The organism is Tistrella mobilis KA081020-065 (genome assembly GCF_000264455.2).
Taxonomy (GTDB): domain Bacteria; phylum Pseudomonadota; class Alphaproteobacteria; order Tistrellales; family Tistrellaceae; genus Tistrella; species Tistrella mobilis.
The window spans coordinates 874,924-930,540 of sequence record NC_017956.1 but is presented as its reverse complement, the minus strand read 5'-3'; the positions used below and the strand labels follow the sequence as shown (position 1 = coordinate 930,540).

General features: G+C 68.3%; 55 protein-coding genes (2 of these 55 cut by a window edge). 22 read left to right on the top strand and 33 right to left on the bottom strand.

What is annotated here, in order from left to right; genetic code table 11:
* Together TMO_RS04245 and TMO_RS29040 are read right to left on the bottom strand one after the other, a co-directional pair.
* Positions 1–1,532, bottom strand: partial view of a sulfatase gene (locus tag TMO_RS04245; protein ID WP_014744357.1) — the 5' portion only. Its footprint begins 199 nt before the window's first position; only the first 1,532 of its 1,731 coding nucleotides appear in the window; its start codon is at positions 1,530–1,532; its stop codon lies beyond the left edge, outside the window.
* 102 nt (positions 1,533–1,634) lie between these two features.
* Positions 1,635–2,222 (bottom strand): TIGR02444 family protein, encoded by a 588-nt coding sequence (locus TMO_RS29040; RefSeq protein WP_014744356.1) that lies wholly within the window; start codon positions 2,220–2,222, stop codon positions 1,635–1,637.
* A gap of 183 nt (positions 2,223–2,405) precedes the next feature.
* Here TMO_RS29040 and purE point away from each other — a divergent pair, with 183 nt between their 5' ends.
* Together purE and TMO_RS04230 are read left to right on the top strand one after the other, a co-directional pair.
* Complete coding sequence (gene purE, locus TMO_RS04235) at positions 2,406–2,930, top strand: 5-(carboxyamino)imidazole ribonucleotide mutase (RefSeq protein WP_014744355.1); 525 nt, start codon at positions 2,406–2,408, stop codon at positions 2,928–2,930.
* A gap of 41 nt (positions 2,931–2,971) precedes the next feature.
* Positions 2,972–4,087 (top strand): 5-(carboxyamino)imidazole ribonucleotide synthase, encoded by a 1,116-nt coding sequence (locus TMO_RS04230; RefSeq protein WP_014744354.1) that lies wholly within the window; start codon positions 2,972–2,974, stop codon positions 4,085–4,087.
* Positions 4,088–4,103: 16 nt separating this feature from the next.
* Here the strand turns inward: TMO_RS04230 and TMO_RS04225 are convergent, their stop codons facing one another.
* Both TMO_RS04225 and TMO_RS04220 read right to left on the bottom strand, forming a co-directional pair.
* The gene (locus TMO_RS04225) at positions 4,104–4,877 is read right to left on the bottom strand and encodes a COQ9 family protein (protein WP_014744353.1); all 774 of its coding nucleotides are present in this window, start codon (positions 4,875–4,877) and stop codon (positions 4,104–4,106) included.
* Positions 4,878–4,959: 82 nt separating this feature from the next.
* The gene (locus TMO_RS04220; RefSeq protein WP_014744352.1) at positions 4,960–5,631 is read right to left on the bottom strand and encodes a TenA family protein; all 672 of its coding nucleotides are present in this window, start codon (positions 5,629–5,631) and stop codon (positions 4,960–4,962) included.
* Between the two features lie 312 nt (positions 5,632–5,943).
* Between TMO_RS04220 and rpsU the strand changes: the two genes are divergently transcribed.
* The gene (gene rpsU / locus TMO_RS04215; RefSeq protein ID WP_014744351.1) at positions 5,944–6,150 is read left to right on the top strand and encodes a 30S ribosomal protein S21; all 207 of its coding nucleotides are present in this window, start codon (positions 5,944–5,946) and stop codon (positions 6,148–6,150) included.
* Positions 6,151–6,352: 202 nt separating this feature from the next.
* Entirely contained in the window at positions 6,353–6,667 is a 315-nt protein-coding gene (locus TMO_RS04210) for a Dabb family protein (protein WP_014744350.1), read from the top strand.
* Here TMO_RS04210 and TMO_RS04205 read toward each other — a convergent pair.
* Positions 6,625–7,689, bottom strand: a complete 1,065-nt coding sequence (locus TMO_RS04205; protein WP_014744349.1) for an AraC family transcriptional regulator — start codon at positions 7,687–7,689, stop codon at positions 6,625–6,627. The two genes, TMO_RS04210 and TMO_RS04205, sit on opposite strands and share 43 nt — an antisense overlap.
* 149 nt (positions 7,690–7,838) lie before the next feature.
* Here TMO_RS04205 and TMO_RS04200 point away from each other — a divergent pair, with 149 nt between their 5' ends.
* Positions 7,839–8,762, top strand: a complete 924-nt coding sequence (locus TMO_RS04200) for a TauD/TfdA dioxygenase family protein (protein ID WP_014744348.1) — start codon at positions 7,839–7,841, stop codon at positions 8,760–8,762.
* A 31-nt stretch (positions 8,763–8,793) separates the two neighbouring features.
* On the opposite strand, the gene TMO_RS04195 is transcribed toward TMO_RS04200, so the two are convergent.
* The 7 genes from TMO_RS04195 to TMO_RS04165 form a co-directional block, all read right to left on the bottom strand.
* Entirely contained in the window at positions 8,794–9,057 is a 264-nt protein-coding gene (locus TMO_RS04195; RefSeq protein ID WP_041604823.1) for a type II toxin-antitoxin system Phd/YefM family antitoxin, read from the bottom strand.
* A 119-nt stretch (positions 9,058–9,176) separates the two neighbouring features.
* Positions 9,177–10,526 carry an NAD(P)(+) transhydrogenase (Re/Si-specific) subunit beta gene (locus tag TMO_RS04190; RefSeq protein WP_051045448.1) on the bottom strand — a complete coding sequence of 450 codons (1,350 nt, stop codon included), beginning with the start codon at positions 10,524–10,526 and terminating at the stop codon, positions 9,177–9,179.
* A 64-nt stretch (positions 10,527–10,590) separates the two neighbouring features.
* Positions 10,591–11,007: an NAD(P) transhydrogenase subunit alpha gene (locus TMO_RS04185; RefSeq protein WP_041604822.1), complete on the bottom strand. Its 417-nt coding sequence runs from the start codon at positions 11,005–11,007 to the stop codon at positions 10,591–10,593.
* The gene (locus TMO_RS04180) at positions 11,007–12,146 is read right to left on the bottom strand and encodes a Re/Si-specific NAD(P)(+) transhydrogenase subunit alpha (RefSeq protein ID WP_014744345.1); all 1,140 of its coding nucleotides are present in this window, start codon (positions 12,144–12,146) and stop codon (positions 11,007–11,009) included. The genes TMO_RS04185 and TMO_RS04180 overlap by 1 nt, the downstream gene beginning before the upstream one ends.
* 472 nt (positions 12,147–12,618) lie before the next feature.
* On the bottom strand, positions 12,619–16,128 hold the full coding sequence (metH, locus tag TMO_RS04175; RefSeq protein WP_014744344.1) for a methionine synthase: 3,510 nt from the start codon (positions 16,126–16,128) through the stop codon (positions 12,619–12,621).
* A 52-nt stretch (positions 16,129–16,180) separates the two neighbouring features.
* Complete coding sequence (metF, locus tag TMO_RS04170; RefSeq protein ID WP_041604821.1) at positions 16,181–17,122, bottom strand: methylenetetrahydrofolate reductase [NAD(P)H]; 942 nt, start codon at positions 17,120–17,122, stop codon at positions 16,181–16,183.
* Complete coding sequence (locus tag TMO_RS04165) at positions 17,122–18,189, bottom strand: ArsR/SmtB family transcription factor (protein WP_014744342.1); 1,068 nt, start codon at positions 18,187–18,189, stop codon at positions 17,122–17,124. The genes metF and TMO_RS04165 overlap by 1 nt, the downstream gene beginning before the upstream one ends.
* 270 nt (positions 18,190–18,459) lie before the next feature.
* Here TMO_RS04165 and TMO_RS04160 point away from each other — a divergent pair, with 270 nt between their 5' ends.
* Positions 18,460–19,275 carry a VacJ family lipoprotein gene (locus TMO_RS04160; protein WP_187297809.1) on the top strand — a complete coding sequence of 272 codons (816 nt, stop codon included), beginning with the start codon at positions 18,460–18,462 and terminating at the stop codon, positions 19,273–19,275.
* Between the two features lie 96 nt (positions 19,276–19,371).
* Entirely contained in the window at positions 19,372–20,064 is a 693-nt protein-coding gene (locus TMO_RS04155) for a phospholipid-binding protein MlaC (protein ID WP_014744340.1), read from the top strand.
* Positions 20,065–20,130: 66 nt separating this feature from the next.
* Here TMO_RS04155 and TMO_RS29035 read toward each other — a convergent pair whose 3' ends face one another.
* The 3 genes from TMO_RS29035 to TMO_RS04140 form a co-directional block, all read right to left on the bottom strand.
* On the bottom strand, positions 20,131–20,418 hold the full coding sequence (locus TMO_RS29035; RefSeq protein ID WP_051045301.1) for a hypothetical protein: 288 nt from the start codon (positions 20,416–20,418) through the stop codon (positions 20,131–20,133).
* A 132-nt stretch (positions 20,419–20,550) separates the two neighbouring features.
* On the bottom strand, positions 20,551–22,233 hold the full coding sequence (gene ettA, locus TMO_RS04145; protein ID WP_014744338.1) for an energy-dependent translational throttle protein EttA: 1,683 nt from the start codon (positions 22,231–22,233) through the stop codon (positions 20,551–20,553).
* 159 nt (positions 22,234–22,392) lie between these two features.
* Positions 22,393–22,998 carry a gamma carbonic anhydrase family protein gene (locus tag TMO_RS04140; protein WP_014744337.1) on the bottom strand — a complete coding sequence of 202 codons (606 nt, stop codon included), beginning with the start codon at positions 22,996–22,998 and terminating at the stop codon, positions 22,393–22,395.
* Positions 22,999–23,173: 175 nt separating this feature from the next.
* On the opposite strand from TMO_RS04140, the gene TMO_RS04135 reads away from it, so the two are divergent.
* Together TMO_RS04135 and TMO_RS04130 are read left to right on the top strand one after the other, a co-directional pair.
* Positions 23,174–24,037 carry an AraC family transcriptional regulator gene (locus TMO_RS04135; RefSeq protein ID WP_014744336.1) on the top strand — a complete coding sequence of 288 codons (864 nt, stop codon included), beginning with the start codon at positions 23,174–23,176 and terminating at the stop codon, positions 24,035–24,037.
* Positions 24,038–24,080: 43 nt separating this feature from the next.
* Positions 24,081–24,839, top strand: coding sequence for an SDR family NAD(P)-dependent oxidoreductase (locus tag TMO_RS04130; protein ID WP_145978059.1), 759 nt, complete (start codon positions 24,081–24,083; stop codon positions 24,837–24,839).
* Here the strand turns inward: TMO_RS04130 and TMO_RS04125 are convergent, their stop codons facing one another.
* From TMO_RS04125 to TMO_RS04110, 4 genes are all read right to left on the bottom strand, one after another.
* A complete protein-coding gene (locus TMO_RS04125) occupies positions 24,840–25,835 on the bottom strand; it encodes an alpha/beta fold hydrolase (RefSeq protein WP_014744334.1) in 996 nt (331 codons plus the stop codon).
* A gap of 8 nt (positions 25,836–25,843) precedes the next feature.
* On the bottom strand, positions 25,844–27,298 hold the full coding sequence (locus TMO_RS04120; protein WP_014744333.1) for a DUF294 nucleotidyltransferase-like domain-containing protein: 1,455 nt from the start codon (positions 27,296–27,298) through the stop codon (positions 25,844–25,846).
* Between the two features lie 93 nt (positions 27,299–27,391).
* Positions 27,392–28,801 (bottom strand): 3'-5' exonuclease, encoded by a 1,410-nt coding sequence (locus TMO_RS04115; protein ID WP_014744332.1) that lies wholly within the window; start codon positions 28,799–28,801, stop codon positions 27,392–27,394.
* On the bottom strand, positions 28,782–29,393 hold the full coding sequence (locus TMO_RS04110) for a hypothetical protein (protein WP_041604820.1): 612 nt from the start codon (positions 29,391–29,393) through the stop codon (positions 28,782–28,784). Before TMO_RS04110 ends, TMO_RS04115 begins: the two co-directional genes overlap by 20 nt.
* A gap of 234 nt (positions 29,394–29,627) precedes the next feature.
* Between TMO_RS04110 and TMO_RS04105 the strand changes: the two genes are divergently transcribed.
* The 7 genes from TMO_RS04105 (at position 29,628) to istB (ending at position 37,127) form a co-directional block, all read left to right on the top strand.
* The gene (locus TMO_RS04105; protein ID WP_041604819.1) at positions 29,628–29,900 is read left to right on the top strand and encodes a DUF4212 domain-containing protein; all 273 of its coding nucleotides are present in this window, start codon (positions 29,628–29,630) and stop codon (positions 29,898–29,900) included.
* Positions 29,901–29,913: 13 nt separating this feature from the next.
* Positions 29,914–31,680, top strand: a complete 1,767-nt coding sequence (locus TMO_RS04100; protein WP_014744329.1) for a sodium:solute symporter family protein — start codon at positions 29,914–29,916, stop codon at positions 31,678–31,680.
* Between the two features lie 79 nt (positions 31,681–31,759).
* A complete protein-coding gene (locus TMO_RS04095) occupies positions 31,760–32,077 on the top strand; it encodes a YggT family protein (protein WP_014744328.1) in 318 nt (105 codons plus the stop codon).
* Between the two features lie 358 nt (positions 32,078–32,435).
* Complete coding sequence (locus tag TMO_RS31535) at positions 32,436–32,576, top strand: hypothetical protein (protein ID WP_014744327.1); 141 nt, start codon at positions 32,436–32,438, stop codon at positions 32,574–32,576.
* A 219-nt stretch (positions 32,577–32,795) separates the two neighbouring features.
* Positions 32,796–34,730 (top strand): tyrosine-type recombinase/integrase, encoded by a 1,935-nt coding sequence (locus tag TMO_RS04090; RefSeq protein WP_003097548.1) that lies wholly within the window; start codon positions 32,796–32,798, stop codon positions 34,728–34,730.
* 119 nt (positions 34,731–34,849) lie between these two features.
* Complete coding sequence (istA, locus tag TMO_RS04085) at positions 34,850–36,349, top strand: IS21-like element ISPa36 family transposase (protein ID WP_003097546.1); 1,500 nt, start codon at positions 34,850–34,852, stop codon at positions 36,347–36,349.
* Positions 36,336–37,127 (top strand): IS21-like element ISPa36 family helper ATPase IstB, encoded by a 792-nt coding sequence (istB, locus tag TMO_RS04080; protein WP_003097544.1) that lies wholly within the window; start codon positions 36,336–36,338, stop codon positions 37,125–37,127. Before istA ends, istB begins: the two co-directional genes overlap by 14 nt.
* Positions 37,128–37,184: 57 nt before the next feature.
* Here istB and TMO_RS04075 read toward each other — a convergent pair whose 3' ends face one another.
* From TMO_RS04075 to TMO_RS04040, 8 genes are all read right to left on the bottom strand, one after another.
* The gene (locus TMO_RS04075) at positions 37,185–38,360 is read right to left on the bottom strand and encodes a class I adenylate-forming enzyme family protein (protein ID WP_014744324.1); all 1,176 of its coding nucleotides are present in this window, start codon (positions 38,358–38,360) and stop codon (positions 37,185–37,187) included.
* Positions 38,361–38,402: 42 nt separating this feature from the next.
* Entirely contained in the window at positions 38,403–39,062 is a 660-nt protein-coding gene (locus TMO_RS04070; protein WP_014744323.1) for an ABC transporter ATP-binding protein, read from the bottom strand.
* A 19-nt stretch (positions 39,063–39,081) separates the two neighbouring features.
* On the bottom strand, positions 39,082–39,831 hold the full coding sequence (locus TMO_RS04065; RefSeq protein WP_014744322.1) for an ABC transporter ATP-binding protein: 750 nt from the start codon (positions 39,829–39,831) through the stop codon (positions 39,082–39,084).
* The gene (locus tag TMO_RS04060) at positions 39,828–40,853 is read right to left on the bottom strand and encodes a branched-chain amino acid ABC transporter permease (protein ID WP_014744321.1); all 1,026 of its coding nucleotides are present in this window, start codon (positions 40,851–40,853) and stop codon (positions 39,828–39,830) included. The genes TMO_RS04065 and TMO_RS04060 overlap by 4 nt, the downstream gene beginning before the upstream one ends.
* A gap of 14 nt (positions 40,854–40,867) precedes the next feature.
* Positions 40,868–41,764 carry a branched-chain amino acid ABC transporter permease gene (locus tag TMO_RS04055; RefSeq protein ID WP_014744320.1) on the bottom strand — a complete coding sequence of 299 codons (897 nt, stop codon included), beginning with the start codon at positions 41,762–41,764 and terminating at the stop codon, positions 40,868–40,870.
* 114 nt (positions 41,765–41,878) lie between these two features.
* A complete protein-coding gene (locus TMO_RS04050) occupies positions 41,879–43,192 on the bottom strand; it encodes an ABC transporter substrate-binding protein (RefSeq protein WP_014744319.1) in 1,314 nt (437 codons plus the stop codon).
* Between the two features lie 439 nt (positions 43,193–43,631).
* Complete coding sequence (locus tag TMO_RS04045) at positions 43,632–44,105, bottom strand: GNAT family N-acetyltransferase (protein WP_014744318.1); 474 nt, start codon at positions 44,103–44,105, stop codon at positions 43,632–43,634.
* Positions 44,106–44,329: 224 nt separating this feature from the next.
* A complete protein-coding gene (locus TMO_RS04040; RefSeq protein WP_014744317.1) occupies positions 44,330–44,953 on the bottom strand; it encodes a DUF2239 family protein in 624 nt (207 codons plus the stop codon).
* Between the two features lie 121 nt (positions 44,954–45,074).
* Here TMO_RS04040 and TMO_RS04035 point away from each other — a divergent pair, with 121 nt between their 5' ends.
* Positions 45,075–45,419 (top strand): GIY-YIG nuclease family protein, encoded by a 345-nt coding sequence (locus TMO_RS04035; protein ID WP_014744316.1) that lies wholly within the window; start codon positions 45,075–45,077, stop codon positions 45,417–45,419.
* 17 nt (positions 45,420–45,436) lie between these two features.
* On the opposite strand, the gene TMO_RS04030 is transcribed toward TMO_RS04035, so the two are convergent.
* Together TMO_RS04030 and TMO_RS04025 are read right to left on the bottom strand one after the other, a co-directional pair.
* Positions 45,437–45,928, bottom strand: a complete 492-nt coding sequence (locus TMO_RS04030) for a rhomboid family intramembrane serine protease (RefSeq protein WP_014744315.1) — start codon at positions 45,926–45,928, stop codon at positions 45,437–45,439.
* A 297-nt stretch (positions 45,929–46,225) separates the two neighbouring features.
* Positions 46,226–46,984: an SDR family oxidoreductase gene (locus TMO_RS04025; RefSeq protein WP_014744314.1), complete on the bottom strand. Its 759-nt coding sequence runs from the start codon at positions 46,982–46,984 to the stop codon at positions 46,226–46,228.
* Between the two features lie 267 nt (positions 46,985–47,251).
* Here TMO_RS04025 and TMO_RS04020 point away from each other — a divergent pair, with 267 nt between their 5' ends.
* Entirely contained in the window at positions 47,252–48,058 is an 807-nt protein-coding gene (locus TMO_RS04020; protein ID WP_014744313.1) for an SDR family oxidoreductase, read from the top strand.
* Positions 48,059–48,271: 213 nt separating this feature from the next.
* On the top strand, positions 48,272–49,546 hold the full coding sequence (locus TMO_RS04015) for an ABC transporter substrate-binding protein (protein ID WP_014744312.1): 1,275 nt from the start codon (positions 48,272–48,274) through the stop codon (positions 49,544–49,546).
* Positions 49,547–49,559: 13 nt separating this feature from the next.
* On the opposite strand, the gene TMO_RS04010 is transcribed toward TMO_RS04015, so the two are convergent.
* On the bottom strand, positions 49,560–50,258 hold the full coding sequence (locus TMO_RS04010) for a DJ-1/PfpI family protein (protein WP_014744311.1): 699 nt from the start codon (positions 50,256–50,258) through the stop codon (positions 49,560–49,562).
* 89 nt (positions 50,259–50,347) lie between these two features.
* Between TMO_RS04010 and TMO_RS04005 the strand changes: the two genes are divergently transcribed.
* Positions 50,348–51,286 carry a GlxA family transcriptional regulator gene (locus tag TMO_RS04005; RefSeq protein ID WP_014744310.1) on the top strand — a complete coding sequence of 313 codons (939 nt, stop codon included), beginning with the start codon at positions 50,348–50,350 and terminating at the stop codon, positions 51,284–51,286.
* 30 nt (positions 51,287–51,316) lie between these two features.
* Here the strand turns inward: TMO_RS04005 and TMO_RS04000 are convergent, their stop codons facing one another.
* Together TMO_RS04000 and TMO_RS03995 are read right to left on the bottom strand one after the other, a co-directional pair.
* Positions 51,317–52,114: a phosphodiesterase gene (locus TMO_RS04000; RefSeq protein ID WP_014744309.1), complete on the bottom strand. Its 798-nt coding sequence runs from the start codon at positions 52,112–52,114 to the stop codon at positions 51,317–51,319.
* Between the two features lie 45 nt (positions 52,115–52,159).
* Entirely contained in the window at positions 52,160–53,641 is a 1,482-nt protein-coding gene (locus TMO_RS03995) for an FAD-binding domain-containing protein (RefSeq protein ID WP_014744308.1), read from the bottom strand.
* A 140-nt stretch (positions 53,642–53,781) separates the two neighbouring features.
* Between TMO_RS03995 and TMO_RS30240 the strand changes: the two genes are divergently transcribed.
* Together TMO_RS30240 and TMO_RS03990 are read left to right on the top strand one after the other, a co-directional pair.
* Positions 53,782–54,207 carry a type II toxin-antitoxin system HigB family toxin gene (locus tag TMO_RS30240; RefSeq protein WP_081598764.1) on the top strand — a complete coding sequence of 142 codons (426 nt, stop codon included), beginning with the start codon at positions 53,782–53,784 and terminating at the stop codon, positions 54,205–54,207.
* A complete protein-coding gene (locus TMO_RS03990; RefSeq protein WP_014744307.1) occupies positions 54,095–54,505 on the top strand; it encodes a helix-turn-helix domain-containing protein in 411 nt (136 codons plus the stop codon). The genes TMO_RS30240 and TMO_RS03990 overlap by 113 nt, the downstream gene beginning before the upstream one ends.
* A gap of 18 nt (positions 54,506–54,523) precedes the next feature.
* Here the strand turns inward: TMO_RS03990 and TMO_RS03985 are convergent, their stop codons facing one another.
* Positions 54,524–55,617, bottom strand: the 3' portion of a protein-coding gene (locus TMO_RS03985) for a protein adenylyltransferase SelO (protein ID WP_014744306.1). 373 nt of this gene lie beyond the right edge of the window; the window shows 1,094 of its 1,467 coding nt (coding positions 374–1,467); its start codon lies beyond the right edge, outside the window — the gene reads right to left on this strand; its stop codon occupies positions 54,524–54,526.

Below are 55,617 nucleotides of genomic sequence, written 5' to 3'. Positions count from 1 at the left end.
ACATGGATCGGCACGCTGTGCGGGGCATCCGCCGGGGTGACCAGCGGCGGCTGGTGATCGCCGACCACGATCAGCAGGGCGTTTTCCGGCATGCGCTCCACGGCCCAGCGGCCGACCAGGGCCAGGGTGTAGTCCAGCGCATTGGCATAGCGTTCCGCCCAGACGGCCGTGTCGCGGGCAAAGGGCTGGCCCTCGGGCGGGGCAGCTGTCTCGAAGATCTGCCCGCCGGCGGCGCCCGCCATCGACCAGTCGTCGAGCAGCGGCGGCAGCGGCCCCCAGGGGTGATGGCTGGTGATCATGGCGAATTCGAGGAAGAGCGGCGGCCGATCCACGGGTGCCTGCTCCTCGGCGGCATAGCGGTCCAGCGCATACTGATCCGGCACCGTCGGCCAGCCGAAAGCCGGGCCGCGATAGTCGAGTGCCACCGCATCCATCACCCGGTCATAGCCGAAGGCGGCCGCCTCGGGCCAGGTTTCGCGGATGGCCGGCATCAGCGCCACCGTCCGCCAGCCGGCACGGCCGAACAGGTCGACCAGCGTCGTGCGCCCGGCCGAGAGCGCATAGTCATAGGCCCGCTGCCGGTCGAGCGTCAGGCCCGAAAGCAGCGTGCCATGGGCCAGCCAGGACTGGCCGCCGACGACGGGGCTGTCCAGCCAGCCGCTCACCACCCGGAAGCCCGCGGCATCGAGCCTGTGCCCCAGATCCGCCAGCCGCCGGCCCACCGCATAGCGGATCCGCGGATCGTGATGGGCCGACCAGCCATAGCTTTCCATGAAGAACAGGTTCACGTCGCGGCCGCTCAGCCGCGGAAACAGGGCCGGCCCCGGCAGGTGAGCTGCGGGATCATCCGCCACCGCCGCGGCAAGCTCCGCCTCGATCCGGGCCCGTGCCTTCAACGCATCGGCCTGGAAGGCGGCGAGCCGCAGCGCCCCCGCCCCCACCGGCCCGCCGGTCTGGCTGGCGGCCCCGACCACCTGGCCCAGCGCCAGCATGCCGCCCAGCACCGCGACGGTCATCGCGGGGCGACGGCCGCCGGTCAGATGGCGCCGGGCCAGGATCTGGCCGCGCCGCGCCAGCAGATAGACCGCCACCGCCGGCAGGATCCAGAAGCCGAGCACGACGGCGAGCCGCGCCGGATCACCCGCCAGCACATCCCAGAGCGCCGGCATCAGATAGAGATCGCGACCGAGATCGAGCGGCCGGCCCGCGGCGGCATGGGCGACCAGATCGGCGCCCCTCAGCAGCACCAGCGCCGCCAGACCGGCCGCCGCCAGCCGGAGCAGGAAACCCGGCAGCCAGCGTTCGGCCTGTGCCGGGCTGCGGGCCAGGTTGCTGCCGCGGCTGACGGGAAAGCCCCCCGGCAGGGCCAGGGCGAGCAGGATGACCGCCGCCACCTCGACCGACAGGCGGAAATGGGCCGGCGTGAACCAGGCATCGAAGCGCGCCGGCATGTTGACCAGCAGGCCGGCCAGGATCCAGACCAGCAGCAGGCGGGCAAGGCCGGCTGCGAAGCTTGTGGGGGGCTGTCTCACCTCGGGGCGATCCTCGTCAGCACGGGAGGCGGGGATGCGGCAGGCACGAGCGGCAGGCAGAACGCCCGGAAGTGGAAGAAGATGGGCCGGCCCGGTCCGGGATCAAGCGCGGTCGCCGGCCTCCTCCCGCGGAATGCTCTCCCCCCGCGGAATGGCGGGCCCCATGCTGGCCACCAGCCCGTCCCGCACCCGGGTCCAGCCGTCGGGCAGGGCCACCAGCAGCACCCCATACAGATTCAGCATGCGGGCAAAGGCGGTGCGGCCGTCTTCCCCCGCGCCGAGCGGCCGGGCGAGGCCGTCCAACACCGGCGCCAGGGCATCGAGCATGGCGGTCTCTGCCGCGATCTCCTGGGCGAGCAGGCCGTCGCCGATCGCCCGGGCACGATCCGCCGCCATGCCGGCCATGACCGGGGCATCGCCGCGCAGCCGACGGCGCAGGGCGCGCAGCGGCCGCACCACCTCGGCCCGCCAACCGGCGGCTGCGGCATCCAGCGCCGCAATGCCATGCGCGTCCAGCCGGCGGCCGGTCGCAGCGGCATGGTGGAAGGCCAGGATCAGCACCACATCGGCGCCATGGCCGTCCTGGGCCTCAAGGCAGACCTCCCGCGCCGACGGCCGGCCATAGACCGCATGGGCATGGCGGCCGAGGGGGGTCTGCGGCGTGGAGGGTGCAGGCACGGGGCTGGGCATGATGCGCATCTTCCGGCAATGTCTTGGGAGAGAGCGTGCTGGGGAGGGCGGCGCGCTGGGCTTATGCGTCGGCGCGAGTATACACGGCCGGGCGGTGTTTGTATGATCCGCGGCCCCCGATCCCTCCTGAAGGTCCGGCAGCCGCGCCGGCCCGATCCGCCAGAGACAGAAGGACCAGGCTTCATGACCGGAACGCCCGCCGGAACACCCGCCACCACCGCGCCCCTGGTCGGCATCGTGATGGGCAGCCAATCCGACTGGGCCACCATGCGCCATGCCGCGGTGCTGCTGGAACGTTTCGGCATCCCGCACGAGGTGCGCATCGTCTCGGCCCATCGCACGCCGCAGCGCATGGCCGATTACGCTGCCGCCGCGCGCGGCCGGGGCCTGCAGGTCATCATCGCCGGTGCCGGCGGCGCCGCCCATCTGCCGGGCATGATCGCCGCCCAGACCAGCGTGCCGGTCTTCGGCGTGCCGGTGCAGAGCAAGGCGCTTAACGGCATGGACAGCCTGCTGTCGATCGTGCAGATGCCGGCCGGCATCCCCGTCGGCACGCTGGCGATCGGCGAGGCGGGCGCCAAGAATGCCGCCCTGCTCGCCGCCGCCGTGGTCGCCAACCACGATGCCGCCGTGCTGGAGGCGCTGGAAGCCTTCCGCGCCGAGCAGACCGACGGCGTGGCGCTGGAACCGGTCGACGACCAGGCCTGAGCCGCCTTCTCATCTTCCCTCACCCTGTACGGACGACCCCGATGACCGATCGCACCACCACCCCCGCCCCGCTCGCCCCCGGTTCGGTGATCGGCATCATGGGCGGCGGACAGCTTGGCCGGATGGCTGCGATCGCGGCCGCGCGGATGGGCTACAAGGTCCATGTCTATGCCCCCGAAGCGGAAAGCCCGGCAGCCGAGGTGGCCGATGCCTGGACCCGCGCGGCCTGGGACGACGCGGCCGCCCTCGACGCCTTCGCGGCCGCAGTGGATGTGGTGACCTTCGAATTCGAGAACGTGCCAGCGGCAAGCGTCGCGGGGCTGGCGGCGAAGCGCCCGGTGCGTCCGGCCTGGACGGTGCTGGAGACCACCCAGGACCGCCTGTCCGAGAAGGATTTCGTCAACCGGCTGGGCATCGGTACGGCGCCCTATGCCCGGGTGGACGATGTCGACGGGCTGGTGGCCGCGATCGAGAGGCTGGGCCGGCCGGCGATCCTGAAGACCCGCACGCTCGGCTATGACGGCAAGGGTCAGGCCCGCATCGCGGCCGAGGGCGACATCCGCGCCGCGGCCGAAGCCGCCTTCGCGACGATCGGCAGTCGGCCGGCCATCCTCGAAGGGATGGTCGATTTCGGCTGCGAGATCTCGGTGATCGTCGCCCGCACGCCCGCAGGCGAGGTGCGCTGCTTCGAGCCGGCCGAGAACGAGCACCGCAACGGCATCCTGCATCTGAGCCGGGTGCCGGCGCGGGTGCCGGCCGCCATCGCCGCCGAGGCCGAACGCATCGCGCTGGCGCTGGCCGAGGCCTTCGGCCTGGAGGGGCTGCTGGCGGTGGAGATGTTCGTCACCCGCGATGGCCGGGTACTGGTCAACGAGATGGCGCCGCGGCCGCATAATTCGGGGCACTGGTCGTTCGACGCCGCCGCGACCAGCCAGTTCGAGCAATTCATCCGCGCGGTCGCCGATCTGCCGCTGGGCGACCCCGCGCGGCTGGTCGATGCCGAAATGGAAAACCTGCTGGGCGACGATATCGACCGCTGGCGCGACATCCTGGCCGAGCCGCGCGCCAAGCTGCATCTCTACGGCAAGAGCGAGGCCAAGCCGGGCCGCAAGATGGGCCATGTCACCCGGCTCGGCACCGCGCGCAGCAACAGCTGATACGTCGGGCAGGGGCTCAGCGCCCCCGCATGCGCAGGGAATTGCGGCCGGCGAAGCGGCTGCCGCCGGGCAGGAAGCGGCGCGGATCGGGCAGCATCTTTTCCACCCGGCCGCGGACCTTCTGGATGCGCATCACATCGGCGATCCGCCGGTCCAGGAAGGCGCGGGTATCGGCGAAGCCCTCGCTTTTGTCGTCCAGCCAGACCGCCAGCGTCGAGCTGTAGACCGCGGCCAGGGTTGCGCGCTTGGTGTAGAAGCTGAAATCCGTCGCGGTGTCGCCCGCCGCCCACCACATCGCATCGACCGTGCGATAGAGCGTCTTCAGGCCGAGGGCGGCATTCTGCGGCAGGGCGAGCAGGCCGAGCGCGGTCCGGATCGCCTCGCGATGGGGCAGGTTCTGCTCCAGCCGCACCAGAACCGCGGTGGTGATCCGGCTGCGGATCGGCAGCGACGGCAGATCGATCCGCTCCAGCTCCGCCGCCATCCGCCGGTCGGCATAGTCGCAGAAATGCACGATCAGATCGATCCGCCCGCGCGGGAACAGCCGGCGGGTGGCAGCGGCGTCGAAGCCGGCGGCCTGGCCGGCGCGGCGGACCAGGTCGTCCGTCCAGCCGTCGAAGGGCACATCGGGCAGTGCCTGTTCCAACACCGCGTCGCGATCGCGCAGAAGCTGCGGCACGCCGGCTTCAGGCGCATCGGCACCGCCGGTTTCGGTATCTGAGGGCGGCAGAACCCCGGCCTCGTCGTCAGCGCCCGTCTGGTCGCGGGTATGTCCGTCGTCTGCGGTCATCTTCCGTCTCCCTCAGGATCGGCATGGTCGTCGCGGCACCATGCCAGATCAGCTAGCGTCGCAAGGCTACGCCGTCAACGGGTCATGCCGCCGCATAGGCCGCGTCGAAGAAGGCGCGCTCCGCCGCCACTGCGCGCCGGAACAGATCTTCGACCCGCGCCCGGGCCGCATCATCCAGCATGGCCCCCACCCGGTCGAGCTCCGAGACCAGCCAGCCCACGAACTCCCGGAAGAACGGATTATCGTGGAGTGTGATCCATTCGGCGTGCTCGAAACGTGGCGGCAGGCGGCCCCCGGCTCGCTCGGCCCAGGAGAGATAGCTCCATTCCGCCACCACCAGCACCGCCAGGCAGCAGGCATAGTCGGCCGTCAGCCGCGCCTCGGCCATCAGCGCCTTGAAGGTGGCGGTCGCGGGATGGTCGGGCAGGTCCGCCCGCATCGCCTCGTCCACGCCCAATGCCTTGAAGGCCCGGAGGAAATAGTCGTTCTCGTCGCTGGTCACCATGGCGGCGAAGCGGCAGAGCGGGATCCGCGCCTCGAAGCGGTCGGCCGAGGCGATGGCCGCTCCCAGCAGGGCCACGAATGCGTCGATGAACCGGTGATCCTGAACCAGATAGCGGGCGAGCACCGCATCATCCAGCGTGCCGGCGATCAGCTCGTCGGTGAAGCGGTGGCCGGTGACCGCGCTCCAGTCGGGCTCGGCGGCGGCACGCAGGCTGAGGCTGAAACGCGCCTCGGCGGGGCTGGCGGACATCTGGCATCTCCCTGGGTCTTCTGATCCGGCCACACGCCCTTGCCGGCGTGGGCCCCTTCCCCTATACTCGGTTTCGAACAAACACGCACGCCGTCGGGATCTCGGGACGAGAGGCTGGGAGGCCACTCGTGCCGGCTTTCGTTTCGCAACGGTCGAATCGGTTTGACTTTCATCCGTCGCCCCGGTACCAAAGGCGGCCGATGGTCGCCGAGGGTTTCGGTGGTCGTGATCTGTCGCGGTGCGTCGCGACGGGCCCGGACGGAGGACGTCCGGACCGGGTTTCAATCGACTGACAAGACGGGTGTAGACTTGGTGCAGGTCATCGTTCGCGACAACAATGTCGACCAGGCGCTTCGCGCGCTGAAGAAGAAGATGCAGCGTGAAGGCATCTTCCGCGAGATGAAGATGCGTCGGCATTATGAAAAGCCGTCGGAGAAGCGCGCCCGTGAGGATGCGGAGGCCGTTCGTCGCGCCCGCAAGCTCGCGATGAAGCGTGCGCAGCGCGAGGGCCTGCTCTGAGCAGCAGGCGCGTTCCGCGCCCCGACGACCGGATGCATGCCCTGAAGCCGAACCGGCCCACGGCATGACATACCTGCCGTTACGAAAGACCGCCCTCCCCGCGAGCGGCGGTTTTTTGTTGCCCGGATTCCGGTGACGGGTCTAGCTTCCGCCGGCGCCCTGCCGCGCCGCCCTCCCTCCCCCCGGTCGTGAAGGAAGCCCGATGATCCGGCATATCGTGATGTTCAGCGCCAAGACCCCGGCCGATCTCGCTGCGGTGCGCGACGGCCTCGCGATCCTGGGCGGCATTCCCCATGCCCGCCGCTTCGAGGTCGGCACGAATACCAAGCGCGATGCGCTGTCGTCGGATGTCGACCTGATCGTCTATGCCGAGTTCGACGACGAGGCGGCCCTCGCCGCCTATAAGGCCGACCCGCTTTATGCCGAATCGATCGCCCGCGTCCGCCATCTGCGCGATCTGCGCGTCGTGGCCGATTATGTCGTCGAGGATGCCGTCATCGCCGACCGGCGCGGCTGAGACCGGGCAAAGCGCCCCGGCGTCTCTCCGGTCCAGCGCCGGAAGGCGCGGGTGAAGGCGGCGGCATCGGCATAACCCAGCGCTATCGCCACCCGTTCGACCGCCACCCCCTCGACCAGCAGTCGCCGGGCGCGTTCGGCCAGTGCTGCATCCCGCCGTTGCCGGAAGCTGGTTCCGGCCGCGGCCAGCCGCCTGCGCAACGACCGCTCCGACATCGCCAGCCGCCGCGCGGCCTGAACCAGATCGGCCGGCGGCCCGGCCTCGTCGCGCAGCAGCACGTCGAGTGCCGCCATCGGGCCGCCGACGCCGCGCCTTGCCGCCTCGGCCAGAAAGGCCCGTTCCGCCGTGCGCGTGGCCACCGGATGGGCAAAGGGCAGCGGCCGACCGGCCAGGGCTGCATGATAGACCAGCCGATGCCCGCCGCCCCCGCCGAAGACGAGATGCGGCCCCAGAACCTCGTGGAAACGGTCCCGGTCCTGAACCTCCGACGGTGGCGGAATGTCGATCCCTGCCGCCATCGGCATCACCGGGGCCGCCAGCAGATCGGCGGTGAGCACGGCGGTCGAGACCAGCCCGCGCGCCACCAGAAAGCGATGCACCGCACGCGGCAGAGAGACCAGGCCGTGATCGTCGAGGGTGAAGACGATCGCCTCCCCCGGCGGATATCGGGCGGTGATCGCACTGAATGACAGGCCGAGCGTCGGCAGCCGCGCCCAGAGTGCCAGGGCATCGGCAAAGACCGCGCGGGTCAGCATCGCCCAGCCGAACAGGCCGAAGGCGGAGACGCGATAGCACAGCCCGGTTTCCAGCCCCAGCAGGGCCGGATCCTGGTCCGGCAGGGCGCGCAGCACCGCTTCGATCACCGCCAGTTCCTGCCAGGCCAGCACCGGGGCATCGGCCGGCCGCAAAGCATCCAGCCCGCCCGCGACCGCGAGTGCAGCGGGATCGAGCCCGCGCCCGCGGGCCATCTCCAGGATGTTGACCACGCCCACCGGATCGCGCCGGTCGCCGGCATGGACCATCGTCCCCCTCCTCGTCTTCAGCGGTCGATCTGGCCGATTTTATCAAGAATCCGGCCGGCTCCGCCATAGCCGCCCGGCCCTTGCGGCGGCACTCTCGATCTATCGAAGCCGGCATCACGAACCGGCCGCCCGAAGGGAGGACATGCCCGATGACCGCCAACCCGTTCTTCTCCGCCAAGCCGCCGACCGCCCGCAGCAATGCACCCCGCCCGTCGGCCCATTTCACGGCCCGGCCCCTGACCGGTGCGCTGGGTGCCGAAATCACCGGCATCGACGTCGCCACGGCCTCCGACGCCGCCATTGCCGATCTGCGTGCGGCCCTGGTCCATCATCAGGTGCTGGCCATTCGCGGCCAGAGCCTCGATCCGGCAGGCATGGAACGGGTGGCGCTGCGTTTCGGCGCCTTCGGCCAGGATCCCTACGTGCGCCCCCTGCCCGGCTTCACCAATGTTCTGCGCCTGCTGAAAACGGCGGACGAGGCGCACCCCAATGTCTTCGGCGAGGCCTGGCACAGCGACTGGTCATTCCTCGACACGCCGCCGGCCTTCACCCTGCTCTACGGTCATGACGTGCCCGACTGGGGCGGCGACACCATGTTCGCCAGCCAGATCCGCGCCTGCGAGGCGCTGAGCCCGGCCATGGTCCGGCTGCTGGAACCGCTGAAGGCGGTACACAGCGCCCGGCGCGGCTATGGCCCCGCCAGCCGCGAGGCGGTGGCCGACCGGCTGCCCAATATGGACATCGTGGTCAGCGAGACCGCCATGGCCACCCGCCTGCACCCGGTGATCCGCACCCATCCCGAAACCGGTGCCCGCGCGCTCTATGTCAGCCCGGCCTACACCATCGGCCTCGACGGCTTCACCGATGCCGAGGCAGAGGCCCTGCTCGGCTATCTGTTCCAGCTCTCGGTCGACCACCGCTTCACCTGCCGGGTGCGCTGGGAACAGGGGACCCTGACCATCTGGGACAACCGGTCGGTGCTGCACCTGCCGGTCGGCGACTATCACGGCGCCCGCCGCGAAATGTACCGCGCCACGGTGGCGGGGGATGAGCCGGTGTTGATGCCGGCGTAAGTGCAGGAGCCGGAGCCCTTCGCCGTCCGGATCAACCGGCTCCGTCGTCAAGATCCCGATCATAGATGCGACCGGCCCTTGCATCTGCCATCCCACGATGCAGGCGTTCTGCATTTCGCGGGGACCGGAGCAGATGAAGGGTCTCGATGAGGCCAACCCAGCTTCCACGCGACAGGATGACCACCGGCTCTCGCCCATCGGAGCGACGGACAAGCACCAGCTCCCCGCCATCTGCAACCTCGTCACAGATCTCCTCAAGACGCTCCGCGAAGTCGCACTGACTGACGATGCGCATGTCACCTCCCCTGAGCCGCGCGTCTTTCTGCAGTTTACGAAAAAACGCGGCCTCCGTCGCTGGAGGCCGCGTCTTTCGTCGTCTGATGCGTCGTCGTGGTGCGGTCGGGCGGCGCCTGATCAGGCGTGCTCGATCGCCTTCACGATTTCCTCGGTCATCTTCTTGGCGTCGCCGAAGAGCATCATGGTGTTGTCGCGGAAGAACAGCTCGTTCTCGACGCCGGCATAGCCCGAGGCCATGCTGCGCTTGATGAACAGCACCGTGCCCGCGCGCTCGACGTCCAGGATCGGCATGCCGTAGATCGGGCTTGCCGGGTCGGTCTTGGCCGCCGGGTTGGTCACATCGTTGGCGCCGATGACGAAGGCCACGTCGGTCGAGGCGAAGTCGCGGTTGATGTCTTCCAGCTCGAACACCGCGTCATAGGGCACATTGGCTTCGGCCAGCAGCACGTTCATATGGCCGGGCATGCGGCCCGCGACCGGATGGATGGCGTAGCGGACCTTCACGCCTTCCTTCTCCAGCATGTCGGCCATTTCCTTCAGCGCATGCTGCGCCTGGGCCACCGCCATACCATAGCCGGGGACGATGATCACCGACGAGGCGTTCTTCATGATGAAGGCGGCATCTTCGGCGCTGCCCTGCTTCACGGTGCGGTCACCCAGGTCGGGGCCACCGGCAGCAGCCGAGCTGCCATCGGTGCCGAAGCCGCCCAGGATCACGTTGAAGAACGAGCGGTTCATGCCCTTGCACATGATGTAGGACAGGATCGCGCCGCTCGAGCCCACCAGCGCGCCGGTGATGATCAGCAGGTGGTTTTCCAGGGTGAAGCCGATGCCGGCCGCCGCCCAGCCCGAATAGCTGTTCAGCATCGAGACCACGACCGGCATGTCGGCGCCGCCAATCGGGATGATCAGCAGGATACCCAGCGCCAGCGCGATGAGGGTGAGCAGCCAGAAGGCCGCTGGCGCCTCGGTCAGGCAGAACACCACGATCAGCGCGATCACAGCGATGCCGAGACCGAGATTGATCGGATGCTGCATCGGGAAGCGCACCGGCGCCGACTTGAAGATGCCCTGAAGCTTGCCGAAGGCGATGATCGAGCCGGTGAAGGTGATCGCACCGATGGCCGAGCCCAGCGACAGCTCGATCAGGCTGTTCACCTTGATGCTGCCGGCGGTGCCGATGCCATAGGCCTCGGGCGCGTAATAGGCGGCGATGGCGACGAAGACCGCGGCGAGGCCCACCAGGCTGTGGAAGGCCGCGACCAGCTGCGGCATCGCGGTCATCTGGATGCGCAGCGCGATGATGGTGCCGGCAGCACCGCCGATGATCACGCCCAGCACCACCAGCCAGTAGCTTTCGACACCCGGCTGGAACAGGGTGACCAGCACGGCCAGCGCCATGCCGGCAATGCCGATGCGGTTGCCGTTGCGGGCGCTGACCGGCGAAGACAGCCCCTTCAGCGCCATGATGAAGCAGACGGCGGCGACGAGATAAAGGAGTGAGGAAAGGTTTGCGTTCACGGTTCCGCCCTCAGCCCTTCTTCTTGAACATCTGCAGCATGCGGTTGGTCACCACGAAGCCGCCGAAGATGTTGACCGAGGCGAGCGTGACCGCCAGGAAGCCCATCACCGTGGCGAAGCCGAAGGTGGCGGGACCGGCGGCGATGATCGCGCCGACGACGATAATGCCCGAGATGGCGTTGGTGACCGCCATCAGCGGCGTGTGCAGCGCCGGCGTCACCCGCCAGACCACGTAATAGCCGACGAAGATCGCCAGCACGAAGACGGTCAGGCCAAGCACCAGCGGATCGACGCCACCATGGGCGGCGGCACCTTCCGCGGCGAGGCGGGCGATTTCGGTCTGCGCCTGACGCGCGGCGTCGAGGCTGGCATTGGCCGCCTCGAGATTGGCATCGGCGGCAGACTGAAGCTGGTCGAGCGCGCTCATCACTCGGCCTCCTTGAAGTTCGGATGCACCACGGCGCCGCCCTGGGTCAGCAGCGTGCCGGCGATGATCTCGTCGGCCGTGTCGACCTTCAGCGCCTTGGTTTCCTTGTCGACCATCAGCGTCACGAAGGTCAGCAGGTTCTTGGCGTAGAGCTGGGCGGCATTCACCGCCACCCGGGCCGGCACGTTCGGGAAGGCGACGATGCGCACGCCACCCGGGGTCTCGACCACCTCGCCATGGCGGGTGAGCGCACAATTGCCCCCGGTTTCCGACGCCAGATCGACGATCACCGAGCCCGGCTTCATCGAGGTCACCATCTCCTCGGTGATCAGCACCGGGGCGGGTTTGCCGGGGATCTGGGCGGTGGTGATGACCATGTCGTTTTTCTTCACATGATCAGCCAGCACCTGCGCCTGGCGGGCCTTGTAGGCGTCGCTCATCTCGCGGGCATAGCCGCCCTTGGTCTCGGCAGAGGCGGCCTCGTCATTGGGCACGTCGACGAAGCTCGCCCCCAGGCTTTCGACCTGTTCCTTCACCGCCGGACGCACGTCGAAGGCCGAGACGACACCGCCCAGGCGCCGCGCGGTCGCGATAGCCTGCAGGCCGGCGACGCCGGCGCCCAGCACCAGCACGCGGGCCGGCGGTACGGTGCCGGCTGCGGTCATCATCATCGGCATTGCGCGGCCGAACTCGGCAGCCGCGTCGATCACCGCCCGATAGCCCGCGAGGTTGCTCTGCGACGAGAGCACGTCCATCGACTGGGCGCGGGTGATGCGCGGCACCAGCTCCATGGCGAAGGCGGTCACCCCGGCCGCCGCCAGCCGCTTCACCAGATCACGATTGGTGTAGGGGCTCAGCATGGCGACCAGGGTCGCCCCCTCGGGCAGGGCCGCGGTCTCGGCCTCGTCGGGTGCCTGCACCTTCAGCACAAGGTCGGCCCCGGCCAGCGTCGCCGCGGCATCGGCGGCGATCTCGGCACCTGCTGCCTTGAACGCATCGTCGGTGATGGCGGCCCCCAGCCCGGCGCCCGCCTCCACCACGACCTCAAAGCCCAGGTCGCGATATTTTTTGACCGTTTCGGGGGTCGCCGCGACGCGCTTCTCGTGCGCGCGGGTCTCCCTCGGAACTGCGATCTTCATGGTCTCTCCGGCCCTCGTTCTGTCTCTGCGGCGCCCCGACGCCGCCGACGCTGCGGTGCAGCAATATTATGAGGCAGTTATTCTTGCCTCAGGTAACTTTGTTTGCCAAGTCCGCGATTTCGTGGAACGCCGTTCCATACGCCACTGCATCTGGCACCGCACATGCCGCAGTGCACCCACGGTCCGGCAAACCTGTCCAGACATCCACCGGCGGAGATGATCACCCGCCGGCTTCAGGGCCCCCCGGATCGGCGGGATGGTATCCCATGCCGGTCCCCTCCTTCCCTTATCACCCGGACGGGCGCGCGGTTCAACGGTGGATTCATGACGTTCGATGCAATCGCCGCAGCGAGGTTGCGGCCGATCGTCACGGAACCATCCTGCAGATCATCAACCATAACGCGCAGAACTGGACAAAAGGAAAGCCGGCCCCGGATGCAACCGGGGCCGGCCTCGGGTGGCCAGATCCCCGTCAGACGGAGAAATACTTCGCCTGCGGGTGCAGCAGCACGATGGCCGAGGTCGACTGTTCGGGATGCAGCTGATCCTCGTCGCCCATCTGGATGCCGATGCGATCGGCGCCCAGCAGCTCCAGCAGCACCCGCTGATCTGCAAGGTTCGGACAGGCCGGATAGCCGAAGCTGTAGCGGGAGCCGCGATAGCCCTGTTTCAGCATCCGGTCGATCTCGCGCGCATCCTCGGCCGCATAGCCAAGCTCGGCGCGGATCCGCTTGTGCACGTATTCCGCCATCGCCTCGGCGATCTCCACCCCCAGCCCGTGGAGGTAGAGATAATCCTGATAACGGTCGGCAGCGAACCAGTCGCGGGCGACGTCCGAGGCATTCTGGCCCACGGTCACCACCTGCAGGCCGATCACGTCGCGCACCGGATCCGAGATGTCGCGGACGAAATCGGCGACGCAGAGCCCGCCCTCGCGATCCTGCCGCGGCAGGCGGAAACGGGCCAGTTCGGTGGTGCCGTCGGTTTCGAACAGCACCAGATCATTGCCCTCGCCCGCCGCCTTCCAATAGCCGTAGGCCGCCTGCGGATCCAGGATCTTCTCCCTGGCGCAGGTCTTGAGCAGGGCTTCGAGCTTGGGCCACAGCTCCTGCTTCACATAAGCATCGAACTCGGCCGGCTTGCGGCCGGCGCGCTTATAGCCCCAGTGAAACTGGAACAGCATGGTCTCGTTCAGATAGGGCACCACCGATTTCAGCGGCACATGCTCGATCACCCGGGCGCCCCAGAAGGGCGGCTCCGGCACCTCGATCCCGCCATGCAGTTCCGAGCGGCGCACACGGACCTCGTCGAAATCGACCGGCCGGTCGAGCATCGCCTTGATGTCCTCGTCGCTCGACGCCCGCTTCTTCGGCCCCCGGATGCTCGACGGCCGGGCCTCGCGCTTGCGCTTCGCCTCGTCGAGCACCGCATCGAAACGGCCGTCGACCACTGCATTCATCAGGCTGAGCCCGTCGAAGGCATCGCGGGCATAGGCGACGCGGCCGGCGCCATAGGCGGCGACGCAGTCTTCCTCGACATATTTGCGGGTGAGCGCGGCACCGCCAAGCAGCACCGGCACGTCCAGCCCCTCGCGCGTCATCTCTTCCAGATTCTCGCGCATGATCACGGTCGATTTGACCAGCAGGCCGGACATGCCGACCACATCGGCCCGATGTTCGCGCGCCGCCTGGATGATCGAGGCCACCGGCTGCTTGATGCCGAGGTTGACCACCCGATAGCCGTTATTGGTCAGGATGATGTCGACCAGGTTCTTGCCGATGTCGTGGACATCGCCCTTGACGGTGGCGAGCACGATCGTCGCCTTCTGCTCGCCCTCCACCTTCTCCATATGCGGCTCCAGCCAGGCGACCGCCGCCTTCATGGTCTCGGCCGATTGCAGCACGAAGGGCAGCTGCATCTTGCCGGCGCCGAACAGCTCGCCCACCACCTTCATGCCGTCGAGCAGCACGGTGTTGATGATCTCGAGCGGCGGCATCTTCGCCATCGCCTCGTCCAGATCCGCGCCCAGCCCCTCGCGGTCGCCGTCGATGATCCGCAGCTTCAGGCGTTCTTCCACCGTCTCGGGCCGCACTTTCGTGGCCTGGCTCTCTGCCTTGCGGTCGGCGAACAGCGCCATGAACGAGATCAGCGGGTCATAACCCTCGGCACGACGGTCGAAGATCAAGTCTTCGGCGACCTTCACCTCGTCCTCGGCGATCTTGTGCAGCGGCATCAGCTTGGAAAGATGCACGATCGCCCCGCTCATCCCCGCCTTCAGCGCATAATCCAGGAAGACCGAATTCAGCACATGGCGCGCCGCGGCCTTCAGACCGAAGGAGATGTTCGACAGGCCGAGGATGATCTGACAGCGCGGGAAGCGCTCGCGGATCAGCCGGATGCCCTCAAGCGTCTCGATGCCGAGCTTGCGGTCGTCCTCGTTGCCGGTGGCGATGGTGAAGGTCAGCGGGTCGAACAGCAGATCCTCGGGCGCCAGACCGTATTCGTCGACCGCAAGCGCATAAAGCCGCTCGGCGATCGCGAGCTTGCGATCGGCGGTCTTGGCCATGCCCTCTTCATCGATGGTCAGCGCCACCATGGCGGCGCCGAACTTCTTCGCCAGCGCCAGCCGGGCGCGGGCCGGCTCTTCGCCGTCCTCGAAATTGATCGAGTTGATGATCGGCTTGCCGCCATAGAGCTTCAGCGTGGTCTCGATGACGTTGAGTTCGGTCGAATCGATCACCAGCGGTGCCGAGACGGAACCGCGCATGGCGGTGGTGAGCGCGGTCATGTCCGCGATCTCGTTACGACCGGTGAAGGCGGCGCAGAGATCGATCGCGTTCGATCCCTCTTTCACCTGCTCGCGCGCCATGCCGACGCAACCATCCCAGTTGCCGGCATCCTGCATCTCGCGAAATTTCTTCGAGCCGTTGGCGTTGCAGCGCTCGCCGATGGAGAAATAGGCATTTTCCTGGAAATAGGGCACGAAGCCGAACAGCGAGGCCGCCCCCGGCATCCAGTTGACCTCGCGCTTCACCGGCGCCGGGCGGTGCCGGGCGCCGCCGCGACGGCGCAGCATCTCGTCGATCGCGCGGATATGGTCGGGGCCGGTGCCGCAGCAGCCGCCGACGATGTCGATGCCGTCCTCGACGATGAACCGCTCCAGCCACTGGGCCAGTTCGCGCGCGCCCAGCGGATAATGGGTGCGGCCGTCGACCAATTCGGGCAGGCCGGCATTGGGCAGCACCGAAATCCGCCTGCGCCAGGTCTGCGACAGGTAGCGGACGTGTTCCTGCATTTCCTGCGGGCCGGTGGCGCAGTTCAGCCCCATGACGTCGACGTCGAGCGCATCGACGATCGCGGTCGCCGCCGCGATGTCGGTGCCAACCAGCAGCGTGCCGACGGTTTCCACCGTCACCTGAACCATGATCGGCAGGTCGACGCCCGCTTCCGCCCGGGCGATCTTGACCGCATTCACCGCCGCCTTGATCTGCAACGGGTCCTGGCAGGTTTCGATCAGGAAGGCATCGGCGCGGCCGGCGATCAGGCCGCGGGCCTGGATGGTGAGCGCCGCCTCCATCCGGTCGTAGTCGATATGGCCGAGCGAAGGCAGCCGCGTGCCCGGCCCGATCGAGCCGATCACGAAGCGCTCACGGCCGTCGCCCCTGAACCGCTCCGCCGCCTCATGCGCCAGCTCGCAGGCCTTCACGTTGATCTCGAAGGCCTGATCGGTGAGGTCGAACTCCCCCAGCGTGATCGGAGAGCCGCCGAAAGTGTTGGTCTCCACCGCATCCGCGCCTGCCTCGAAATAGGCGGTATGGATGTCGCGGATGATGTCGGGGCGGGAGAGGTTGAGGATTTCGGAGCAGTTCTCCTTGCCCCAATAGTCGCCGTCGACGCTGAGATCACGCGCCTGAAGCTGGCTGCCCATGCCGCCATCGAGCAGCAGGACGTTGGAGCCGAGAAAGTCGAGAAGCCGTGACATCTTGCCTCGATCGCGCTGTTCGGGGGCCAGGATAACGTGGTGAGGGCTGCGGTCAGCCGGCCGCGCGGGCGGCGGCCACTTCCGCCCGCGGGCGGATGCCGAGCAGGTGGCAGGCGCTGATGGTCAGCTCCGCCTTGTTCAGGGTGTAGAAATGCAGATCCGCGCAGCCTTCGGCCGCCAGCACCCGCGCCTGTTCGGCGAGCAGCATGGCCGAGACCGCCTGATGGGTGGCTTCGTCGGCATCGGCGCCATCATAGAGCCGTTCCATCCAGTCCGGAATGCCGGCACCGCAGGCGGCCGAGAACCGCTTGATCTGCTGGAAGCCCAGCACCGGCATCAGCCCGGGCAGGATGGGTCTGGTGATGCCGGCCGCCGCCGCGCGGTCGCGGAAGCGCAGGAACACCGCCGGGTCGAAGAAATACTGGGTGATGGCGCGGGTGGCGCCGGCATCCAGCTTGGCCTTCAGATTGTCGAGATCGGCCCCGGCGCTTTGTGCCTGGGGATGAACCTCGGGATAGGCCGCCACGCTGATCTCGAACCGGCCGAGATCGGCCAGGGCGCGCACAAGATCCACCGCGAAGGGGAAGCCGTCCGGATGCGGAACATAGGGCCCGGCCCCCTGGGGCGGGTCACCGCGCAGCGCCACCACATGATCGATGCCGTCGGCGATGTAGCCCTCGGCCACCGCCATGACGTCCGCGCGTGAGGCATCCACGCAGGTCAGATGAGCAGCGGCGGCAAGGCCGTAGTCCCGGCGCATGCGCAGCACCGTGTCACGCGTCTTGTCGCGGGTGGACCCGCCGGCGCCATAGGTCACCGACACGAAGTCGGGCGCATAGGCGGCAAGCCGCGCGACAGTCTCCCACAGCCGCGCCTCCGCCTGGGCGCCGCGGGGCGGGAAGAACTCCAGGCTGATCTTCAGCCCGGGCACCGGCGCGGGCGCGTCCCAGAGCGCCCGGGGGGTCAGGACCCGCCCGTCGGTGGTCACCGTCATCACGTCGTCTCCCTGTTCTTATGGCCGGTCCTGCGGTCCGCCGCAGCCCGACGAAGGGTTTCGTCCTCCCCGGACCCCGCCGCGCCACCCGTCCGGCGCGCGGGCCACAACACCACCGTCAGCGGCTCCCCCGGCAGCCGGATCGGCGTTTCCGCCTCCAGTCCGGCCGCGGCAAGCCAGCCATCGACCTCGTCGTCGGAAAATCCCAGCCGGCGATGCGCGTGATCACGCCGCAGATCCTCGAGCGTATGGGCAGCGAAATCCACCACCACCATCATGCCGCCCGGGCGCAGCACCCGTGCCGCTTCGGCCAGCGCATGGCCGGGATCGTCCAGATAGTGCAGCACCTGGTGGATCACCACCGCATCGAAGGCCGCATCGGTCACCGGCAGCTGGTTCAGATCGCCCAGCCGCACCTGGCAATGATCGAGCCCGGACGAGGCCAGCTGTTCGCGCGCCACCGCCAGCATCTCGCGTGAGCGGTCGATCCCCAGCCCGAAATCGACCAGCGGCCCCAGCAGGTCGAGAATCCGGCCGGTACCGGTGCCGATATCGAGCAGGCTGCGCGGCCCGGCCGTGCGGATCAACCCGGACAACGCCGCCTCGACCTGTGCCTCGGGCACGTGCAGGGCGCGGATGCGGCGCCATTCTGCGGCATTGGCGCGGAAATAGGCCTCGGCCTGGCGGGCGCGGTCTTCCTTCACCCGCCGCAGCCGGCCAAGATCGACCGCCAGCGCCGGATCGTCCAGCGGCAGCAGTTCCACCAGGCGCCGTGCCAGACCTGCGGCAGCGCCTTCGCGCGCCAGCCGATAGAACACCCAGGCCCCCTCGGGAATCCGGTCGAGCAAGCCGGCCTCGCACATCAGTTTCAGATGGCGGGAGACACGCGGCTGACTCTGGCCCAGGATCTGGGTCAGCTCGGTGACGGTCAGCTCGCCGGCCGACAGCAGGGCGAGCAGGCGCAGCCGGGTCGGTTCGGCCGCGGCCTTCAGCCCGTCCAGCAGCGTGTCCATGGCTGCCACGGTCGCCGTCTCATGCGGCCCGTCGACGGCCGGAAGACTTCCCATCCCCTGATGCTCCTCAGCGGGTCATGACATAAACATATCTTTATATCTTAAATCGACCTGTGGCAAGCCGGCAGCGCATAGCCGGCGCAAGCCCCCCGAAGCACGGGGGCTGCGGGCTTTTCCGTGGCCTGCGGCAGTGTCCTGTGATAGGTGAACCTGTCGCACGTCGTCTTTCCATGTGATAGTTCGGGGTGCGGGTCGGATCGGGGCCGCGAATACGGAGGACGGACGCATATGGCCGCAGTCGCAAGCCGGGCGGAGTGCCAGACCATGACCATCCAGTCCCCGGAAGCGGACGGCCCCCGGCCCCGGCGTCTGGCGGCACGTCTTGGCGGTGCTGTTGCGGCCCTGGCGATGCTGGGAGCCTGTGCCACCGCCGGAAACGACGTGCCGATGTCGGCCGTACCCAATCAGCCGGCCGAGCTGTCGGATCCGATCGAGCCCGTGAACCGGGCGATCTTTGCAGCCAACACCTTCGTCGACGGCCTGCTGATCCGTCCGGCGGCGATGTTCTATCGCCAGATGATCCCGCCGGCGATCCAGACCGTGATCGGCAACTTCCTCGTCAACCTGTCGCTGCCGCTGGTTTTCGTCAACGACGTGGCCCAGGGTGAGCCGGAACGCGCGGCGGAAACCGCCGGCCGCTTCATGATCAACAGCATCGCCGGTGTCGGCGGCCTGATCGATGTGGCGACCGATGCCGGCATGCCGCCCGCGCATGATGAGGATTTCGACCAGACCTTCGCGGTCTGGGGCATCGGCCCCGGCCCCTATATCGTGCTGCCGATCCTGGGGCCGGCGACGCTGCGGCACACCTTTGGCCGCGCGGCCGATTCCTTCGGCGACCCGGTCAATTACGCCATCGACGATCAGGGCACCACGATCGGGATCGCCGTCGCCAACGGCATCGTCGCGCGTGAACGTGCGATCGAGCCGCTCGACGACCTGCAGCGCAATTCGGTCGATTTCTACGCCGCCGTGCGCAGCGCCTACTGGCAGCGCCGGCTGGCCGAAATCTCCAACGGCAAGGTCGGCACCGGTCAGGGCAATGACGACGTCTTCCGTCTGGACCTCGACGCGGACTGAGTCATGGCCCATATGATGGCGGTACGTCCGTCGGGCAGCGCAGCACCCGGCGTGCAGCCCACCATCACCAGGCACACCACCAGGAGAGTCATCGCGATGACCATCCGTCTTCGCGGAATCGCGGTTGCCGTGGCACTCGGCGCAGCGCTGCCGGTTCTGCCAGTCTTCGGACCCGCCACCTCGTCCGTGGCGATGGCCGCCATCTCGCCCCAGGCTGCGGCCAGCTCGATCGAGGATTTCGGCAACAAGGCGATCTCGGCCCTGTCCGAACCCGGCCTCGATCGTGAGACCCGGACCGAGCGGTTCCGCAAGCTGTTCCATGAAGGCTTCGATTTCGACTGGATCTCGCGCTTCGTGCTGGGCCGCCACTGGCGGACCGCGAGCGAGCCCCAGCGCGACGCCTTCCGCGACGCCTTCGACGCCTATGTCGTCGCCACCTATTCCAGCCGCTTCGCCGACTACATCGCCGATACCTATTCGAAGCAGCTGGCGGCATCGGGCGAGGGCAAGGCCTTCAAGACCACCAATGTTCGCGCCGACAGCAATGACGACCGGATGGTCGTGATTTCCGGCCAGATCTGGCGCCCGGACGGGCCGCCGGTGCCGCTGGATTTCCGCGTCCGCGTGGACGGCAGCAGCCCGCAGATCATCGATATCGCGATCGAGGGCGTGAGCATGGCCATCACCCAGCGCTCCGAGTTCTCGTCGGTGATCGAGCGCTCGGGCATGGATGGGCTGATCGGCGAGCTGAAGCGCCGTACCGAACAGGTCACCGCCTCGGCCCGGTAAGCCCGGCTCTGCACACCCGTCACTGAAAGCCGGTGGCCTCTCCAGAGGGGCCGCCGGTTTTTCATGTCAGCTGCCCTCGACCGCCTGCATCACGGCCAGGACGCAGGTCACCGGATCGACGCGCTCATTCCCGAAATAGACACTGCCCTGCTGACGCAGGAAGCCTTTGGTCGTCAGCACCTTGCCGATGTCGTTGTAAGCGTTCTGCCACGAGGGATTGTGGCAGGCCGTCTTCAACGCTTCGGTGTCCAGGTCGAAAGCAATGGCATGCACGGTGCGCCTCGGCTGTCCGGTGTTGTGGCCGACACCCGCAGTCACACCTGATGCACTGAGGTCGGACGTGGCGCTGATCATGGCATGCCTCGCGTCATACGTTATCTTCCGCCTTCTTTCCATCGCCTGAAACGATATCGCCCCCATCCCTGCAAGAGATGGGGGCGATGATGTCGCTGTGACAGGTCTCCGCAGATGCGAAGATCCGTCGCCTCAACCGCGGGTCAGCGGCTTGTACCTGATCTGGTGCGGCTCGACCGCGGCATCGCCCAGGCGGCGGCGCTTGTCGGCCTCGTAGGCTTCGAAATTGCCCTCGAACCATTCGACATGGCTGTCGCCCTCGAAGGCCAGGATGTGGGTGGCGATGCGGTCCAGGAACCAGCGGTCATGGCTGATCACGATCGCCGAGCCGCCGAAATCGAGCAGCGCGTCTTCCAGCGCGCGCAGGGTATCGACGTCGAGGTCGTTGGTCGGCTCGTCGAGCAGGATCAGGTTGCCGCCCGACTTCAGCGTCTTGGCCAGATGCACGCGGTTGCGCTCACCGCCCGAGAGCTGGCCGACCTTCTTCTGCTGGTCAGACCCCTTGAAGTTGAAGGCGCCGCAATAGGCGCGGCTCTTCACGGTGCGCTTGCCGAGCACGATGTCTTCATGCCCGTCGGAAATCTCTTCCCAGACCGTCTTGTTGGCGGCCAGCGCGTCGCGGCTCTGGTCGACATAGGCGAGCTTCACGGTCTCACCCACCCGGAAGCTGCCGGAATCCGGGGTCTCGTGGCCGGTGATCATCTTGAACAGGGTCGATTTGCCGGCGCCGTTCGGGCCGATCACGCCGACGATGGCACCCGGCGGGATGCGGAAGTTCAGGTCGTCGATCAGCAGCCGGTCGCCGAAGCCCTTCGAGACATGCTCCGCCTCGACCACCACATTGCCCAGACGGGGCCCGGCCGGAATCACGATCTGGGCGACCTCGCCCACCCGCTCGCGGTCCTGCTCCAGCAGGCGCTCATAGGCGGCCAGACGCGCCTTGGACTTGGTCCGCCGGGCCGACGGCGAGGAGCGCACCCATTCCAGTTCCTGCTTGAGGGTCTTCTGGCGGGAGCTTTCCTCCTTCTCTTCCTGCTCGAGCCGCTTGGCCTTGTGGTCGAGCCAGGCAGTGTAGTTGCCCTCGAACGGCAGCGCCCGGCCGCGATCCAGTTCCAGGATCCAGCCCGCGACATTGTCCAGGAAGTAGCGGTCATGGGTGACGGCCACGACGGTGCCCGGATAGTCGTGCAGGAAGCGCTCCAGCCAGGCCACCGACTCGGCGTCGAGATGGTTGGTCGGCTCGTCGAGCAGCAGCATGTCGGGCTTGGAGAGCAGCAGCTGGCAGAGCGCCACGCGGCGGCGCTCACCACCCGACAGCTTGGTCACGTCGGCATCGGCCGGCGGGCAGCGCAACGCATCCATGGCGATGTCGACCGTGCGGTCGATTTCCCAGCCATTGACCGCGTCGATCTTCTCCTGCAGCTCGGCCTGCTCGTTGATCAGCGCGTCCATCTCGTCCGGGTCCTCGACCTCGGCGAACTTCGCGCTGACCGCCTCGAAACGGTCGAGCAGATCCTTCACCGGCCGCACGCCGTCCATGACGTTCTCGAGCGCGGTCTTGGACGGATCGAGCTGCGGCTCCTGCGACAGATAGCCGACCTTCAGCCCCTCGGCCGCCCAGGCCTCACCGGTATAGTCGGTGTCCATGCCGGCCATGATCTTGAGCAGCGTCGACTTACCGGCACCGTTCACGCCCAGCACGCCGATCTTGGCGCCGGGCAGGAAGGCCAGCGTCACATCCTTGACGACCTGACGGCCGCCCGGATAGGTCTTGTTCAGACCACGCATGGTATAGACGTACTGGTAGGAAGCCATATGCCACCCCGTGAGGCCCTGGCGGAGGCGATCTCCGCGGGCGCTTGAAGAGAAATGGTGCCGGGCAGCGCTCGCCCGTGTCGGCCCCGCCCGTGTCGGCCCCGGTTGTACCCCATCAGGGCCGGTCGCTTCAATGTTCTGGGGCCGGGGGCGCCCCTGTCAGCTGCGCATGGCCGAGAGCTTCTTCACCTGATAGGCCCGGACCGTCCGCCGGTCGGGCTCCGGCGCCGCAAGCGGCTCCGCCCGCCGCAATTCGCCGGCCAGCGCCCGGCGGCGGAGGTCGTCATAGCTGAGCGCGCCCTCGCGGATCCAGCCGATCTCGGCCTCGCCCACTTCGCGCAGCGGCTTTGCCGGCACGCCCGCGACCATGGTCCGCGGCGGTACCTTCATGCCGGTCTTCACGAAGGACATGGCGGCGACGACCGAGAAATCGCCGATCTCGGCATCATCCATCACCACCGCATTCATGCCGACCAGCGCGAGCTGGCCCAGCCGGCAGCCATGGAGCACCGCGCCATGGCCGGCCGCCGCCATCTCGCCCACCACGACCTCGCCGCCCGGATAGGTATGGGCGACGACATTGTCCTGAAGATTGGCGCCCCGCAGCACGGTGATCCGGCCGCTGTCGCCGCGCAGCGATGCCCCCGGGCCGACATAGGCCTCGGGGCCGATGATCACGTCGCCGATCAGCACCGCGGTCTCGTGCACGAAGGCGGTGGGATCGATCACCGGCACCACGTCGTCATAGGCATAGATGAAAGCCATCGGGAGCGTCTCCTCGTCTCGACCGGCGCCCGCTCGTTGGGGGAGGTGGCAGCGCCTTTGCTTTCCGGTTTATAGCGCGTTTCGCAGGGCTGCGGGGTCAAATCCGTCCAATACGCCACGGCTTTCCACGGGTTAGGATGACCTCTCCCCCCTTCCCCAACGGTGATGTCCGGACGTGGCCCGATACGACCCCGACAACCATGCCGTCTTCAGCCTGGACCGCCAGATCGCCGGGCTCGGCCTGCTGACCGCCGCCTTCGGCACGCTGGTCTTCGCGCCCCATGTCCACGAGGAAATGGTCATCGCCGTCACCCAGGCCGGGGCGGGGCGCTGCGTCACCCGCGGCACCGCCTCGGTCGGCACGCCGCAGACGGTGATGGTGTTCAATCCCGGGGAACCGCATCAGGGCGGCGTGACGGGCGACGCGCCCTGGTGCTATCGCAGCTTCTATCTGGGCCCCGATCTGCTGACCACCCTGGGTGACGAGACCTTCGGCCGCCGCATCACCCTGCCCTGGTTCCGCGAGGCGGTGGTGAACGACCCTGATCTGGCCCGGTCGATGCTTGCGGCCCATCGGGCGATCGACGGCGGCGCCGGGCGGCTCATGCGCGAAACCCTGCTGCTGGAGGCCCTGGCCCTGCTGTTCCGGCGCCATGGCGCCCCGGCGCCCCACCTGCCGGTCCCCGGGCGGGAAGGCAGGCCGGTGCAGCGGGTGGCGGCGGCGCTCCGCGACGACCCCGCCGCCGACTGGTCGGTGGCGACGCTCGCCGCCCTGGCCGGCATGAGCCCGTTCCATTTCTGCCGCGCCTTCCGCAAGGAAACCGGCCTTGCCCCCCATGCCTTCCTGACCCAGGCCCGGCTGGATCTCGCCCGCCGGCATCTTGCGGCGGGCATGGCACCGGCCGAGGTCGCGGCCGCGACCGGGTTCTGCGATCAGAGCCATCTGACCCGCCAGTTCAAGCGCTGCTACGGCATCACGCCGGGGCTTTGGGCGGCGGCGGTCGCGGGCGCAAGATCCGCCAATACAGAGGCCCGCTGACCGGCCAGTCTGGCAGGACATCATGATCAGGGAGCCTGCCGCCATGACCAGACCCGTCGTTCTCGTCTCGGGCGCCACCTCCGGCATCGGCCGGGCCACGGCGCTGGCCTTTGCCCGTCAGGGCGCCCGGCTGATGCTGGGCGGGCGGGATGCGGCACGCGGCGAGGCCGTGGTGGCCGCCTGCCGGGCCGAAGGCGCCGAGGCCACTTTCCTCGCCGGCGACCTTGCCGAGGCCGGCACCGCCACCGCCCTGGTCGATGCCGCGATCGCATGCTGGGGGCGGCTCGACATCGCCTTCAACAATGCCGGCTGGCAGGAACCGCAGGGGTCGCTGGTCGATCGCGATCTCGCCGTGCTCGACCGGGTGTTCGCGATCAACCTGCGATCGGTCGCCGAGGCGATGCAGGCCCAGATCCGGGTCATGCGCCAAAGAGACGGCGGCCGGGCGGGCGGGGGGGTCATCGTCAACGACGCCTCGGTCAGCGGCGTGCGCAACCCCTATCCGGGCTTTGCGATCTATGCCGCCTCCAAGGCGGCGCTGCTCTCGCTCACCCGTTCGCTTGCCATCGAGCACGCGCCCCGGGGCATCCGGATCAACGCCGTCTCCCCCGGGCGGATCGAGACGCCGATGATGGCAGGCGCCGGGGTCGCCGATTACGCGACCATCGCCGCCACCCTGCCCGCCCGGCGCATGGGCCGGCCCGAAGACGTGGCCGCTGCCGTGCTCTGGCTTGCATCGGATGCCGCTGGCTTCGTGATCGGCCAGAACCTCTGCGTCGATGGCGGCTTTCTGGCCGGGTGATCAGATGCCTTCCAAGGCCTGCGTGATCGCCGCCCGGGCGGGGGCCTGGATCTCGTCGGTTTCCATCAGGATCTCGTGCAGCGCCCCCGGCACCACCACCAGCCGGGCGCGGGGCAGCCGCGCCACCAGCCTGGACTGCGCGACCGGGTCGACCACCATATCGGCGCCGCCCTGCAAGAGGGTGACCGGAACATCCAGCCCTGCGCCCGCACGGATCACCGCCCGCTCCAGATCGCGGATCGAATCGAAGGCCGCCGCCAGCCAGCCCCAGCTGCTGCCGCCCAGATGCAGGGCGGGATCGGCCGCCAGCAGCGCCTGTTCCCGCGCCCAGCGCGCCGGATCATGGGTCAGCCGGTTGCCGGCGAAACCGCCGCCGCTGGCCCGCCCCGGCCCCTGGCCGGGGGCATAGGTCATGCCGCGGCCGCGGGCGCGCATCAGCCGCGCCAGCGGCGGCACCAGCCGCCGGGCCGGCAGCGGCATGCGGATGTCGATCATCGGCGCCGACAGGATAATGGCCGCCGGCCGTGCCACGGCCGGCACCCGTTCCAGCACCCAGCGCATGCCCAGATGGCCGCCCATGGAATGGCCCAGCATCACCAGCGGCCGCGGCAGGCCGGCAAGCGGCCCCGCCGCCAGCGCATCCAGATCGTCCAGGCAGTCGTCGAACCGGTTCAGATGCCCCATGGCCCGATCAGGGGCAAGCCGGCCGGACCGGCCCTGTCCGCGCCAGTCGGGGGCGAAGACCGCCCAGCCCGCCGCCCGCAACCATCCGGCCAGCTCGGCATATTTCTCGACGAATTCACCGCGCCCCTGAAGCAGCAGCACCGTGCCGCGCGGCGGCATCCCGGGGGCCGGATGCCAGATCAGATAGCGGATCACCATGCCGTCCGGCCGGTCGAGCAGATCGGCCTGATCTGCCTCGGGCCCCTGGGGCGCGGGGGGCACCGTCACCGAGGCGAGCGCGGCCCGGGCGGCCGCAACGGCGTCGAAATCCATCGGAACCTTCAGCCTCCCAGCGAGCTGCGCATCACCCAGGTCATCGCATCAATATGCTTGAGGGCCGATTTCAACCGCGACCGGCGGCGGGAGTCCAGCGCCGTGACGTCGACCAGGGTGTCCGGGACCTTGCCTTCGCGCAGGCGCGCGACCTGCGCTTCCAAGAGCAGCGCCATCACCAGGGCGTGGGACCGGTCCAGCTGCTCGGCATCGGCAGGGTTCAGCAGGCCGGCCTGGGCCAGCGCCTTTACCCGGGCCGCGGTACCGGTGGCGGCGATGCCGTGGCGCAGCGCCAGCGCCCGGGCGGTCAGCGTCAGCGGCAGCAGCCCGTGGCGCTTCAGGTCCAGCCGGCCCTTACCGTCGGTGCGCAGATCACCGAACAGGCCGATGGGCGCGTGCATGCGGTCCAGATCGCGGATCATCGCCTGCAGGAAATGCGGTGCATGGGCGGCCTGGGCAAGGGCATAGCCATGCAGCTCTTCGGCAAGCGCCAGATCGCCCGCGACCGGCGCCATGTCGAAAAAGATGTCGGCGTTGAGCATGTTGTCACCGTCAGGATCGCCGATCCAGGCCCGCACCCGGCCACGCCAGCCCTCCAGCCCATGGCGCCAGGCAGGCCTGGAGGCCATCACCCCGCCCTGGCAGAAGGGGATGCCGGCATCGGCGAGCAGCCGGCACATGCGCTGGCCGAACGCCCCGAACCAGCCGTCATCGGCATCGCGCCCGGCATGGACGATGGCATTGTCCTGGTCGGGCACCAGCAGGGTCTCGCCCCGGCCGGCCGATCCCAGCACCAGCACGGCATAGGGGGCGGGGGCGGCACCCTGCCCCTCGGCCACCATGGCCGCTTCGGCGAGGGCGGCGGCGCGCTGGGTCAGGTCGCGCGTGACGGCGGAAATCACCGAGGCAATGGCCCGCGCATCGACCGCCTGATCCAGCAGGCTGGCGGCCAGCGGCCCCAGATCTGCCCGGACCAGGGCCAGCCCCTTTGCATCTTCCGCCGCCTCCACCCGGTCGCCCATGGCCAGCGCATCGCCGGCGCGGAGCCTGAGCAGGGCGCGGCGGGTGATCATGCCGGTGGCCCGGCCGGCCGCGTCGACCACAACCAGATGCCGGATCTCGAAGCGGCGCATGCGGCCGATCGCCACATAAACGAAGGCGTCGTCGTCGACGGTGCGCACCGGCCGGCTCATCAGCGCCGCCGCAGGCAGAACCGCCGCTTCGGCACCCTCGCGGGCCAGGGCACGAACGACGTCACGCTCCGTCAGGATACCGGTGGGGCGGCCATCCTCGTCCCGCTCGACCAGAGCCGAAATGCCCGCCCGCGCCATGGCTCGGGCAGCGTCCTGAACCGTCATACCCGGCTCTGCCGTCACCAGCGGTCGCGAGGCGACCTCCCCCGCCCGATGGCGATAGGGATAACTGTCCAGCCGGAACAGGGCTTCGGCTTCGGAAGGCTCCATCGGGACGGGCTCCCCTCTGGGATCATGAGGCTGCTGCGATCATGCGCCCCCCGATCATTCCATGCCACGCCGCCGATCGCCAGCCCGCGCGACCTACCAGCCCGCGCGACGCTGCGCCGCAGCCACGGCCCCCGCAGCATCGGCAAAGCGCCGGGCCGCCCCCAGATCATGCACCCCGATCTCGACCAGGCGCGGGATCATGGCCGCGAACACCCGAGCGGTGAGCAGGGCATCGCCCAGGGCCGTGTGCCGGCCCGATACGGCGATGCCGTAGCGGTGGGCGATGGCCTCCAGATCCAGTTCCGGCCGGTCGGGGTCGAGCCGTGCCGCCAGGCGCAGCGTGTCCAGTGCCGGCCCGCCCGGCTCCAGCCAGTCGGGTACCGCGCGGCCCGCCCTGGCCGCTTCGGCACGCAGCACGGCCAGGTCGAAGCCGATATTATGCCCCACCACCACCCGACCGGCCGCCAGGGCCGTCAGCCGTTCCACCGCCACCACCGGCGGCGGCGCACCCTGCAGCATCGCCCGGTCGATGCCGTGAACGCGGGTCGCGGCCGCAGGCACCGGTCCGCCCGGATCGACCAGCATGTCCAGGACATCGGCCAGGAACAGCCGCCCGCCCACCATGCACACCGCGCCCGCCGAGACCATCCGGTCGGTGGTCACCTCAAGGCCCGTGGTCTCGAGATCCAGCGACAGCACCGGCAGCCGGTCGAGCGGCGTGGCATCACAGGCCGGCGGCAGATCGGGAGCAAGATCGTGGAGCGCCAGCGCCATCGGCAGCTCGGCGGCCGGCAGGACCGGCATGCCGGCCGCCGGTGGATCGGCAAAGATCAGCCAGCCCGCCGTCGCCGCCGGGGCGGGCAGCTGTACGGCCGTCAGGTCCAGCAGCCGGCCATCGACATGATGAACGCCGGCCCGCCGCATGCCGCCGCCGGCGGCCGCCAGCAGCGGGGCCAGGCTTTCCCGCGCCAGCGCCGCATAGACCGAGGTTCCGGGCATCACCGCCCCGATCAGCGCCGCCATCGCCGGGTTGACCAGGGTGACCAGGCCGGTCGCCCCCACCCCCATCAGCGGAACCGGCAGGGCCGCGACCAGGGCGGCAAGCCGGGCATCGCCGCGGCCGCCGGCGGCCCGCGCGGTTTCGGCAAGCGCCCGCGCCAGCGCCACCAGCCGCCCGTCGGCGCCCGGCAGATCCCCGGCCGCAAAGGCCGGGAGCGGCAGATCGGGATCGGTCGCCGCCCGCAGCGCCTGGGCCAGATCGCCCCGCAGCCGCCGGCCAGCCCGGGCGGCCGAGCGGATGATCCAGAGGCCGAGCCCCAACCCCGAGGCGCCGGCGAACAGGGCAAGCCCCAGCGGCAGGGTCGCGGCCCCCGCCGCAAGCCCCGCCCACCCCGCACCGGCCAGCCCGCCCGCCGCCAGCAGCCCGGCGGCGATCAGCGCCGGCCGGTTCTCGTCACGCGCCAGCCCGTCACGCGGCAGCACGTTACGCGGCAGCACGGGCACCGGCAGCCAGATCGGCGGCGAGTGCGGGCCAGTCGAAGCGCAGATCGGCCCTGGCGAGCGCCCCCACGGCGTGGAAGCACACCCCGTTCACGATCATCTCCCGCTCGTGGTCGCGCAGGCTGGGATGGATGGGCAGGCAGTCGAACACCCGGCCGCCGCCCTGGGCGAAAATCCGGGCCGGGGGTTGCGGATCTGCGGCCCGGCCAAGCGCCAGGCGCGCCGCAAGCGCCGCCACCTCGGCAGCGAAGCCGTCTGGCCGGTCGGTGAAATGCGGGGCGGCCGCCAGGGCGGCCGCGAAGTCTTCGACCAGCGCCCTCTCGATGGCGGCCGGATCCCCGGCATGGAGCCGCAGCCGGTCGCGGATCGCCACCGCCATATCGGCCCGCACGGCGGCAAAGGCTTCCCAGCGCGACCGTTCAAGCAGGACCTGAAATCCCGCTTCGCGAAACAGGCTGTGCCGCAGGGGGCCTGCCTTGATCTCGCAGTAACCGATGGTCATGCGCTGCGCAATATAGGCAGACTGCGCTTCGACGAAGCGGTCGAGGGCAGCCCGGTCGCGATCGCGCGGCGTCTCGCGCAGAAGGCGCATCATTCTCCGGAGCATCGGTGGGGGCAACCTCCTCCCTCGGGAAACATTCTGTCGCATTTTACAGAAGAAGCCGCTGCGATCAGCGGATCGTCATCTTGGTTGTTGACAAGATTACCAGTTTGGCCCGGAAATCTATAGAAGATCGTCACCCGCCCCTGGGTTGATCCGACGGGTGACCGCCGGCCCGGCCGGCCAAGGCTGCATGAAAGCGGCCATGTGGAGCTTATGGGGGGAGACATGTCTGAAAATCGCAGCCTGACGCCGCAGAAGGCGCAGGAGTACTGGCAGAGAACCAAGGGCCTGATGTGGACGGTGCTCGCGATCTGGTTCCTGTCGGGATTCGTGATCCACGCCTTCGCACCGGAACTGAACCAGATCCGGATCCTGGGCTTCCCGCTCGGCTTTTACATGGCCGCACAGGGCTCGCTGATCATCTTCGTCTGGCTGATCTTCTGGTATGTCGCGCGCCAGAACCGGATCGACGACGAATTCGGCGTGTCCGAAGACTGAAGGGGCACGGGCCATGAAAGGCGATTTCACCCAGAATCTGGGCAAGGTCTACGGCATCTACACCGGCGGCTTCGTCGGCTTCACCATTCTGCTCGCCATCCTGGAACAGATGGGCGTGCCCGACCGGATCATCGGCTACGCCTTCGTCGCGGTGACGATCGGCGTCTATGCGATGATCGGCATCCTGAGCCGCACGGTCCAGGTCTCGGAATATTATGTCGCCGGCCGGCGGGTGCCCGCCCTCTATAACGGCATGGCCACCGCCGCCGACTGGATGAGCGCCGCTTCGTTCATCGGCATGGCCGGCACGCTCTATGCTTCCGGCTACAACGGGCTCGCCTATGTGCTGGGCTGGACAGGCGGATACGTGCTGGTGGCGGTGCTTCTTGCACCGTATCTGCGCAAATTCGGCCAGTTCACCGTGCCCGACTTTCTCGGCACCCGCTATGACGGTCACGCGCCACGGCTGATCGGCATCGCCGTGCTGATGATGTGTTCCTTCACCTATGTCGTGGCCCAGGTGACCGGCGCCGGCATCATCGCCTCGCGCTTTCTGGCGATCCCGTTCGAGATCGGCATCTTCGTCGGCCTCGTCGGCATTCTGGTCTGCTCGATGCTGGGCGGCATGCGTGCCGTCACCTGGACCCAGGTTGCGCAGTACATCATTCTGATCATCGCCTATCTGATCCCGATCATCCTGATGTCGGCGCAGCTGACCGGCGTGCCGGTGCCGCAGATCATGTACGGCTATGCGCTGCAGGAAATCGAGCAGATCGAGCCGACGCTCGGCGTTGCGGTCGGCCATGTCACCGCCTTCGCCCGCGACGGCGACATGCTGAACTTCTTCAGCCTGGTGCTGTGCCTGATGGTCGGCACCGCCGCCCTGCCCCATGTGCTGATGCGCTTCTTCACCACGCCCAGCGTGCGCGAGGCGCGGTCTTCCGTGGGCTGGAGCCTGCTGTTCATCTTCCTGCTCTATTTCAGCGCGCCCGCCTATGCCGCCTTCGCCAAGCTGGAGGTCTATACCAACGTCATCGGCCAGCCCATCGCCAGCCTGCCCGACTGGGTGCGGATCTGGTCGGATATCGGTCTGCTCGCCATCCGCGACGCCAATGGCGACGGGCTGCTTCAGCTTGCCGAATTCACCATCAACAATGACGCGATCGTGCTGGCGACCCCGGAAATCGCCGGCCTCCCCTATGTGATCGCCGGTCTGGTCTCGGCCGGCGGCCTTGCCGCGGCGCTCTCCACCGCCGACGGTCTGCTGCTCGCCATCGCCAACGCCCTCAGCCACGACATCTACTACAAGATGATCGACCCCAAGGCGAGCGCCGCCCGCCGGCTGATCGTGGCCCGGGTGCTGCTGATCGTGGTTGCGATGCTTGCGGCCTATGTCGCCTCGTTCCGCCCTGCCGGCATTCTTGCCATGGTCGCCTGGGCCTTCTCCATCGCCGCGTCGGGGCTGTTCCCCGCCCTCGTGATGGGGGTGTGGTGGAAACGTACGACCAAGGCTGGCGCCTGTGCCGGCATGCTGGCCGGCCTCGGAGCCTGCCTGTTCTATCTGGCCGGCACCCAGTGGTATGGCATGGAGCTGTGGTTCGGCGTGCGGAACGTCTCGGCCGGTCTGTTCGGCATCCCTGCCGGCTTCCTGGTCACCTGGGCGGTCAGCCTGATGACCCGGGAACCGTCGAAGGACATGCAGGATTTCATCGAGTTCGTGCGGGTGCCGAGCGCCCGCCTGGCCGAGAACAATCCTTATGCCCAGGGCCTGAAGAACTGACCGATCGCCCGTCAAGCCAGCGCGGCGCCGGAGGGAGTAACCTTCCGGCGCCGCCGTCGTTGAGAGACCGCACCACCCCATGCAGTTCGATCCGTTCTTCTGGACCTACTGGACCTACAACCTGCCCAATTACGTGCTGTCGCTGCTGATCTACACCCTGATCGGGCGCGCCCTGCTCTCGGCCTTCATCCGGCCGGGGGACCCCAACTACATCTGGCGCTTCTTCTGCCGGATCACCGATCCGGTGCTGCGGCTGACGGCGCCGCTGACCCCGCGTTTCGTTCTGCCGGGGCTGCGGCCGCTGGTGGCGGCGGGTTATCTCTGGATCCTGCGAATCATTTTCTGGCTGGTGATGTACAATCTGGGCCTGGCGCCGCGCCTGAACGCCCCCGCGTGATATCCACACGGCATTCCGATGAAATTTCGCCTGAAGATCGCGCGGACGGGGCCTCTTCGCGCAGAAGGTCATGACATGCCCTCGTATCGGGGGATGACAGGCCGGGGCCCCGCGGGCTAGGATAAACGCACCAATTTTGCCACTGGCGTCGCCGTGACGGGGCCCCCATCTTCGGTAACAGGTGCAGGTCGTCTGCCGTATCGGCCCCTGCTCCCGTGTTCTCCCGTCGCGTGCTCTTCCTCCGTCACGTGGTCCTGCCGTCCGGCACCTCTGCCCGTCGCCGTTCCACAACGCGCCGTCTCCGCAACGCACCGTCGGCCCGTCCCCCAAGGAGCCGGCCTCAGCCCGTCGTTCTCAGATGCAGACAGATCTCATCGAACAAGCCGCGGCGGTGTCCGTCCGCCGCGCCTGTGCCTTTTCGCTGTTCGCCATCTGGGTCATCATGATGGCGCTGGTCTATGACCCCATGATGAGTCTCAGATCCCGCTCCAATTTATGATCTACAGACTTCCACTGACGTCTGTAAGTCATTGAAAAGAGGAGCTTCGGCTCCTTTTTTCATTCCAGCGAAAGCCACGAAAGTCCACTGACAGCCACCATTTTTGAGGCCAAAAACAAGGCCAAAGAATGCGGGTCGTGCCGGTTCCGGGTTGTTGCTGGGGTTGGATCGGGATGACAAGCAGCATCGGGCCTAAGTCCAAGACTTAGGAGCTTGATGATGACACTCTCTGATCTGACCGTGCGGCAAGCCAAGGCCGCCGAGAAAACCTACAGCATCCCCGACACCGATGGCCTCGGCCTGGTGGTCGCCCGCACCGGCGGCAAGTCGTGGCATTTGCGCTATTACTGGCTCGGCAAGCAAAAGCGCATCTCCCTGGGGAACTACCCCGAGATCGGTTTGCGCGAAGCGCGCACCTTGCGCGACGAAGCCCGGGCGCTTCTGGCAAAGGGCGTCAACCCCCATACCGATCGGAAACAGAAGCGACACGCGGTCAAGCTTGCGGCCGACTACACCTTCAAGGCCGTCTTCGATGCGTGGGTCGAGCATCGCCGCAAGGAAATCAAGGAGGGCAGGAACAGCACGCTGTCGCAAATCCTGCGGATCTTCAACAAGGACGTGCTGCCTAGCCTCAAGCAGATGTCGATCTACGACATTCGCCGGCCCCAACTCCTGGGCGTCCTGGCGAGGATCGAGGAGCGCAAGGCGTTCACCACTGCCGAGAAGGTCCGCACCTGGCTGGGGCAGTTGTTCCGCTATGCCCTCGTCATCGTGGAGGGGCTGGAAGCCAATCCGGCCTCCGACCTGGACGTGGTGGCCGAGCCCAAGCCCCCGGTGAACCACAACCCCTACCTGCATCTTCCGGAGCTTCCCGAGTTCCTGCACAAGCTCAGGCTCTACAACCCTCGTGGTTGGCAGACCCAACTCGGCATCCGGCTGCTGTTCCTGACCGGCGTGCGTACCGGCGAGCTGCGGCTGGCGACCCCGGACCAGTTCGATCTCGACCGTGGCCTGTGGATCATCCCGCCGCAGATCGTCAAGCAACTCCAAGACGAGATGCGCAAGGCCGGCAAGCGCCCGCAGGACGTTCCGCCCTACATCGTGCCGTTGTCCGTGCAGGCCATCGAGATCGTGCGCTACCTGTTGGGTGTGATGAGGCCGGCCCAGGTCCATCTGCTCACGCACCGCAGCGAACTCAAGAAGCGCATCAGCGAGAACACCCTCAACGCGGCCTTGAAACGAATGGGCTACGAGGATCAACTGACCGGTCACGGCATCCGCGGAACCATCTCGACGGCGCTCAACGAGATCGGCTATCCCAAGATTTGGGTGGACGCGCAGCTTTCGCACTCGGACCCGAACAAGGTGAGTTCGGCCTACAACCACGCCAAGTATGTTGAGCCGCGCCGCCGGATGATGCAGGACTGGGCGGATCGTCTCGATCTGCTCGAACAGGGCCAAGTGGAAGCGGCCAGCGCGCACCTCACGATCCATATCGAGGGCGTGCCGGCCATGGCAGAGGAGGACAAGCCCAACACCATCGTCGCTGCTGCTTCTGCGGCATCCGTTCCGCCTGTGGTGGCCGAACCCATCGTCGTGACGCCAAACGACGGGGGAATCACATTCCAGCGACTGTCGCAGGTACCACCGCCCCCGACGCATGCGCCAGAGCCGGAGGTGTCTGTCATCCAGCGCGAGCGCGAGGAAATGCTGGTCATCTACGAATCGCCGAGCAGTCTGCCGGTCCCGCTGTTCGGCAAGTTGGCCGGGAAGTCCAAGGACCAGATCAACCGCGAGCTGAAGGCGGGCAAGCTGCTGTCCATCAGCTTGGGCAACCGCGGGCAACGCGTGCCCGACTGGCAGCTGGTACCCCTCAAGCACAAGCTGGCACAGGTGCTCATGAACCAGTGCCCGCATGCGGATCCGTGGGACCTGTACCGGATGCTGACCCGCCCACATCCGGACCTGGGTGATCGCGCAGCCATCGACATCGTGACACCAGGAAATTTGGGCATGGTCGTGCGGGTCATCGCGGGCACCCAGCAGCAGCCAAACAGGCCCGGACCTGACTCGTCTGTGCAAGGTATTCCAGAGGAGACTCGCCAGCGCATTCAACGGTTGCTAAATGATGCGGCAATGCTCGAAAGTGCCTGACGCTGTTGGCGCGCATCCAGAACTGACCCACTTTCGGCGGTGATGCGCGGGTAAAACTGACCCACCTGAAGCCCACATCCTGAGCATCTTTTGCTCGGGGGATTTCAGGAGTGATCACCATGGTCATGTTGGCCAAGATCCGGCGGATGCATTTCCGCGATGGCCTGCCGCTGCGCGAGATCGCCAAGCGCACGGGCCTATCCCGCAATACCATCCGGCGATGGCTGCGCAGCGGCCAGTCCGAGCCGGTCTATCCCAGGCGAGCCTCGCCCTCCCGGCTCGATCCCTACCGGTCCCAGTTGGAGACGTGGCTGCGTGCCGACAGCCATCGTCCCCGGCGGGAACAACGCACCGCCAAGGTGCTGTTCTCGCAGTTGCAGGCGATCGGCTATCCGGGCACCTACACCCGGGTGACGGCCTTCATCCGCCAGTGGAAGGCGGCCGGCGGCGCCAGCCGCCGCCCGGCCTTCGTGCCGTTGCACTTTCCTCCGGGTGAAGCCTTCCAGTTCGACTGGAGCCGCGAGTACGCCTTCGTCGGCAGCCACGCCAAGATGCCGCTGGATCTCGCCCACGTGAAGCTGGCCTGCAGCCGCGCCTTCTGGTTGGTGGCCTATCCCACCCAGAGCCACGAGATGCTGTTCGATGCTCATACCCAGGCGTTTACCGCCTTCGGTGGCGTGCCGCGCCGCGGCATCTACGACAACATGAAGACGGCGGTGGACGGGATCGGCCAGCACCGGGAACGGCGGGTCAACGCCCGCTTCCACGCCATGACCAGCCACTACCTGTTCGCCGCGGAGTTCTGCAACCGCGCCGCGGGTTGGGAGAAGGGGCGGGTCGAGAAGAACGTGCAGGACCGGCGCCGACAGATCTGGATCGAGGCCGGGGCCCGCCACTGGCCAGATCTGGACACCCTCAATGCCTGGCTCGCCAGCGAGTGCCGCGCCGCTTGGCCGATGCAGGCGCATCCGGATGCCTCCGACATCACCGTGGCCGAAGCTCTGGAGGACGAACAGCCCCACCTGATGCCGATGCCCGCGCCCTTCGACGGCTACATCGAGCGGCCGGTGCGGGTCAGTTCGACCGCGCTGGTCAGCTTCCAGCGCAACCGCTACAGCGTGCCGTGCGAACACGCCCACGCCGTCGCCAGCCTGCGCGTGTATCCCTTCGAACTGGCCGTGGTGGTCGGCGAGGCCGAGGTCGCCCGCCACCGGCGCAGCTTCGAGCGTGATCGGGTCCACTACGACTGGCAGCACTACATCGCCCTGGTCCAGCGCAAGCCGGGGGCACTGCGTGACGGCGCGCCGTTCCTGTCCATGCCCGATCCGCTGCGCAAGCTGCAGCAGGTGTTGCTGCGCCAGCCTCACGGCGACCGCGCCATGGCCCAGGTGCTGGCCGCCGTACCCGTGCACGGGCTCGAAGCGGTACTGGTGGCGGTGGAACTGGCACTCGAGTCCGGCCTGGTGCGCGCCGACCACGTGCTCAACGTGCTGGGGCGATTGCAGCATCCGGACCGCACGATCGAGACGGTCGCCTCGCGAGTGACGCTGCGTCATCCGCCGGTGTCCGATCCGGCCCGCTACGACGCCCTGCGGGAGGCAGATCATGTCGACGCCTGACCTGCCGCTGCGCATGCAGCAGCTCAAGCTGCACGGCATGGCCAGCCAGTGGCCCGAACTGCTGGCCAAGATGCGCCTGCACACCATGGAGCCCGAACACTGGATGGCCGAACTGCTGCAGGCCGAGTCCGCCGAACGGCAGGTTCGTGCCCAGGCCAACCAGATGAAGGCCGCACGTTTCCCCGTCCATCGTGACCTGCTCGGGTTCGACTTCGCGGCCAGTCCCGTTGATCGCGCACTGGTCGAACGACTCCACCAGGGTGACTTCATCCACACCCCCGAGAACGTCGTCCTTGTCGGTGGACCGGGCACCGGCAAGACCCACCTGGCCACCGCCATCGGCATCCAGGCCGTGCGCCAGCATCGCCTGCGCGTGCGCTTCTTCTCCACCATCGAACTGGTCAATGCGCTGGAGAAGGAACAGGCCCAGGGCAAGGCCGGGCAGATCGCCCTGCGCCTGACCTATGCCGACCTGGTCATCCTCGATGAACTGGGCTACCTGCCGTTCACCCCCTCAGGCGGCGCGCTGCTGTTCCACCTGATCAGCAAGCTCTACGAGCGCACCAGCCTCGCCATCACCACCAACTTGGCCTTCTCCGAATGGGGTCAGGTGTTCGGCGACGCCAAGATGACCACCGCGCTGCTGGATCGCATCACCCACCACTGCCACATCCTGGAGACCGGCAACGACTCCTGGCGGCTGCGCAACAGCACCGCCGCCAACAAGACCAAAGCCAGAATCAGGGCAAAGGAGGCCACCACCCAGACCACCAACTGATACCCTCAGCCCCGTACACCGGGTGGGTCAAAGTTCAACGCGCAGCCTGGGTCAGTTTTAAGTGCGCGCCAACACTCCGGGCGCCACCTCGCGGCCGGCCTCGTCCATGATCCGGATCTCGGCGCAGCGCACCGGCCGGCCGACGGTGTCGCCCCGGGTGGCACCTTCGCCGAGCGGCATGATCGTACTGGGCGAGGTGGTCTCGGTCGCGCCATAGGCATTGACCAGGATCAGCCCGGGCAGCAGTTCGGCCAGGCGCGTGATCGTCGCCATCGGCATCGGCGCCCCGCCATAGCCGCCGATCCGCCAGGCGGCGAGGTCGTAGCCGGCGAAATCGGGCTGGAGCAGGCAGAGATTGTACATCGCCGGCACCATGATCCCATAGGTCATGCGCTCGGCTTCGGCGAGCTTCAGAAAGGCGGGCGCTTTGAAGGCGCGCATCATCACCGTGGCGCCGCCGACCCGGATCATCAGCGCCACCACCGCCACCAGCCCGGTGACGTGGGTTGCGGGCACCGCCAGCACCGATCGCTCGCGCCCGTCCATGGTGAGCGCCATGTGATCAACATAGTGCTCGCAGGAATGGACGATGTTGATGTGCGACAGCTCGGCACCCTTGGGCTTGCCGGTGGTGCCGGAGGTATAAAGGATGACGGCGGTGTCGTCTTCGCCGACCGCGGCCCAGCCGCCGAAGGGCCGGCCCGCCTCGATCTCGGCCCAGGGCACAGCGCCCGCGGGCGCCGGCCCGTCACCATCGCCCACGGCGATGCGCAGGGCGAGCGCCGGGACATCCGCCGCATCGGGCAGGCGGTCGGCAAGCTCGTCCTCGAAGATCACGGCCTTCGCGCCGCAATTGCCCAGCACATAGGTGAGTTCGGGCTTCTGCTCGCGGGTGTTGAGCGGCACCGCGATCGCCCCCAGCCGGATGCAGGCCACCCAGGCGGTCACGATCTCGGCCCGGTTGCCGAGCAGCAGGCCGACCCGGTCCCCCTGGGCCACGCCCGCCGCCGCCAGGGCACCCGCCACCCGGTCGGATGCCGCTTCCAGCCCGGCATAGGTCATCCGCCGGTCGCCGTCGATCACCGCCTCGGCCTCGACCATGCGGGAGAAGGTGGCGCGGACCAGCGCGCCCAGATCGGCGGGGCGATCGGCGTAACAGGGCAGGACGCGGTCGCCGAAATGGAGTTCGCGCCGGAGAACGGGAGCGGGATTGGTCTGATCAGTCTGGGACATCGGTCTGGCTTCGCATCTGACTGGGGAGCGGAAGGCGGCAGCTCAATGCGCCGCAGCACCGGCCGCGGCATTGGCGCCGCGTTCGATGACGGTCACGTCGTCGTAGAGCGATTTGTCGTGGTTCATGTCGGAATGCGAGATCAGGATCGACTGCTTCTCGGCACGCAGCCGGCCGATGACATCGGCCAGGCGCTGGGCCAGCGCCGGGGCGACGCCCTCGAAAGGTTCGTCCAGCAGCAGAAGTTTCGTGCCGACGGCCAGAGCGCGCGCCAGCGCCACCAGTTTCTGCTGACCGCCCGACAGCTGCAAGGCCCGGCGGTCGCGCATCTCGGTCAGCTCGGGCATGTAGCCGTAGACCAGATCCAGCCGGGGCTTGGGCTTCAGGCTCTTCGACACCCAGACCGGCAGCAGGATGTTCTCTTCCACCGTCAGTTCAGGGACGAGGCCACGATCTTCCTGCATGAAGCCGATGCCGAGCGCCGCCCGGGCGTGTTTGGGCCGGGTGGAAAGGTCGATGTCCTCGAACGTGATCCGGCCGCCGGTCACCGGCAGATGACCCATCACCGTGCGCATCAGGCTGGTCTTGCCGGCGCCGTTGCGCCCGACCAGCCCGACCATCTGGCCGGTGCCGACGGTGAGGTTCACATCGCGCAGCACCCGGACCGAGGCGATGGCGGTGGAGACGTGATCGATCTGGAGCATGGGGATCCCTCCTCCGCCGTCAGTGGCCGGTGACGTGCCGGCGCACGCCCTCGTCGGCCATCACCATGTCCGGGGCGCCGTCGGCGATGATCTGGCCGGCATAGAAGGCCAGCACCCGGTCGGCATAGGCCCCGACGATGTCCATGTCGTGCTCGACGAACAGCACGGTCACCCCGTCCCGATCCAGCGCCGCCATGATCCGGTCCATGAACGGGAATTTCTCTTCCGCCGACACGCCGCTGGTCGGCTCGTCCAGCATCAGCAGCTTTGGCCGGCCGGTCATGGCGAGGGCGATGTCGAGCAGCTTGCGGGTACCACCGGCCAGTTCCAGCACCGGCCGATCGGCGATCGCCGCCAGGCCGAAACGCTCAAGCACCGCGAGGGCCGCATCACGCGCTTCTGCCGACCGCGCCGGACGGAAGAAGGGCAGCCCGCCCTCGGCCGCCGCCCGCGCGACCAGCATGTTCTCGAGCGCCGTCAGCTCGGCGCAGAGTTGGGGGATCTGGAAGGACCGGGCGATGCCGCGACGGGTCAGCCGCCGCGGGTCCAGCCGGGTGACGTCTTCCCCCGCCAGCAGGATGGATCCTTCGTCGGGCTTGAGATAGCCGGTGACCATGTTGACGAAGGTGGTCTTGCCGGCGCCGTTGGAGCCGATGACGCTGAGCCGCGTGCCCGCCTCCACCGCGACCGAGATGTCGCGCGCGGCGGTGACGGCACCGAAGGATTTCTGGAGATTGCGGGTCTCCAGCACCGGGGTCGCCTTGTTCATCGGCCACTCTCCTTGGCAAGAGGCCCATCGGTGACTGGCCCATCGGTGACTGGCTCGTCGGCGGCGGAGCCGCGGCGGCTCGCAGGGCCGCGATGCCAGATCGACCCGATGCCCTTGGGCAGGAACAGAATGACCGCCAGCAGGAAGGCGCCCAGCGCCAGCTGCCATGTCTCGGGGAAGTAGAGATTGGCGAAGGACCGCACCAGTTCCAGGATCAGCGAGGCGACGAACACCGCCACCACGCTCACCTGGCCCGACAGGATCGCCAGGAACACGATTTCGCCCGAGGTGGTCCAGTAGGCGAAGGTCGGCTCGATATGGCCGAGGGCGATGGCGGCGAGCGCCCCGCCGATGCCGCCATAGACCGCAGCGACGATGAAATTCACCGCCATCATCGAGCGCACCGAGGCGCCCATGTATTCGACGCGGAGTTCGTTCTCCTTGACCGCCAGCGACATCAGCCCGCGCACGGAATTGAAATGCGCGGCCGCGATCGCCGAGAGGATGCCGGCGGTGACGATGGCGAGCAGGAACAGCGCGTAATCTGCGGTCTCGGCCGTGGGCTCGACGCCCAGAATGGCCGGTCGGGCGATGTTGAGGCCATCGGAGCCGCCGAGCGGCGTGGCCTTGACCAGCAGGCCGTAGAGCACCATCGACAACGCCAGCGTCAGCATGGCGAAGAAGATGCCGCGATAGCGGGCGAGCAGCGGGCCGAACACGGCGGCGACGACACCGGCGGTGATGCCGCCAAGGATCAGCAGCCAGACCGCATCGGCAAGGCCCAGCCACGGCCCGGCCAGCCCGGCGGCATAGGCGCCGAGGCAAAAGGGCAGGCCCTGGCCGAAGGAGACCAGGCCGCCGCGCATCATGAAGACGAGACCAAGCGCCACCACCGCATGGGCGATGGCCATGGTGGCGAGGAACAGCAGCCAGGACGGCAGCGCCAGGCCGGCCGCGGCCAGGGCCGCCACCACCAGGGCAGCCACCCCGAGCGGGCGCAGGACGGCGGATCGGGTCGACATCAGAGGCACCCCCGTCAGATCTTGCGCGCCTGGACGCGGGCGAACAGGCCTTCCGGACGGAAGACCAGCACCGCGGCCATCACGAGATAGATGATGAACAGCTCGGCATCCGGCACCAGATGCACCGCACCGGCGCGGGCGATCCCGACGATCAGGGCGCCCACCGCGGCCCCCTCGATCGAGCCGAGCCCGCCGATGATCACCACCGCGAAGCTCAGGATGATCACCCCGACGCTGAGCCCCGGCTGCACAGAGATCTGGGGCGAGGTAAAGGCACCGCCGAGTGCCGCCAGGAACACGCCGCAGACGAAGGCACCGACATAAACCCGGTTGATGTTCACGCCCATCGAAGCCGACATCTCGGGGTTGTGGATGACGGCGAGGACGATCTTTCCGATGGTGGTGCGATTGAGCCCGAACCAGACCGCCAGGCCGCAGAGCACGGCCAGCCCGATCAACGCGATGTCGTAGCCGACATAGAACAGCGGCCCGGCCTCGATATTGCCGAACAGCATATAGGGCTCCGACACGTAATAGGGATCGACGCCCCAGACCAGCTTGACCAGATCTTCCAGCATGAGGAACAGCGCATAGGTGACCAGCACCAGCAGCACCTCGTCCCGGCCGTAGAACAGCCGCAGCAGGCCGCGTTCCAGCAGCGGCCCCAGCAGCGCCGCAACGCCGGCCGCCGCCAGCAGCATGGCGAACAGCGACCATTCGGGTGCAAGACCCAGGCTCGCGAACCAGCCGACGGTCGAGGCGGCGGCATAGGCGCCGATCGCGTAGAAGCTGCCATGGGCGATGTTCAGGATCTTCAGCACGCCGAAGACCAGGGTCAGCCCCAGCGCCACGATGAACAGCCAGGCTGCATAGATCAGCCCGTCCACGAGGACGGTGAGCAGAAGCTCCATCGGAGAGGTCTCCGGGAAGACGACGGGTGGGGCTTGCGCCCGAGACGGAACGGCCGGTCCGGGCGGCGGGGCGGATTGCCCACCGGCCGGACCGGCCGCGGAGGAAGGATCAGGTCAGTTGCACTCTGCGCCGGGGAAGCCGGCCTTGATCCAGTCGATCGCCTTCATGTCGGCGGGCGGGTTCACGCACTTCGCCGGATAGCGGCCGACATCCTCGATCACCACCATCTTCTTGTCGGCGTCATAGCGGGTGCGGCCGAAAGCGATGTCCTGGATCGCCTGATGGCCGTCGCCATTGGCCATGGTGATGGTGCCGGCCGGGCTTTCCCAGCTGGAGCCCTTGAGCGCGGCCGCGATCTCGTCCGGGGTCGGCTTCTTGCCGCCGTTCGATGCCATCGCCTTCTCGACCGCGGTCTTCAGGCCAAGCAGCGCCTGGGCCATGCGGTAGGGCGCCTGAACCGGATAGACGCCATGCTCGGCGGTGTAGGTCTTCTGCCACCAGTCATTGAGCGGGCTGGGCTGGCTCATCAGGCCATAGGCGCCGCGGGCGCCGATGATGGTGCCGTCGGGCATCTTGTCGCCCAGGGCCGGCAGGACATGGTCGGCAGCGGACAGCACGACCTGGCTGCGCTTGAACAGGCCGCGCGGACCGGCCTGCAGGATCAGTGCCTGCAGATCACCGCCCCAGTTGCTGGAATAGACCACGTCGGAGCCCTGGCGGAGCAGCGCCGAGATTTCGGTGCCGTACTGGCCGGCGCCGAACTTGGGCAGCAGATCGGCTTCGAACTTCGCCTCGGGATAGAGCTGGCCCATCGCGGCGACGAAGTCGTTGCGGCTGTCATGGCCCCAGGCATAGTCCTGGTTGATGCCGCTGAAGGTGTTGATCTTGACGTCGTGGTCCTTCAGGTAGCGGACCAGACCGACATTGTCCATGGTGGCATGGGCGGCGGTGCGGAAGACGTAGCTGAACTTGTTGTCTTCGAAGATGCGGGGCGTGCCGCAGTCGAACAGGATCAGGAGCGCCTTCAGTTCTTCCGCCACCGGCCCCACCGCCAGGCAGTCGCCCGAGCTGATATAGCCGACCACCGCGTCCACCTGCTCGCGCTGGATCAGGTTGCGCAGTTCCTGCACCTGCTTGGTGGCGCCGCCGGCCTCGTCGATGATCACCGGCTGGATTTCGAGCCCGCCGAAGCCCTTGGTCGCATAGGGGGCCGGCAGCTGGCCGGCATTCAGCCCGGCGATCATGGTCTTGGCACCGTTCGCCGCCGGCACGCCGAAGGCTTCCGCGGCCTGGCCGGACAGGAAGGTGACGATGCCGAGCTTGAAGGTCTCGGCCGAGGCGGGAACCGCCCCGAGGGCAAGGGCCGCGGCGGCGACGCCGCCGGCCAGACCGCAGACGAGGCGGCCCAGGCGCGTGCGCATGGTCATTGGTGGTTCCTCCCTTCAGGTGCCGTCCGGGAGCCACCCGCCGGCCCTGTCATTGTTCGAACAAGCGTCCGTTCGATGCATCGGCTGCCGATCCCGCCATCCCATGTCCCAAGGCGCCACATTCCGGTTTCCTCCCGGATGGCGCCTCAAACACTGTTCGGATGTCGACTCGGCCGCTCTTTTTGTAAGGATATTGCCTGGCCATCTTAGGAGGCTGAGACAGGGCGGGTCAATGGATCAGGGCAGATGATCCACAATATGGATCCACTGTGCGGGTGCAGCATTTTTGAGAACAGACCGGACTCCGCAAAACGCCAGGGATACGACGGCCTATGTCCTGCAAAAAGATTCTGACATCTTCTGCAAAAATGCACGATATGAAGACGGATTGTCGGACCATCGGACAGGAGCGGGAAGGCCTCGCCGGCAGAACCGGAGGCTATATGGCAGAGGTCCACCAGGTGGAGGCCAGGGACAGGCCGGCTTCCTCAAGGAACGCCGTCTTCTCCAGATCCCTGCGGGCGCTCACCACGACCACCTGGGCAAAGCCCTGCCGTCTCATCTCCGCCCGGATGTCCCGCAACAGGGCCCGACCGACATCACCCCACCGGTCCGCGCTGACGACGCAGAAATCATCGATCATGGCCGTGGCACCGCCGGGATCGTAGACAGGCGGCGTGGGAAAGCCGCGCCCGATGACGAAGCCCAGGATGCTGCCCTCCTCCTCTGCCACGAAACACATGCTTCGCCCGTCGGAGAACAGCGTCTCGAACCAGGTTCGGCAAGCCGAAGCAGAGTCTGGCGACTTCTTCCAGAACCGGGGCTCATATGCCTCGTAGGCGTCACGGCGTGCCTCGGCGAGCGCCACGCAGACCGTCACATCTTCCGGCGTTGCCTGCCTGACATTCATCATCGGCTCTCCTGGCTGGGGATACGGCCAGGATGGGCGGACTGGTGGAAGACTGTCGCCAAAAAAATGGCGTGCAGCCGCCGGAGGGGACGACTGCACGCCGGGAACGCCCCTCTGCCGGCAGGGGCCGCCGGCCTGGGGATGACGGGCGTTCCGATCACCTGGAACGGCCCGATCTTCCGGCAGACGGCCTGCCCCCCGCAAACGAGGCTTTCTCGGGGTGAGGGTCAGGAGGATTGACCCTTTTCCGACGCGCCCTCACCGAAGGCAGCGGAGGCCAGATGGCGGGCATGGCCGGCGATATCGGCGGGCCAGGCGGTCGTCGCCGCATCGAAGCCCGCGCGGTCGGCGGCATGCAGCGCCCTGAGCGCCGCCTCGTATCCCGGCAGGTCGCCGGCCATGGCGGTCATGAAGCGGTGCGCGGCAGCCTGGGCCGCACGGATGCGCGCCGGGCCGGCATCGCGGCGGCGTGCCTCTTCCACCAGCCGGCGCAGGGCGACCGAGGCGCCGCCCGGCTGGTCGGCCAGCCAGTCCCAGTGCCGCGGCAGCAGGGTCACCTCACGCGCGACCACGCCCAGCTTCGGCCGGCCGCGACCACGCGGTGCCTCGTCCGGCACCGGGTCGGAGGCGAGGCGTGCCGCCACCTCGTCGGCCGAGCCACGCAGATCCAGATCGATCACCGCGCCGCTCCGGTCGTCGAAGACCAGAACCGGGCCGGCCGTCCCCGCCTCGACCACCGCCTTCACGGCCGGCGCCACGCGGGAGAGCGGGCCGGCGGCGATGCGGCGCGGGCCGTCGAAGGCGGTGCAGGGGGTGGAGGCGGTGCAGGGGATGGAGGCGGTGACGGGCATCGGCCGGGCCTTTCGGTGCGCGAGACCGGTTTTATACCCGGGTATTATTCCCTTGGCAAACCGCATGCCGGATGGTATCGCATTTTTTACCCGGGTAAAAAATGGCAGAAAGGACGATGAGATGAACCGGCAGGATCGCAAGGCGGCGATCGACGCCTGGAAGGAGCGCAGGAGCGCCGCGGGCATTTATGCCCTGCGCTCGGCCACCACCGGCGCGGTCTGGGTGGGGTCGGCGCCGGATGTGCGGACGATCCGCAACCGGATCCTGTTCACGCTGCGCCATGGCAGCCACCGGGCGCGCGATCTTCAGGCCGCCTGGGCCGGCGACGGCGAGGCCGGGCTGGGCTTCGAGGTGCTGGAGGTGATGGACCCAGGCAAGGAAACCCCGGCGCCCTATGTCGTCACCGACTGGCTGAAGGCGCGCGCCGCCCATTGGCGGGCGGCGCTGAAGGCCCATCCCCTCTGACGGCCCCCTCTGACGGTTCAGCGCCTGGGCATCGCGAAGGGGAAAAGCGCCAGCCCGGCCAGGAAGCCGCCGATATGGGCGACCCAGGCGACCGATTCGCCCTCTGCTCCCGGCGTGCCCCAGATGCCCGTGATCACCGCGGTCGCGATCCAGAGCAGCGCCAGCGGCAGGATGGCGCCGCCGCTGGCGCGGTGACGACGCATGATGATCAGCACGCCCGCAAACAGCCCGCTGATCCCGGCCGAGGCACCGATCATCGGCACCATGCTCTCAGGATAGAGCAGCACATGGGCCAGCGCGCCGGCCCCGCCGCAGACCAGATAGAACACCACCATGCGCAGCGGGCCGATCACCCGTTCGACACCCGCGCCCCAGGCCGCCAGCAGCGCCATGTTCAACAGCAGGTGCAGAAAGCCGCCATGCAGGAACTGGAAGGTCAGCGGCGCGATGATCGACGGCAGGTCGAAGCCGGGGCCATAGGTATAGCGGGCGGGGATCGACCGCCGCATTGGCGATCAGCTCCCAGTCGGTTCCCTGGGGCAGGATCTGGCGCACCAGATGCACGATCACGTTGATGGCGATCAGGATCTGCGTCGCCCGCGGCAGGTTGAACATCGGCTGCCGGCGGCGCAGCTGCTCGGCCATGCGGGGATCGTGCTGCATGCGCAAGGTCTCGTCTCTCCTCTGCGGGGCCCGCGAAGAGAGCGGGACCGGGGCGCCGGCGGGCATCCGGCGCCCCTGCATGTCGGCGATCGGGCCGCCGCTGTCAATGGTGGCGGCCAGCCCGGCTTTCGACCCGGCCCCGATCAGATCACGTTCAGCCGGTTCCAGGTCGGGCTGATCAGGATCTCGTTCAGGCAGACATGGGCCGGCATGGTGGCGACGAAGCGGATGGTCGCGCCCAGATCTTCCGACTGGAGCATGCGCGCCTTGTCTTCGGCGGAAACCGGCACCGGCCGGCGGTCCAGGATCGGGGTGTTGACCTCGCCCGGGCAGATCGCGCAGGCGCGGATGCCGTTCTGGCCTTCCTCGATGTTCAGGCTGGCGTTCATCGCCAGCATGGCATGTTTGGCGGAGTTGTAGGCGGGGCCGGTCAGGCGCGTGTCGTAGCGCCCGGCCCAGGACGAGACGTTGATGATCAGCCCGCCGCCGGCCTTGCGCATCGCCGGCAGCACCGCATGGGTGCAATAGAAGGCGCCGTCCAGATCGACCCGGATCACCTGATCCCAGCCGTCCGGCGAGACCACGTTCCAGGCGCGTTCCGGCACGTTCAGCCCGGCGCTGTTGATCAGGATGTCGATCCGGCCCTGGGCGGCCAGGATCTCGTCGGCCACCCGCTTCACCTCGGCCTTGTCGGCCACGTCCAGCAGGGCGATCAGGGCCTGGCCCCCGGCATCGCGGATCCGCCCGGCCACGGCCTCCAGCGGCTCGGCCCGCCTTCCGCTCAGATAGACCACCGCACCGGCTTCGGCCAGCGCCACGGCCCCGGCCTCGCCGATGCCGCTGCCGGCACCGGTCACCCAGACGACCTGGCCGCTCAGGGGTTGGTCAGTCATCAGGCGCATCTCCTCTCCCGGATGATCGTCCGGACACTATCTGTCCGGTTGCGGATGAAATCATGCAGGAGCCGGCCGTCGACCGCCATGCCAACGCGACTTGAAACCGGGTTGGGCATGCAGCCCCGCTTCCGGTCTCCCGCCTGCCCGCTTATGCTGAACGCCCCGCACCATAAGACGCCGGCCCCATAAGACACCGGCCCATCGAACACCGGGCCCAACCGGCGCAAACCCGCGGGGCATCCGCAGGGGCGGACAGGAGAGGAGACCCGGCAGATGACCGGCTTCAGTTTCGATTTCACCGGCAAGACCGTCTTCGTAATGGGCGGCACCTCGGGCATCAATCTGGGCATCGCCCATGGCTTCGCCCGGGCCGGTGCCGCGGTGGCGGTGGCCAGTCGCAAGCCCGAAAAGGTTCAGGCCGCCGTTGCCGAGCTCGCCACCCATGGCGGCGCGGTCGAGGGCTATCAATGCGATGTGCGCGACGTGGCCCAGGTCCGCGCAGCCTTCGAGGCGGCAGCCAAGGCGCTGGGCCCGATCGACGTGCTGATCTCGGGCGCTGCCGGCAACTTCCCGGCCCCTGCCCTCGGCATCTCACCCAACGGCTTCCGCACCGTGGTCGATATCGACCTGATCGGCACCTTCCATGTGATGCGCGAAGCCCATCCGCATCTGCGCAAACCGGGGGCCGCGATCGTCAATATATCGGCCCCGCAGGCTTTCCAGGCGATGGAGCTGCAGGTCCATGTCTGCGCCGCCAAGGCCGGCGTCGACATGATCACCCGGGTGCTGGCCCAGGAATGGGGGCCTGAAGGCATCCGCATCAACAGCCTGGTCCCCGGCCCGATCGCCGGCACCGAGGGCATGGCCCGCCTTGCCCCCACGCCCGAGGCCAATGCCATGGTCGAGCGCAGCGTGCCGCTCCGCCGCCAGGGCAGCCCCGAAGACGTCGCCCGGGTCGCCCTGTTCCTGGCCTCGGATGCCGCATCCTATGTCAGCGGCGTGGTCCTGCCGGTCGATGGCGGCTGGTCGGCCGGCGGCGTGCCGCAGCTGACCCAGAGCTGGGGGCATGAGCCGGGCTGAGACACCCGGCCGCACGGCCAAGACCAGAAACAGCCCGGCGCATGTCCTGATCATGGCAGAAAACGCCGGAAATCCGCCCTTGTGGACATACTGACACCCCCTTAGCCTCGACTGTATAAGACGGCCCGATCAGAAGATGCAGGATCAACTTGCCGATCGGGCCGTGCACGCAGGGGAAGACTGCGGGAACGGACGCCACAGGGGGACCACGACATGACGATGAAGACGGACGACAGGTCCGTGTCGAAGACACGCGGCCTGGCCGGTCGACTGCTGACTGCCGCCGCCATAACCATATCCGCAGCCGGGCCGGCAGCCCTGCCGGCAAGCGCGGCCGGCATTTCGGGCGATGTGGTCAGGATCGGCGTGGTCAACGACCAGTCGGGGCCGCTGTCGGATCTGGCCGGCGCGGGCTCGGTGGTCGCGGCCGGGCTGGCGCTTGAGGATTTCAAGGCGCTGGCGCCGTCGCTCAAAGTCGAGATCGTTGCGGCCGATCACCAGAACAAGGCCGATATCGGCGTCGAGATCGTGCGCAAATGGTACGAAGCCGAGGGTGTCGACATGGTGGTCGATGTCGGCAATTCGGCGGTCGCGCTGGCCGTACAGTCTATCGCCCGCGAACGAAACAAGCTGGTGATCTACGCCGCGGTCGGCACCACCGACATCACCGGCAGCCAGTGTTCCCCCACCGGCCTTGCCTGGCTGCACGACAATTACAACCTGGTCAGCGGCCCGATCCGCCGGCTGGTGGCGCAGGGCCAGGACAAATGGTTCTTCATCGCCGCCGATTATGCCTTCGGGCAGAACATGGTGAAGGAGTCCGAAAGCGCGCTGAAGGCCGCCGGCGGCACCTCGATGGGCGCCGTATTCCACCCGCTCGGCACCACCGACTACGCCTCTTTCCTGCTGCAGGCGCAGAGTTCGGGGGCAGATGTCGTCGCCTTCGCCAATGCCGGCGCCCAGCTGGTCACCTCGATGAAGCAGTGGAACGAGTTCGGCATGAGCGCCGGCAATCAGCGCCCGGTGGCCGAGCTGATGTTCCTGACCGACATCCACGGCATGGGGCTGGAAACCGCCCAGGGCCTGACCGGCGTCACCGCCTGGTACTGGGATCTGAATGACGGGACACGGGCCTTTGCGAAGCGCTTCTTCGACCGCCACGGCGCCATGCCCACGGCACCCCAGGCCTCGGTCTATTCGGCGGTGCTGCATTATCTGAAGGCGGTTGCCGCAACCGGCACCGACGAGACCGGGCGGGTCGTCGCCCATATGCGCGCGACGCCGGTCAACGACATCTACGCCCCCGGCGCCCGGTTGCGCGCAGACAACAAGCTCGTCCACGACTTCTATCTCGTCCAGGTGAAGCAGCCGGGCGCGCAGGAGAAGCCCTGGGCCTATTACAACGTGCTGGAGACGATCCCGGCCGCCTATGCCTATCGCCCGCTCAGCGAGAGCGATTGCAGCCTGGTGACCGCTGCCGGCAAGTGACGGCCGGGCCTCGTCAGTCCGGGCGGGAAGGCCTCCCCGCCCGGATCTGCCGCACCAGATCCATCCGCTGCTGCCGGGCCGTCCGGAAGCGGTCTTCCATCACCGCAAGAACCGCCGCCGGAGCCGTCTCGGGGGAACCGGCATCGAAAGGCGGCGCCGGGTTGTATTCCATCCGCAGCTGGATCGTCTCGGCAGCCTGACGGTCCAGCAGCCGGGCGATGATGGTGAGGCCGAGGTCGATGCCCGCGGTCACCCCGCCGCCGGTCATCCGGTTGCGATCGATGCAGACCCGCTCCCGCGAGACGGTCACGTCGAACAGGGCCAGCGCCTCCACCGCGCTCCAATGGGTCGCCGCCCGGTAGCCGTCGAGCAGCCCGGCCGCAGCCAGAACCAGCGATCCCGTGCAGACCGAGGTGACATATTGCGCGCCGGCAGCCTGGCGGCGCAGGAAATCCAGCACTTCGGCATCGTCCATCAGCGCGTCGGTGCCATAGCCGCCGGGCACGCAGATCACGTCCAGTTGCGGGCAGTCGGCGAAGGTGGTCGTGGGCGTGATCGACAAAACGCCGTCGCTCTGGACTGCATCTGTGTTTTTCCAGAGCAGATGAACCTCTGCCCCGGGTAGAAATGAGAACACCTGGAGTGGCCCGGTCATATCCAGCTGGGTGATATTCGGAAAGACCAGAAGACCGAACCGCAGATTCTTTGACATCGAACACCTCGAAACGACTTGACGAGATGACGGTGCCATGTTCGGATTAAATCCGAAATGCCGTAGTTCCCTCATAAACGGACAGAACCGTGATCGGCATCCTGATCTTTCCCGACTTCCAGCTTCTGGACGCAACCGGCCCTGCCTCGGTCTTCGAGATCGCGCAGCGGCTGGTGCCGGCCGCGGCGACCGCCGGGATGATTGCGGTGCGCCCCGGCGTGGTGCGCAGTTCGTCGGGCGTCGAGGTTCTGGCCGGCGGGCTGGAGGCGGTGGATGACATCACCACACTGGTGGTCGCGGGCGGCTTCGGCGTCGACCAGGCGGTCGACTGCCGCGACACGCTCGCCCTGCTGCGCCACCTGGCCCGGCGCGGCACCCGGATCGCCAGCGTCTGCTCCGGTGCCTATGTCCTGGCGGCGGCGGGGCTGCTCAACGGCCGCAAGGCGACGACGCATTGGTGCCGCACCCAGGATTTCGTCGCCCGCTATCCCGAGGTCCGGCTGGATCCCGACCGCATCTTCCTGCGCGACGGCAATATCTGGACCTCCGCCGGCATCACCGCCGGCATCGATCTGGCCCTCGCCCTGATGGCCGAGGATCATGGCGATGCGGTGGCGAAAGACATCGCCCGGCAGCTGGTGCTCTACCACCGGCGTGGCGGCGGGCAGTCGCAATTCTCGTCGCTGCTGGAGCTGAAGACCCCGGACGGGCGCTTCGGGCCCCTGCTCTCCTGGGTGCGCGAGAACCTCGACAAGCCGCTGACGGTGGAAAGCCTGGCCGAACGGGCGGGGTTGAGCCCGCGCCATTTCGCCCGCAGCTTTACCGCGGAGACCGGCTCGACCCCGTCGAAGGCGATCGAGCGGCTGCGGCTGGAGGTCGCGCGCGAACGGGTCCAGTCCTCGGGCGACTCGATCGAACGGGTCGCCGAGACGACCGGGTTCGGCGATGCCGAACGCATGCGCCGCGCCTTCCTCCGCGCCTTCGGCCATCCGCCGCAATCGGTGCGTCGGACGGCGCGACTGTCCTGAAACGCCGCATTCAGGTGAAGAAGGGCCAGATCAGGCAAAGGGCCAGGGGCCGGGAAATATCCCCACTGGCAGCAGGTGGGTGATCAGGCCGGTGCCTGGGCGCCAGTGATGCAGCAACAGGGCCGGCGGTTCCAGAAACGAGGCGGGCTCTGCCCCGGGCTCCGGGCGGAGCGCGATGGCGGTGGTCGTGCTGGGGGCGGTGACCAGCAGCGTGCCGGCAAAGCGCATCTGCATATGACGGTGGATATGGCCGCAGGTGATCCGCTCCACCTGCGGATGGCGGGCGATCACCGCCGCCAGCCGGTCGGCGCCGAGGCAGCGATAGATGTCGATATAGGGAATGCCGCTTTCGAAAGGCGGATGGTGCAGCATCACCAGCGTCGGCCGGTGGGGGGAAGCGGCAAGGGTGGCATCCAGCCAGGACGCAGCCGCGTCATCGACCATGCCGTGATGGGCCCCGGGCACGGTCACGTCCAGCCCGACCACACGGACCGGTCCCTTGTCCTCCACCACCAGATGCAGCGGCCCTTCGGCCGGCAGGAAACCGTCCGCAGCGAAGGCCGCACGGAAAGCGTCGCGGTCGTCGTGATTGCCGGGCAGCGCGACCAGGGGCGCGTGCAACCCGCCCAGGATCTCCCGCGCCATGGCGTATTCGTCCGCCCGGCCCTCGTCGACCACATCGCCCGACAGCAGCACCAGATCCGGCGCCGGCGAAAGCGCGTTCAGCTGGCGCACCGCCGCGGCCAGCTGCGCATTGGAATCGACCACCCCCTGATAAAGCCGTCCGCGCGGGCGGATATGCGGGTCGGATATCTGCGCGATCAGCATGAATGCCCCTCTCTTCTTCCGTCTCCGAAAACCGATCCCGAAGCTCTAGAAATCGAAGCCGAGCTGCCGCGGATCGACCGGCTTGCGGCGGCCCCGGCGCGGGGCTGGCGGGGCCGTGGCCGTGTCGGCCGGCACGGCTGCAGCGATGGCGATCTGAAGGCGGAGACGTGCGGCGCGGAGGGTGGCTCCGGGATCGGCGACCGGGTGCGGGTAATCGCGGCCGAGGGTGAGGCCTGCCGTGGCCAGCACGTCCGCCGGTGCCGTCCAGGGGGCGTGCAGCCAGGCGGCGGGCAGACGGGTGAGCGCCGGCAAATGGCTGCGGATGAAGCGGCCGTCGGGATCGTGGCGTTCCGAGAAGCGCACCGCGCTGCCCGGCCGCGGCACAGTGCCCCCGGGGGCACCGGCGGTCTGATCGCGCAGCCGGCGCCAGTGGATCGCCGGTTCGTAGTCGACCAGGCCGCGGGCCAGCGCCAGGCCGGCCCGCACCGGATCCAGATCCAGATGCAGCACCGCCACCTGCATGACCAGCGCCCGTAAGGTGAAGGGCAGCCAGCCGTCGCGGGCGAGCGCCTTCATCGCCGCATCGACGATCGGCCAGCCGGTCTCCCCCCGGCTCCAGGCGTCGAAGAGCGGGGTGCCGGCCGCCTGGGGCATCAGCTCGCCGGGCAGATCCTGCGGCGGGTCGGCAAGGGCCGCGCCGCGCAGGTTCAGCCGTTCGCCGAAGACCTCCAGCGCCCGCGGCCGGGCGCCGGTGATCGCCTCAGGCAGGTCGCGCAACTCGTCGCGGCGCCGGGCGGCCGCCGCCCGCACCTCGCCCGCCGACAGCGTGCCCCAGGCCAGATGCGGCCCCAGCCGCGACACCGCCTCTCCCGCCACCGCCGGGATCGCCTGGTCGCGCAGATAGCGCGGCAGCCGCCGCTCAAGAAAGCGGGCGGTGGCGGCAAGCCCGGCGCGCCGCCCCCCGGCCGGGCGGCCGGGGCAGGTGTCGGGCAGCCAGCCCGGCACACGATCGCCCATCACCCGGTCGATCGTCTCGGGGATGGCACCCGGCTCGATACCGGCAACCGGCGGCAGCGCTTCGGGGGCCGGCAGCGGCGCCCTGACGGCCGGGCCGGGCGTCGTCACCCGCCAGGGAATGCCCTCCCCCGCCGCCCAGGCGGCCACGGCGGCATCGCGGTCGCGGGTGCCGGGCGTGCCGTCGTCGGCATGGGCCCAGAGCCCGGCGATGCCGTGGCTGCGATGCAGCGCCGCCAGCACCGGCACGGCGGCCCCGGTGCGCAGCACCAGCGGCTGGCCCAGCGCCGCCAGATCGCGTCTCAGATCGACCAGCGCCTCGCGCAGGAACGCCCAGTGGCGGCCGGCCAGATCGGCCCGCCGCCAGAGATCGGGATCGAAGACATAGAGCGGCAGCAGCCCGGCACCCGCCGCCCGCGCCGCCTCTGCGGCCGCCGTCAGCGGCGCATGGTCGGCCGGGCGCAGATCGCGCCGGAACCAGACCACCTGCACGCCTGCCGCCGTTCCGGCCATGCCCGTCTCCCCGTTATCGGTTCCAGGCGCAGGATAGCGCAGCCACGACACGAGTCCATGACAGCCGGAGGGCGACGCCCCACGGCTGCCCGCCGGTTGACCATTGATCCCAAAGCGGGTTCCCTCGTATAGTCCGATCCATGAGGATCATCGCCCGCAGCACGCTTCACGATCTGATCGCCGACCTGAAGGGCCACAGGGACCGACGGGCGGTCAGAACCGCGCTCGACATCTGGGTCGCCGAGGTTTCGGCGGCTCAGTGGCCGGATGCCGCCGCATTGACCCGGCAATACCCGACCGCAAGCCTGACCGGTGTCGACCGGGTGGTGTTCGGCATCAAGGACGGCGGCTATCGCCTGGTCACGGCCGTCGACTTCGACAGGGGCATCGTCTGGATCCGCTGGGCGGGCCGGCACCGGGCCTTCGATAAAATCGACGTCATGGAGGTGAACCATGTCCGCGAGCCTGAAGCCCATCCGCACCGGATCGGACCACGCGGCGGCGCTCGCCGAGCTGGAGCAGCTGTGGGGCGCCCCGGCCGGCAGCCCCGAAGGCGACCGGCTTGAGGTTCTGACCATCCTGATCGAGGCCTACGAGGCGCAGCATTTCGCGCGGAACCATCCCGATCCGATCGATGCCATCCTGTACCGCATGAACGCCCTGGGGCTGAAACGCCGGGATCTGGAGCCGATGATCGGCACCCGCGGCCGGGTCGCCGAGATCCTGAACCGGCGCCGCCCGCTTTCGATCGAGATGATCCGCAAGCTGCACGAAGCGCTGGAGATCCCGGCCGAGGTGCTGATCCGCCAGACCGAGATCGTGCCGCCCACGCCCCTGGCCTCGACCACGTCCGACGGCGACTGAACGACAGCCGCCGCCCTTTTACGTGCCGCAGAAGGTCCGGTAGCGGCCGCTGCCCACGGGCGGCGGTGCCTCATAGGCGTCGAGGCCGTCCCGCGCCTCGTAGGGGCGGGACACCACCTCCAGCAGGCGGCGGAACGGGGTGAGATTGCCCTCTTCCGTCACGGCGGCCAGCGCCATTTCCACCTGGTGGTTGCGGGGGATATAGACCGGGTTGGCTGCCGCCATGGCGGCCTGCTGCTCGGCCTCGGGCGCATCATCGGCCGCGCGGCGGCTGCACCAGCGCGCATGCCAGCTGCGGAAGCCTTCGTCGGCCCAGACGCCGTCTTCCGGCAGCCGGCCCATCGTCAGGTGGCGGAAGGTCAGCGTGTGGTCGGCGCCACGATCGACCATCCAGGCGACCAGATCGCCGATCAGCGCGGCATCACCCGGCTGTTCCGACACCAGGCCCAGCTTGCGGCGCATCATCGCCTGCCAGGCGGTGGTATAGAGCGCCTCGAACCCCTGGATCCGCTCCTGCGCCACGGCCACCGCCGCCTCCTGGTCGTCGTCGATCAGCGGCAGCAGGGCGCCGGCCAGGCGGGCCAGGTTCCACTGGGCGATGGCCGGCTGGTTGCCATAGGCATAGCGGCCACCGCGATCGATGGAGCTGAACACCATCGCCGGGTCGTGGGCGTCGATGAAGGCGCAGGGGCCGTAATCGATGGTCTCGCCCGAGATGGTCATGTTGTCGGTGTTCATCACCCCGTGGACGAAGCCGACCCGCATCCAGTCCACGATCAGCGCCGCCTGGCGCCGGATCACGTGATCGAGCAGCGCCAGCGCCGGCACCCGGTCGAGGGCTGCATCCGGATCATGGCGGGCGATGGCATAGTCGAGCAGCGCCTTCAGCCCGGCGACGTCGTGGCGGGCGGCGGCATACTGGAAGGTGCCGACCCGCAAATGGCTGGCGGCGACGCGGGTCAGGATCGCCCCGGCCAGCACCTCTTCGCGATAGACCGGCTCACCCGTCGCCACCACCGCCAGGCTGCGGGTGGTGGGGATGCCGAGCCCGTGCATCGCCTCGCTGATCAGATATTCGCGCAGCATGGGCCCGAGCGCGGCGCGGCCGTCGC

Coding starts and splice junctions, on each gene's coding strand:
- TMO_RS04160 (WP_187297809.1), top strand. CDS start 18,460: ATGACCATCCAGTCCCCGGAAGCGGACGGCCCCCGGCCCCGGCGTCTG.
- TMO_RS04090 (WP_003097548.1), top strand. CDS start 32,796: ATGACACTCTCTGATCTGACCGTGCGGCAAGCCAAGGCCGCCGAGAAA.
- TMO_RS04130 (WP_145978059.1), top strand. CDS start 24,081: ATGACCAGACCCGTCGTTCTCGTCTCGGGCGCCACCTCCGGCATCGGC.
- TMO_RS04140 (WP_014744337.1), bottom strand. CDS start 22,998: ATGGCTTTCATCTATGCCTATGACGACGTGGTGCCGGTGATCGATCCC.
- TMO_RS04095 (WP_014744328.1), top strand. CDS start 31,760: ATGCAGTTCGATCCGTTCTTCTGGACCTACTGGACCTACAACCTGCCC.
- TMO_RS04045 (WP_014744318.1), bottom strand. CDS start 44,105: ATGATGAATGTCAGGCAGGCAACGCCGGAAGATGTGACGGTCTGCGTG.
- TMO_RS04030 (WP_014744315.1), bottom strand. CDS start 45,928: ATGCGGCGGTCGATCCCCGCCCGCTATACCTATGGCCCCGGCTTCGAC.
- ettA (WP_014744338.1), bottom strand. CDS start 22,233: ATGGCTTCCTACCAGTACGTCTATACCATGCGTGGTCTGAACAAGACC.
- TMO_RS04065 (WP_014744322.1), bottom strand. CDS start 39,831: ATGAACAAGGCGACCCCGGTGCTGGAGACCCGCAATCTCCAGAAATCC.
- metH (WP_014744344.1), bottom strand. CDS start 16,128: ATGTCACGGCTTCTCGACTTTCTCGGCTCCAACGTCCTGCTGCTCGAT.
- TMO_RS04165 (WP_014744342.1), bottom strand. CDS start 18,189: ATGGGAAGTCTTCCGGCCGTCGACGGGCCGCATGAGACGGCGACCGTG.
- TMO_RS04060 (WP_014744321.1), bottom strand. CDS start 40,853: ATGTCGACCCGATCCGCCGTCCTGCGCCCGCTCGGGGTGGCTGCCCTG.
- TMO_RS04025 (WP_014744314.1), bottom strand. CDS start 46,984: ATGCGCCTGATGACTGACCAACCCCTGAGCGGCCAGGTCGTCTGGGTG.
- TMO_RS04055 (WP_014744320.1), bottom strand. CDS start 41,764: ATGGAGCTTCTGCTCACCGTCCTCGTGGACGGGCTGATCTATGCAGCC.
- TMO_RS04190 (WP_051045448.1), bottom strand. CDS start 10,526: ATGGCGCTGAAGGGGCTGTCTTCGCCGGTCAGCGCCCGCAACGGCAAC.
- TMO_RS04040 (WP_014744317.1), bottom strand. CDS start 44,953: ATGCCCGTCACCGCCTCCATCCCCTGCACCGCCTCCACCCCCTGCACC.
- istB (WP_003097544.1), top strand. CDS start 36,336: ATGTCGACGCCTGACCTGCCGCTGCGCATGCAGCAGCTCAAGCTGCAC.
- TMO_RS31535 (WP_014744327.1), top strand. CDS start 32,436: ATGCAGACAGATCTCATCGAACAAGCCGCGGCGGTGTCCGTCCGCCGC.
- TMO_RS04200 (WP_014744348.1), top strand. CDS start 7,839: ATGACCGCCAACCCGTTCTTCTCCGCCAAGCCGCCGACCGCCCGCAGC.
- TMO_RS04125 (WP_014744334.1), bottom strand. CDS start 25,835: ATGGATTTCGACGCCGTTGCGGCCGCCCGGGCCGCGCTCGCCTCGGTG.
- purE (WP_014744355.1), top strand. CDS start 2,406: ATGACCGGAACGCCCGCCGGAACACCCGCCACCACCGCGCCCCTGGTC.
- TMO_RS04070 (WP_014744323.1), bottom strand. CDS start 39,062: ATGCTCCAGATCGATCACGTCTCCACCGCCATCGCCTCGGTCCGGGTG.
- TMO_RS04225 (WP_014744353.1), bottom strand. CDS start 4,877: ATGACCGCAGACGACGGACATACCCGCGACCAGACGGGCGCTGACGAC.
- TMO_RS04015 (WP_014744312.1), top strand. CDS start 48,272: ATGACGATGAAGACGGACGACAGGTCCGTGTCGAAGACACGCGGCCTG.
- TMO_RS04105 (WP_041604819.1), top strand. CDS start 29,628: ATGTCTGAAAATCGCAGCCTGACGCCGCAGAAGGCGCAGGAGTACTGG.
- TMO_RS04020 (WP_014744313.1), top strand. CDS start 47,252: ATGACCGGCTTCAGTTTCGATTTCACCGGCAAGACCGTCTTCGTAATG.
- TMO_RS04120 (WP_014744333.1), bottom strand. CDS start 27,298: ATGGAGCCTTCCGAAGCCGAAGCCCTGTTCCGGCTGGACAGTTATCCC.
- TMO_RS03995 (WP_014744308.1), bottom strand. CDS start 53,641: ATGGCCGGAACGGCGGCAGGCGTGCAGGTGGTCTGGTTCCGGCGCGAT.
- TMO_RS29035 (WP_051045301.1), bottom strand. CDS start 20,418: ATGATCAGCGCCACGTCCGACCTCAGTGCATCAGGTGTGACTGCGGGT.
- TMO_RS29040 (WP_014744356.1), bottom strand. CDS start 2,222: ATGCCCAGCCCCGTGCCTGCACCCTCCACGCCGCAGACCCCCCTCGGC.
- TMO_RS04155 (WP_014744340.1), top strand. CDS start 19,372: ATGACCATCCGTCTTCGCGGAATCGCGGTTGCCGTGGCACTCGGCGCA.
- TMO_RS04180 (WP_014744345.1), bottom strand. CDS start 12,146: ATGAAGATCGCAGTTCCGAGGGAGACCCGCGCGCACGAGAAGCGCGTC.
- TMO_RS04075 (WP_014744324.1), bottom strand. CDS start 38,360: ATGTCCCAGACTGATCAGACCAATCCCGCTCCCGTTCTCCGGCGCGAA.
- TMO_RS04000 (WP_014744309.1), bottom strand. CDS start 52,114: ATGCTGATCGCGCAGATATCCGACCCGCATATCCGCCCGCGCGGACGG.
- TMO_RS04110 (WP_041604820.1), bottom strand. CDS start 29,393: ATGATGCGCCTTCTGCGCGAGACGCCGCGCGATCGCGACCGGGCTGCC.
- TMO_RS03990 (WP_014744307.1), top strand. CDS start 54,095: ATGTCCGCGAGCCTGAAGCCCATCCGCACCGGATCGGACCACGCGGCG.
- TMO_RS04100 (WP_014744329.1), top strand. CDS start 29,914: ATGAAAGGCGATTTCACCCAGAATCTGGGCAAGGTCTACGGCATCTAC.
- TMO_RS04205 (WP_014744349.1), bottom strand. CDS start 7,689: ATGGTCCATGCCGGCGACCGGCGCGATCCGGTGGGCGTGGTCAACATC.
- TMO_RS04185 (WP_041604822.1), bottom strand. CDS start 11,007: ATGAGCGCGCTCGACCAGCTTCAGTCTGCCGCCGATGCCAATCTCGAG.
- TMO_RS04210 (WP_014744350.1), top strand. CDS start 6,353: ATGATCCGGCATATCGTGATGTTCAGCGCCAAGACCCCGGCCGATCTC.
- TMO_RS30240 (WP_081598764.1), top strand. CDS start 53,782: ATGAGGATCATCGCCCGCAGCACGCTTCACGATCTGATCGCCGACCTG.
- metF (WP_041604821.1), bottom strand. CDS start 17,122: ATGACGGTGACCACCGACGGGCGGGTCCTGACCCCCCGGGCGCTCTGG.
- istA (WP_003097546.1), top strand. CDS start 34,850: ATGGTCATGTTGGCCAAGATCCGGCGGATGCATTTCCGCGATGGCCTG.
- TMO_RS04195 (WP_041604823.1), bottom strand. CDS start 9,057: ATGCGCATCGTCAGTCAGTGCGACTTCGCGGAGCGTCTTGAGGAGATC.
- TMO_RS04050 (WP_014744319.1), bottom strand. CDS start 43,192: ATGACCATGCGCACGCGCCTGGGCCGCCTCGTCTGCGGTCTGGCCGGC.
- TMO_RS04010 (WP_014744311.1), bottom strand. CDS start 50,258: ATGTCAAAGAATCTGCGGTTCGGTCTTCTGGTCTTTCCGAATATCACC.
- TMO_RS04230 (WP_014744354.1), top strand. CDS start 2,972: ATGACCGATCGCACCACCACCCCCGCCCCGCTCGCCCCCGGTTCGGTG.
- TMO_RS04220 (WP_014744352.1), bottom strand. CDS start 5,631: ATGTCCGCCAGCCCCGCCGAGGCGCGTTTCAGCCTCAGCCTGCGTGCC.
- TMO_RS04035 (WP_014744316.1), top strand. CDS start 45,075: ATGAACCGGCAGGATCGCAAGGCGGCGATCGACGCCTGGAAGGAGCGC.